At 71.0% G+C, this 43485-nt stretch carries 48 protein-coding genes and 1 pseudogene; 18 read left to right on the forward strand and 31 right to left on the reverse strand.

What is annotated here, in order from left to right; all coding sequences use genetic code 11:
- Positions 1-263: 263 nt before the first annotated feature.
- The 17 genes from SZN_RS15520 to SZN_RS15600 form a co-directional block, all read right to left on the reverse strand.
- Positions 264-1388 (reverse strand): DnaB-like helicase N-terminal domain-containing protein, encoded by a 1125-nt coding sequence (locus SZN_RS15520; RefSeq protein ID WP_007496001.1) that lies wholly within the window; start codon positions 1386-1388, stop codon positions 264-266.
- Positions 1388-2659 (reverse strand): DNA cytosine methyltransferase, encoded by a 1272-nt coding sequence (locus SZN_RS15525; protein WP_007496002.1) that lies wholly within the window; start codon positions 2657-2659, stop codon positions 1388-1390. The genes SZN_RS15520 and SZN_RS15525 overlap by 1 nt, the downstream gene beginning before the upstream one ends.
- On the reverse strand, positions 2656-3579 hold the full coding sequence (locus tag SZN_RS15530; protein ID WP_244313366.1) for an adenine nucleotide alpha hydrolase family protein: 924 nt from the start codon (positions 3577-3579) through the stop codon (positions 2656-2658). The genes SZN_RS15525 and SZN_RS15530 overlap by 4 nt, the downstream gene beginning before the upstream one ends.
- A gap of 139 nt (positions 3580-3718) precedes the next feature.
- Positions 3719-4246, reverse strand: a complete 528-nt coding sequence (locus SZN_RS42575) for a hypothetical protein (RefSeq protein ID WP_007496005.1) — start codon at positions 4244-4246, stop codon at positions 3719-3721.
- Positions 4247-4254: 8 nt separating this feature from the next.
- Positions 4255-4770 (reverse strand): XF1762 family protein, encoded by a 516-nt coding sequence (locus SZN_RS15540; protein ID WP_007496006.1) that lies wholly within the window; start codon positions 4768-4770, stop codon positions 4255-4257.
- Positions 4767-6554 (reverse strand): type IV secretory system conjugative DNA transfer family protein, encoded by a 1788-nt coding sequence (locus SZN_RS15545; protein ID WP_007496007.1) that lies wholly within the window; start codon positions 6552-6554, stop codon positions 4767-4769. Before SZN_RS15545 ends, SZN_RS15540 begins: the two co-directional genes overlap by 4 nt.
- Positions 6555-6586: 32 nt before the next feature.
- Positions 6587-7372: an SPDY domain-containing protein gene (locus tag SZN_RS15550; RefSeq protein WP_007496008.1), complete on the reverse strand. Its 786-nt coding sequence runs from the start codon at positions 7370-7372 to the stop codon at positions 6587-6589.
- Positions 7373-7970: 598 nt separating this feature from the next.
- Positions 7971-8792: an SPDY domain-containing protein gene (locus SZN_RS15555; protein ID WP_043730910.1), complete on the reverse strand. Its 822-nt coding sequence runs from the start codon at positions 8790-8792 to the stop codon at positions 7971-7973.
- The gene (locus SZN_RS41400) at positions 8783-9136 is read right to left on the reverse strand and encodes a hypothetical protein (RefSeq protein ID WP_007496010.1); all 354 of its coding nucleotides are present in this window, start codon (positions 9134-9136) and stop codon (positions 8783-8785) included. The genes SZN_RS15555 and SZN_RS41400 overlap by 10 nt, the downstream gene beginning before the upstream one ends.
- A gap of 25 nt (positions 9137-9161) precedes the next feature.
- A complete protein-coding gene (locus SZN_RS15565; RefSeq protein ID WP_007496011.1) occupies positions 9162-9965 on the reverse strand; it encodes an SPDY domain-containing protein in 804 nt (267 codons plus the stop codon).
- Entirely contained in the window at positions 9962-10348 is a 387-nt protein-coding gene (locus SZN_RS15570) for a hypothetical protein (RefSeq protein ID WP_007496012.1), read from the reverse strand. The genes SZN_RS15565 and SZN_RS15570 overlap by 4 nt, the downstream gene beginning before the upstream one ends.
- A 340-nt stretch (positions 10349-10688) precedes the next feature.
- Positions 10689-11444, reverse strand: coding sequence for a hypothetical protein (locus tag SZN_RS15575; protein ID WP_007496013.1), 756 nt, complete (start codon positions 11442-11444; stop codon positions 10689-10691).
- A 21-nt stretch (positions 11445-11465) separates the two neighbouring features.
- Complete coding sequence (locus tag SZN_RS15580) at positions 11466-11978, reverse strand: hypothetical protein (protein WP_208865809.1); 513 nt, start codon at positions 11976-11978, stop codon at positions 11466-11468.
- 1026 nt (positions 11979-13004) lie between these two features.
- On the reverse strand, positions 13005-13442 hold the full coding sequence (locus SZN_RS38665) for a hypothetical protein (protein WP_078508632.1): 438 nt from the start codon (positions 13440-13442) through the stop codon (positions 13005-13007).
- 193 nt (positions 13443-13635) lie between these two features.
- Positions 13636-15426, reverse strand: a complete 1791-nt coding sequence (locus SZN_RS15590) for a hypothetical protein (RefSeq protein ID WP_007496017.1) — start codon at positions 15424-15426, stop codon at positions 13636-13638.
- Positions 15423-16565: an AAA family ATPase gene (locus tag SZN_RS15595; RefSeq protein ID WP_007496019.1), complete on the reverse strand. Its 1143-nt coding sequence runs from the start codon at positions 16563-16565 to the stop codon at positions 15423-15425. Before SZN_RS15595 ends, SZN_RS15590 begins: the two co-directional genes overlap by 4 nt.
- A gap of 211 nt (positions 16566-16776) precedes the next feature.
- Positions 16777-16998, reverse strand: coding sequence for a hypothetical protein (locus SZN_RS15600; protein ID WP_007496021.1), 222 nt, complete (start codon positions 16996-16998; stop codon positions 16777-16779).
- Between the two features lie 527 nt (positions 16999-17525).
- On the opposite strand from SZN_RS15600, the gene SZN_RS15605 reads away from it, so the two are divergent.
- Positions 17526-18311, forward strand: coding sequence for a GNAT family N-acetyltransferase (locus SZN_RS15605; protein WP_007496022.1), 786 nt, complete (start codon positions 17526-17528; stop codon positions 18309-18311).
- A 2-nt stretch (positions 18312-18313) separates the two neighbouring features.
- Here SZN_RS15605 and SZN_RS15610 read toward each other — a convergent pair.
- Both SZN_RS15610 and SZN_RS15615 read right to left on the reverse strand, forming a co-directional pair.
- Positions 18314-18458: pseudogene (locus SZN_RS15610) on the reverse strand (IS21-like element helper ATPase IstB); the annotation flags it as partial.
- Between the two features lie 215 nt (positions 18459-18673).
- Positions 18674-19132, reverse strand: a complete 459-nt coding sequence (locus SZN_RS15615) for a hypothetical protein (RefSeq protein WP_007496026.1) — start codon at positions 19130-19132, stop codon at positions 18674-18676.
- Positions 19133-19556: 424 nt separating this feature from the next.
- Between SZN_RS15615 and SZN_RS15620 the strand changes: the two genes are divergently transcribed.
- Together SZN_RS15620 and SZN_RS15625 are read left to right on the forward strand one after the other, a co-directional pair.
- Positions 19557-20240: an RNA polymerase sigma factor gene (locus SZN_RS15620; RefSeq protein ID WP_007496028.1), complete on the forward strand. Its 684-nt coding sequence runs from the start codon at positions 19557-19559 to the stop codon at positions 20238-20240.
- Positions 20237-21307, forward strand: coding sequence for a CU044_5270 family protein (locus SZN_RS15625; RefSeq protein ID WP_007496030.1), 1071 nt, complete (start codon positions 20237-20239; stop codon positions 21305-21307). The genes SZN_RS15620 and SZN_RS15625 overlap by 4 nt, the downstream gene beginning before the upstream one ends.
- A 270-nt stretch (positions 21308-21577) precedes the next feature.
- Here SZN_RS15625 and SZN_RS39770 read toward each other — a convergent pair whose 3' ends face one another.
- From SZN_RS39770 to SZN_RS15645, 5 genes are all read right to left on the reverse strand, one after another.
- Positions 21578-21811, reverse strand: a complete 234-nt coding sequence (locus SZN_RS39770; protein ID WP_086021391.1) for a hypothetical protein — start codon at positions 21809-21811, stop codon at positions 21578-21580.
- 31 nt (positions 21812-21842) lie between these two features.
- Positions 21843-22151, reverse strand: a complete 309-nt coding sequence (locus tag SZN_RS41940; RefSeq protein ID WP_007496033.1) for a hypothetical protein — start codon at positions 22149-22151, stop codon at positions 21843-21845.
- 363 nt (positions 22152-22514) lie between these two features.
- A complete protein-coding gene (locus SZN_RS15635; protein ID WP_244313364.1) occupies positions 22515-22874 on the reverse strand; it encodes a hypothetical protein in 360 nt (119 codons plus the stop codon).
- Between the two features lie 154 nt (positions 22875-23028).
- Entirely contained in the window at positions 23029-23535 is a 507-nt protein-coding gene (locus SZN_RS15640) for a hypothetical protein (protein ID WP_007496037.1), read from the reverse strand.
- Positions 23532-24314 (reverse strand): ParB/RepB/Spo0J family partition protein, encoded by a 783-nt coding sequence (locus SZN_RS15645; protein WP_007496039.1) that lies wholly within the window; start codon positions 24312-24314, stop codon positions 23532-23534. The genes SZN_RS15640 and SZN_RS15645 overlap by 4 nt, the downstream gene beginning before the upstream one ends.
- A gap of 252 nt (positions 24315-24566) precedes the next feature.
- On the opposite strand from SZN_RS15645, the gene SZN_RS15650 reads away from it, so the two are divergent.
- From SZN_RS15650 to SZN_RS15660, 3 genes are all read left to right on the forward strand, one after another.
- Complete coding sequence (locus tag SZN_RS15650) at positions 24567-25646, forward strand: tyrosine-type recombinase/integrase (protein WP_007496041.1); 1080 nt, start codon at positions 24567-24569, stop codon at positions 25644-25646.
- Between the two features lie 7 nt (positions 25647-25653).
- Positions 25654-25977 (forward strand): helix-turn-helix domain-containing protein, encoded by a 324-nt coding sequence (locus SZN_RS15655; RefSeq protein ID WP_007496042.1) that lies wholly within the window; start codon positions 25654-25656, stop codon positions 25975-25977.
- A 317-nt stretch (positions 25978-26294) separates the two neighbouring features.
- Entirely contained in the window at positions 26295-27773 is a 1479-nt protein-coding gene (locus SZN_RS15660; RefSeq protein ID WP_244313365.1) for a site-specific integrase, read from the forward strand.
- 68 nt (positions 27774-27841) lie between these two features.
- On the opposite strand, the gene SZN_RS15665 is transcribed toward SZN_RS15660, so the two are convergent.
- The 7 genes from SZN_RS15665 to SZN_RS15695 all read right to left on the reverse strand — a co-directional run bounded on the left by SZN_RS15665 (position 27842) and on the right by SZN_RS15695 (position 35302).
- Positions 27842-29347 carry a VirB4 family type IV secretion system protein gene (locus SZN_RS15665; protein ID WP_007496044.1) on the reverse strand — a complete coding sequence of 502 codons (1506 nt, stop codon included), beginning with the start codon at positions 29345-29347 and terminating at the stop codon, positions 27842-27844.
- Positions 29348-29375: 28 nt separating this feature from the next.
- Positions 29376-29837, reverse strand: a complete 462-nt coding sequence (locus SZN_RS15670) for a DUF6238 family protein (protein ID WP_007496045.1) — start codon at positions 29835-29837, stop codon at positions 29376-29378.
- Between the two features lie 107 nt (positions 29838-29944).
- Positions 29945-31417, reverse strand: coding sequence for an SCO6880 family protein (locus SZN_RS15675; RefSeq protein ID WP_007496046.1), 1473 nt, complete (start codon positions 31415-31417; stop codon positions 29945-29947).
- Between the two features lie 81 nt (positions 31418-31498).
- Complete coding sequence (locus SZN_RS15680) at positions 31499-32869, reverse strand: SCO6881 family protein (RefSeq protein WP_007496048.1); 1371 nt, start codon at positions 32867-32869, stop codon at positions 31499-31501.
- 35 nt (positions 32870-32904) lie between these two features.
- Positions 32905-33579, reverse strand: coding sequence for a hypothetical protein (locus SZN_RS15685; RefSeq protein ID WP_007496051.1), 675 nt, complete (start codon positions 33577-33579; stop codon positions 32905-32907).
- Positions 33579-33893, reverse strand: a complete 315-nt coding sequence (locus SZN_RS15690) for a DUF6112 family protein (protein WP_007496053.1) — start codon at positions 33891-33893, stop codon at positions 33579-33581. The genes SZN_RS15685 and SZN_RS15690 overlap by 1 nt, the downstream gene beginning before the upstream one ends.
- Positions 33894-34180: 287 nt before the next feature.
- Positions 34181-35302: a C40 family peptidase gene (locus SZN_RS15695; RefSeq protein ID WP_007496055.1), complete on the reverse strand. Its 1122-nt coding sequence runs from the start codon at positions 35300-35302 to the stop codon at positions 34181-34183.
- Between the two features lie 474 nt (positions 35303-35776).
- On the opposite strand from SZN_RS15695, the gene SZN_RS15700 reads away from it, so the two are divergent.
- The 12 genes from SZN_RS15700 (at position 35777) to SZN_RS15755 (ending at position 43484) form a co-directional block, all read left to right on the forward strand.
- Positions 35777-36532: a DNA-methyltransferase gene (locus tag SZN_RS15700; protein WP_007496057.1), complete on the forward strand. Its 756-nt coding sequence runs from the start codon at positions 35777-35779 to the stop codon at positions 36530-36532.
- A 246-nt stretch (positions 36533-36778) separates the two neighbouring features.
- A complete protein-coding gene (locus tag SZN_RS15705) occupies positions 36779-37330 on the forward strand; it encodes a DUF4913 domain-containing protein (RefSeq protein ID WP_043730925.1) in 552 nt (183 codons plus the stop codon).
- Positions 37327-37812: a hypothetical protein gene (locus SZN_RS15710; protein ID WP_007496061.1), complete on the forward strand. Its 486-nt coding sequence runs from the start codon at positions 37327-37329 to the stop codon at positions 37810-37812. The genes SZN_RS15705 and SZN_RS15710 overlap by 4 nt, the downstream gene beginning before the upstream one ends.
- A gap of 19 nt (positions 37813-37831) precedes the next feature.
- On the forward strand, positions 37832-38578 hold the full coding sequence (locus SZN_RS15715; protein ID WP_007496063.1) for a hypothetical protein: 747 nt from the start codon (positions 37832-37834) through the stop codon (positions 38576-38578).
- A 148-nt stretch (positions 38579-38726) separates the two neighbouring features.
- Positions 38727-39080: an SH3 domain-containing protein gene (locus tag SZN_RS15720; RefSeq protein ID WP_007496065.1), complete on the forward strand. Its 354-nt coding sequence runs from the start codon at positions 38727-38729 to the stop codon at positions 39078-39080.
- Positions 39081-39172: 92 nt separating this feature from the next.
- Positions 39173-39655 carry a hypothetical protein gene (locus tag SZN_RS38675; RefSeq protein WP_078508634.1) on the forward strand — a complete coding sequence of 161 codons (483 nt, stop codon included), beginning with the start codon at positions 39173-39175 and terminating at the stop codon, positions 39653-39655.
- Entirely contained in the window at positions 39652-40107 is a 456-nt protein-coding gene (locus SZN_RS15730; protein WP_007496067.1) for a hypothetical protein, read from the forward strand. The genes SZN_RS38675 and SZN_RS15730 overlap by 4 nt, the downstream gene beginning before the upstream one ends.
- Complete coding sequence (locus tag SZN_RS15735) at positions 40104-40517, forward strand: hypothetical protein (protein WP_007496069.1); 414 nt, start codon at positions 40104-40106, stop codon at positions 40515-40517. The genes SZN_RS15730 and SZN_RS15735 overlap by 4 nt, the downstream gene beginning before the upstream one ends.
- A 40-nt stretch (positions 40518-40557) precedes the next feature.
- Positions 40558-41403, forward strand: a complete 846-nt coding sequence (locus tag SZN_RS15740) for a winged helix-turn-helix transcriptional regulator (RefSeq protein WP_007496071.1) — start codon at positions 40558-40560, stop codon at positions 41401-41403.
- The gene (locus SZN_RS15745; RefSeq protein ID WP_007496073.1) at positions 41400-41918 is read left to right on the forward strand and encodes a hypothetical protein; all 519 of its coding nucleotides are present in this window, start codon (positions 41400-41402) and stop codon (positions 41916-41918) included. The genes SZN_RS15740 and SZN_RS15745 overlap by 4 nt, the downstream gene beginning before the upstream one ends.
- On the forward strand, positions 41915-43150 hold the full coding sequence (locus SZN_RS15750; RefSeq protein ID WP_007496075.1) for an MFS transporter: 1236 nt from the start codon (positions 41915-41917) through the stop codon (positions 43148-43150). The genes SZN_RS15745 and SZN_RS15750 overlap by 4 nt, the downstream gene beginning before the upstream one ends.
- Before the next feature lie 31 nt (positions 43151-43181).
- A complete protein-coding gene (locus SZN_RS15755; RefSeq protein ID WP_007496077.1) occupies positions 43182-43484 on the forward strand; it encodes a hypothetical protein in 303 nt (100 codons plus the stop codon).
- The last annotated feature ends 1 nt before the right edge of the window (position 43485 follow it).

The raw sequence follows: 43485 nt of genomic DNA on the forward strand, positions 1-43485 counted from the left end.
AGACACCCCACCGTTCTACCCCAAGACCCCCGACCCTCCCGCCTCTCGAGCCGGGGGCCCACGAGATCACAACTCCACACACGCCCTAGAGCCGTGGAGGCGACGTGGGTCTGGGTGCCGGTCAGGTGGGCCTGCACGGCGCTCGGGTGCGTGGGGTGGGTGTCGAGGCGGACATGGGCGTCGATGGCGGGAGTCATGTGGGGGTCTCATCTGTTCTGCCGGTGGCCGGGCCTTCGGGTCCGGCCACCGGCGTACTCGGGGGGTTATCGGGTTGCTCGTGTGGATCGGGCGGCGTGGGCGGCCGTGGTGGTCGGCGGGCCGGCGCGGATAGCAGGCGCCGGTCGCCGCTGCTGTGGCGGGGTGCCTCCGGTGGCGTGCTGCCAGCGGGTGCGGACGGCGGCGATGTCGGCGAGGGCGCGGCGGGCGCCGACGACGAGCTGGAAAGGGGTGTTCGCCGGGTCGCCGGCGTACGCCTCGATGCGTCGTCCGGTGTGTTCGGCTGTGGCCAGGAGGGAGCGTTGCAGGGCGCGTTCGGCCCAGTGCTCGACGGATCCGGCCGGTTCGGCCAGCATGCGCAGGACTTCGCCTGGTTCACGGCCGTTGTCCAGCAGGCCGCGCTGCTGGGCTTCCCACAGGACGGTGACGGGGTCGATGGGCTCGTTGCGGCGGGCGAGGGTGGTCAGGCACTGCCACAGGCCAGCGTGCAGCGGCAGGGTGAGGTCGTCGGGGAACAGCCACCGGATGGCGTCGATGTCGGCGGGGCGGGCGGTGGCGGTGGCGAGGAGCAGTTGCTCCTCCTCGGCCGCCTCGGTGTGGTCCGGGGCGAGATCGGGGGACGGTGCCGGGGTGCGGGGGAGGACGCCGGAGCGCGGGGGAAAGCGGTTTGCGATGTCGTCCACGACCGCGGCGAGTGCGTCGGCCTCGGCGAGCACTGTTTGGGCGGGGAGCGGGAGGCTGGCGTCGTGGACGGTGTGGATGAGGTGTTCGGCTGCCGTCAGCAGGCGGCGGCGGGCGTGCTCGGCCTCGACCATGCGGGCGTAGGCGGGGGCGTGGCTGGGCCAGGGGCAGACCTGGACGAGTGTGTGCAGGTAGGGGGCGTTCAGCCCGCGCGCCTGCTCTCGGCTGGTGGTGAGCACGCGGTCGAGCCACGTGGTGTTCTTCGCGTGGTCGGCGGGGTCGGGGCGCGGCAGGGTGCTGATTGCGGTGTACAGGGCGGCGTGCGCGGCGGTGGAGAACGAGTCGGCGGCGATGCCGCTCACGTCGTCCAAGCGGTGCGGGTCGAGGAGGAGGGCCCCCAGGAGTGCCTGCTCGACGTAGAACACCGGCTGGGGCGGTGGGACGGCGCCGAGGTCGTCTTCGTCGGGTTCGGGAGTGGGGGTGTGGGGCATCAGGCGGCGAGGGTGAAGTCGTCGGGGTCGAGGGTGACGCCGAGGTGCGGGGCGAGGAGGTGGCCGGCGAGCAGTGGGGGAACGGCGTTGCCGATCTGGGAGAACTGCTGGCCCTTGTTGCCGGCCCAGGGGTAGTCGGCCGGGAAGGTCTGCAGGAGGCCGGCCTCGCGGGCGGTGATCCGGATCGGCTCGGGAACAGTCGACGCGGAGGCGTCCTCGGTCGGCGGCGAGGCGGGCTCGGCGACCCAGGTGCACTCGTTCGCGCGGTGTCCGAAGAACAGGGTGCCGGCCGGCTCGGACAGGGGCCGGACGGTGGCGTTGGCCTGGTTGTTGCTGCGCAGGGACCAGGACCAGCGGTGGGCTTCGGCAGTGAAGGTCGGTGCCGGAGCGTCGGCGGCACGGTTCTCGCGGGTGCCGTGCCGGGCCGCCCACCCCGCGCCTTCGCGCCGGGACTGCAGGACCACCCCGGCCGGCCGGGGCATCCAGGTGCCGCGCTCGCGAGCGTCGGAGAGCGTCTTGCGGGAGCCCGACGGGAACGGCTCGGGCCCTCCGCCGGGCCCGCCGCCCGCGCAGACGGTGGGGACGGGGCGGTCGGTAGCTCCCCAGCCCAAGGCTTCGGCCATGCTGACCCAGCGGGCACGGCCCGGACCGAACAGCGAATCCGGTTCGGCGAGTTGGGCGTGCGTAGGTGTGGGCGGCTGTGCCGGCCGGACACGGGAGGCGAGGAGGATCGCCCGCTTCCTGGTCTGGGGAATCCCGAAGTCGGCGGCGTTGAGGATCCCGTACCAGACGGAGAACCCCCACCCACGCAGGACGGCGGCGTACTGCTTCCACAGGGGCAGGACGTCCGGGACTTCCTCCATGGCGACCCAGTCCGGCTCGCCCGCCGCGTTCAGGGCGTAGAGGTAGCGCATGGGCTCGGCGGCGAGCAGGGAGCGCTCGTCGCGGCAGGCGGCCAACAGGCGTTCGCGGGTGTCGCGGCCGATGGCCAGATCGGCGACCGCCGCGTGCACCAGCGGCTGGTCGAGCAGCCCGAGGCGCTTGCCGGCCATGCTCCACGCCTGGCACGGCGGCGAGGCGATCACCCCGCGGGTACGGCCGACGAACGGCCAGACCGGATACCTCGCCACATCGCACCGGATGGTCAACTGCCCAGCAGCCGCACGGGTGTTGCACGCCCACTGGTCCCATTCCAGCCCGACGTCGCGCACGCCGAGGACCTGCAGGGCCCTGCTCCACCCGCCCGGCCCCGCGAAGAGGTCGAGGATCACGTGGCCAGCCCGAAACCGTCCTGCGTCAGCGCCTCGGCATCACCGCGGCACGCCCAGGGCGAGCAGCCGTCCTCGACACCGCTCTCCAGGACCTCGGCCTCTTCCACGCTGAGCTGCAGGGCAGCCCGCTCGGCGGCGGTGACGTGGTCGATCGGCGCCTGGCTCAGCGGCACGCGCGAGCGGTGCAGGAACGCCTCGCCGAGCAATCGGCTGCCCGACGCATTGGCGCGAGCATTGCCCTGCCGGATGGCCGCGTCGAATTCGACAACGTCCGCCCACTCGGACGGGGAGGTATCTCGAATATGCCGCCACTGCGCATTGCCGTGGAACGGGCACCCCAGGCAGCTCGACTTCGGCGTATCAGCGAGCCCAAACGACGTCAGATAGCGCACGCAGTCGGACCTGCTCCACGACATGTCCAGTAGCGGGTGCCGGTTGCGCATGTACTTGACATCCGCGTCCTTCGCGCGATGGAATTCGTCCGTGGATATGCCGACCCACTGCTCGGCGAAAACTCCCTTCGGTATGCGGCTCGGGTAGGGGTAGCCGAGCAGTTCGCGCACCTTCTGCTTTATCGGCTTCACCTTATATTCGCCGGTACACTGCCGCCGCGTCATCCCAGGTCGCCCGTCCTGATTTAGGATATGCAGCGGCATGGAGGCAAACCGGTGATCGGGATTTAGGGCATCGCTGCGGATATTTCCGGCCGACACGCGAAGTATCGGTATGTCCGCAGGGGCGGCTACCTCCCTTTCCAGTCGGTCAAGGTGGGCATAAACCGCTCGGGGCTCCCATCCGGTGTCGGCGAATATTGCGTAGTCGACCTTGGGGAGGACACCTTCGGCTGACAGGGCAAGGAGGGTGCTGGATTGGACTCCCGCGCCGAGGGAAAGGGCGCGGAACTGGGGCTGATCTGAAATGGGCTTGTCCTGGGGTAGAGGGAGGTGCGGCGTGCGCTGTGGTCCTGTCGACCGCTTAGTGGCGCGGACGGGAGTGGGCGCGCAGCGTCGTGGGCATCTCCAGACGTGTGGTCCCGCGCTCGTCCGGCTCGGGGTGCTGTCAGGTCCGGCGCCGGGCTGCGGGGGACGGCGGCGTCGCGTTGCACAGGGTTGGACTGCGGTGCAGGAACTCCGGGCGCGTCGTGAAGGAAGCGAGACGGCGGGACAACTGCTGGGCAACGGCGCGATAGGTGGTGGCGGCGCGTTGCAGTTCGCGCTCAGCGCGACCAAGTTGATCGGCGCTCGTTGCGGGCGTGGGGTCGGCGTCCTCGTCGAGGTAGATCTCGGTGCGGTGATGAATGGCGAGGTTGCACAGGGTGGCGGCCAGCGAGATCTGCGCGCAGGCCCCCGCAAGGTGGGCCAGGGATTCGGCGCCGCCCTCCGTCGTCGGATACCGGCTGACCGACAGGTCGTGGACCTGCCGGGTGCACTGCGCGGCCAGCTCGTGCACCCGCAGACTGAGGGGAGCGATCTCGCGGACCGGCTTGGCGATCTCGCCCTCCCGGATACGTCTCGCCTCGGCGGACAGCTCCCTCAGAGTGCGGGAAACCTCGCCGAGTAGACGGGTGTGCTCGGTCAAGTCGACCATGTGCGGGGCTACTCCGGTCCGGTCAGTTGCGCTGCGGGAGCGTTGCAGGGGACGGTCGGCGTCGGGTCGGGGGCCTGCCACAGGAAGCGTGCGACGTGGTCATTGCCGTGGCCGGTCCGGGGACGGGAAACGGTGTGCCATCCGGCTCGTGGGGGACGGCGGGCGATCAGGTGCCAGCCCGCACCACGCAGGGAGGCGCCGCTCTCGCCTTCCTGCGTGAACGTGATCAGACGCCGGTATCCGAGAGCCTTCGCTGCGCGCCACGATGCCCCGTAGAGCAGCGAGTTCGCGTTGCGTGTGCCGTCGCTGGCCGTCCGGGTGACTTCCAAGGTGACGCCGTCGTCGAGATGGCGGGCTACGGGCCGGCCGACGATCGCGACCGCGCGGAGGACGCCGTCCTTGTCGGCGGCGCCGACGGAGAAGATCTGCCCGGCGGGCGGCGGGTGGTGACGGTGCCAGGTCCGTACGAACTCCTTCGCCTGGCGCGAGCGGACCGGCACCAGGTGCAGGAGAGTGCTGCTCACGCGGCTGTCCCGAAATCGGACTGCGTGGGCATGTGCTTCGCTACCGCGCGGGCCGTGATCGCCTGCGACGCGCGGTCGGACGCGGCGGACAGTTCCCTCGCCCCGGGCTCCCGGTACCACGGCCGTAGATCGAGCATGGCGGCGCGCATGCCGGTGGCGAAGCAGAGAGCGGTGCCCTTGGGCAGGGCGCGGATCGCGTCGGCGGGCAGGATCCGCTCCTGCCGCATCGAGACCGACGTGCTCTTGCCGGATTCCGAGTGCGAGGTGGACGTGGTCTGCACGTCGTGGTCGCCGATCAGGCGGGAGAGCTTGTCGGCGAAGTCCGGGTCGTCGATGCCGGAGCCGATGACCTTGACGGTCGAGGCGGACCACATGGCGTCCATGCCCGCGTCCCCCCAGACTTTCTGGCCCTGGCGGTAGGACTGCAGGATCGTGATGGGGATGATTCCGCGGCTGCCGAGGTGGGAGTACAGGTCGGGCAGGTCGCTGATCTTGCACACGTTGGCGGCCTCGTCCAGGATCGCCAGCATGGGCGGGTCCAGGCGCCCGCCGGCGCGTTCGGCCTGAGCGGTCGCGGCCCGCATCACCGAGTCCGCGCACGCGGCGATCAGCGCCGAGGCGCCGCCTCCGCCGTCCTTGCTCAGCAGGAAGAGGGTGTCGGTGGAGGTGACGAACTGCTCCGGCCGGAACTCCGGGATGTCCTTCTGCGGCGTCACCCAGGCGGCGATCTCCGCGTTCAGGAGGGCTGCGGCGTACTGGCGGGCGGTCTCGTAGATGCCGTCGCGGGTCTCGGGCGGGCCCTCCACGGTGCCCTTGAGCTGGGCGGCGACGGCGGTGAAGCCGTGGTCGCGCAGGATGTCCAGCGGGGTGCGGTCGGCGGGGAAGGCGAGCCAGGCCATGATGTCGGTGATCGGGCGCTCGTCGAGCGCTGCGGCCAGCAGGAGCTGGGAGAGGATGTTGCTGCCGGCCTTGGACCAGAAGTCGCCCTGCTGGGAGGCGTCCACGGACGCGGCGAGGAAGTGGCCGGCGAGCCGGTTCGCGCCGTCCAGGGTCTTCGCGGAGGCGAGGGGGTTCCACCACATCTCGCGGGCGGCGTGCGCGATCTGCTGCGGGTCCATGGTCCACACCGCCCCGGCCTGGGCTCGCGCTTCGTAGGCGGTGGTGAAGGCATCGCCGGCGGCCTTGTTCGACGTCAGCAGGACTGGGCCGGGTGCGTTGAGCATGGAGGGGATCGCGAGGGAGGTGGTCTTGCCCGAGCGGGGTGCCATGATCGCGACGGCGACGTCCTCGAACCCCATCCGGACCTCGTGCCGGGTGCCCTGCAGGTTGCCCAGGAGGATGCCGGTGTCCTTGGCCTGGATGTGCTTGGCGTTCTTCAGGCTCGGTCGCAGGGAGCGGGCCTTGTCGGTGATGGCTCTGGACATCAGGGGCTCGATGTCCCGGGCCTTGGCCATGTCGGTGATCTTCTTCCGGCCGCCGGCCGAGCTCTTGTGCCGGGCCCACAGGAGGCCGACCACGGCAGTGAGGGCCAGGAACAGGACGACGGGCACGATGCGGGCGCCGACCAGCAGGGACGTTTCTCCCATGGTGGGCCAGACCTGCTCGGGGTGGAGCAGGGCGGCCGTGGGCTGGTAGGGCGCCCAGGCGGCCCCCGTGAGGGTGGCGGTGAGGTTGCCGCACAGCCAGGCGAGGTGGGCGAGTGGGATGGCGAGGGCCGCCAGGCCGAGCAGGAGGCGCAGGGCGAGGTCGTACCCGTCGGTGTTGCTGGTGGAGGAGGGTGGCAAGGGCTGGGTGCTTCCGGGCGGGGGCGGGAGGGCTAGCGGCTGTGACCGCGCTGCGGCGGCGAGTGCCGTGCGGGGATGGGGGCCGGCGGCGTGCCGACGGGCCGGGCGGCGAGGGAGCGGACGCGGTCCTCCAGCGCGGCGGCGAGGTAGACCGCGGGCACGTCGACGTACTTGCGGGTGACGATGTTGGGGTTGAGGGTCGGCAGCCTCTGCTCGCCGGCGGTGCGGTACACGGGTTCCGGGTCGGCGAGGGCGGCGGTGAACGCGGTGACGAGGTGGGGCGGGGTGTGGGCGCCGAAGCGCGCCTGCCACACCGGCGGGCGGTTCGGGGCGAGGGTGGCGGTGACGAACCAGGAGCCCGGTTCTTCTGCGCTGCCCAGCCGCTGGACGTAGGCGGTGCCGTCGGACGAGACGAGGCCGTCGGCGCCGGCGGCAGAGGGATTCCAAGCGACGTGCCGGAGCGGTCCGAACGGGTCGTGGGACTCAGCTGCCGGCGGGGCTGGGTCGGTGAGGGCGTCGGTGAAAGCGGCGATGAGTTCGACGGGGGTGCGGGCGCCGAAGCTGGCGTACCAGGCGGGCCAGCCGGGCTCGGCGGTGTGGTGGAGGGTCCACCACTGGCCGTCGGGGTCCGGCTCCAGGCGCAGGAGGGCCTTCTGGTCGGGGCTGGAGAGCAGCACGCGCGGCATCAGCGGGTCATCGCCGTGGCTCCAGCCGCTGGCGCGGTGTAGGGGGACGGTGATCCAGGCGGGGTCGCCCCCGCCGGCGAGGTGGCGCGGGGTGATGAAATCGACCTCGACGGTGTCCGCGGTGGAGGACATGGTCACCGCCTCGTCGCGCGGTAGCCGGCGTGCTGGGCCGTGAGAACCGGCAGGTGCGGGCGCTTGGGCTGGGGGCCGGCTCGGCGGGTGGCGGTGTGGATGTCGAGGATGGCGCGGCCGTGGCAGGCCCAGTCGTCCAGGTAGCTCCAGCACTCGGCGTGGTGCTCGTCCAGCGCGTCGTCGTACGCCTCGCTCCCCGGTCCGGTGCCTTCGGGGAGCTGGGCCGCGGTCTGGCGCCACTGCGCGTCCAGAGCGTCGAGGCGGTTCAGCGCCTGCTCCAGGATGGTCAGCTGTCCGGGCCAGCTCTTGCGCGTGAGGTGGGCGGGCAGGTACTGGAGCTGGAGGCGGGCGGTGGCCAGGAGTTGGCGGGCTCCGGCGCGGGTGGTGGTGAACGCCGCGGCGGTGTCGGAGTCGCGGACGGCGGCACGGCGGCCGTAGGCGTCATCGTCGAAGGGCCAGCCGTCCAGGTCGGTGTTGAACTCTGTATAGGCGTCCCACGAGGCCAGGATCCGGTCGCTGTTGTGCAGGTAGCGGTTGAGGCGCCGCAGCGAGGTGCGGCGGTGGTTCAGGGTGCGGGGGATGAGGCGGTCCTTCCGGTTCAGCGGTGGGCGGTCGGCTGGACGGCTGCGGTGTGCGGAAGGCGCGGCGCGGGGGTGGTCTGCCGGCGGCGTGCGGCGCGGACCTGGGCGCCGATTGCCTTCATGCGGGCGGTGTGGGCGTCGACGACCTGCTGCGGGCTCAGCGGGCTCGGCTCCTTGACGGCGCTGTGGTGGGCGGTGTGGTCGAACATGCCGCGCTGCAGCGGGCTCCGGTCGGTCAGCGCCGTGAGGAAGGCGCCGGCGAGGCGGTCGGGGACGTGCTCGTCGAGGAAGGCGTGCCAGATGCGCGGGCCGGGGTACTGCGCGTCGCGGGCGTCTCGGGCCTCGATGTGCCAGGACGGCAGGTGGTGAAACTCGCTCATCGGGCGCCGTTCGATGTAGCAGAGGGAGTCCGGCGAGTGCGCCGCGCCGGCCTCGTCGCGCCGCCAGCCCGCTCGGGTCACCGGTTCCCAGGGGTCCTGGGGCGGCGAGGCGGGTGCGGCGAGGGCGTCGGTGAGGCCGGAGAGCACCTCGGCCGGCACACGCTTGCCGAACTCGGCGTACCAGCCGCGCCCGTTGTCGCTGTTCTCGGCCCGCAGCCGCCACCAGGCGGACGTGGTGGACTGCGGGTCGAACTGCAGGCGGTAGCGGTGATCGGGGCTGCGCATCACGATCTCGGCGTCGAGAGGGTCGGAGAGCGTGGTCCATCCGGCAGCGGCCAGGCCGTGGGTGACGTGGCGGGCGTCACCGGGGCCGGCGAGGTGGCGGGGGCCGGTGTCGAAGGGGATCTGCCCAGCGTGCTTGTCGGCGAAGGAGGCGAGTTGCCGTTCGCTCAGCGGCACGGTCCGCACTCCGGCTCGCTCTCGGCCGTCTTGTGCAGCGCGCGCAGTTCGTCCAGGACGTAGTGGAGGGTGTGCTGGTCGCTCTGCTCCCAGGCGGCGGTGCGCAGTTCGGCGACCAGGAGGCTGACGTGCGCCGTGCCGACGCCGGTCTGGTGTTCCTGGATGGTGCGGGCGAGGGCGCGCAGGGTGTCGGCGAAGTGGACGGGCAGGCCCGTGTACTCGTCGAGGAGCGGCTCGATGAGGGCGAGGGCCTCGGCGGGGTCGGGGTTCTCGCGCAGGTACTCGGTGAGGTCCGCGAGGGTGTCGGTCAGGGTGTTCAGGGCGTCCGGGGTGGGGGCGGGCATCGTGCTCCTTGAAGGCGGCGGGGGTTCAGCGGCGGGTGCGGGCGCCGCCGGCGGGGGCGTGAGGGCGGGTCTTGGTGCGGGGTCGGGCGTTGTGGACGCTGTTGCGGGCCCAGGTGGCGGCGCGGGCGGCGGTGATCCGGGCCTGCTGCCAGGCGCCGAGCTGGGAGGGCGTGACGGAGACCGACCAGGTACGGATCTGCGCGCTGCTCGGCACGCGCCCGCGCGGGCGCATGACGGGCTCGGGGTTGGCGAGTTCGGTGGCGAAGGCTTGCACCAGCTGCATCGGGGTGTTCGGCGTGAAGCTGGCCGTCCAGCCGTTGTGCTGCGTGTCTCTCGCTCCGGCCCACCACGTCGCCGAACCGTCGGGACCGTGCTGGTAGCGCAGGCTCGCGCTGCCGTCCGGGCTGGTGGCCACGTAGTGCTCGCCCTCGGCGCGGGTCTGCCAGTGCTGCTCCTGCAGCGGCGCCCAGACGTTGGGCGCGTGAGCGGAGCGGGGCCGGGTGAGGGCGTCGGTCAGGCCCGCGACGATCTCCACCGGCGTCTGGCGGCCCAGGTGCGCGGACCACTCACCGTTGAGCGCGTCGGCTTTGCCGTGGATGGTCCATCCACCGGGGATGACGTAGGGGTCGTAGGCGACGCGCAGCGCGCGGCTGGGGCTCTCCATGAGCAGCGGGCCGCCGGACTTGGACTTCTCCCGCCATCCGCAGGCGCGCAGGAACTCCGAGATGTGCCGGACGTCGCCTCCGCCGGCCAGGGCGCGGGGCTGGACGAGGTAGTGCTGCTCCGCGCGCTCGCCCGGTCCCCAGCCCTGCCATTGCTTCTTGCTCACCGGTGTCGCCGGGCGACGAGCGGCGCAGGGGCCACAGGCTTCGCCGCCGCGGTGGCGGCCGGCCGAGCGCCGAGGTCCTTGAGGAGGTCCTGGTGCTCGTCCAGGTCCAGGCCGATGTCGTGCAGTTCGTTGGCGGCTCGGCCGAGCGCGAGCCAGACCTCCGCGGGCAGGACGCCGCGTTCGGCCTCGCCCTTGGCGAAGTGGCTTCCGGTGATGACGAGGTGGGTGACGCGGCTGAGGACCCCGGCCTCCGGGTCCAGGACGCGGGCGATGACCTGAGCGGCCTGCGGCGCGGGGAGCTGGGAGAGGTGGTCGGCGAGCTGGCCGAGCTGGCGGGTGATGTCGTCGGCGAGCTTCACCGGCTGAGGGACGGGGTGGGACATGCTCCTCCTGGTGGGCGGACGGTCAGTGGTGGTGGCGGTAACCGATGCGCTCGGTCTCCGCGAGGACGTTCTCGGGCCGGGCGCCGGCCAGCAGGGAGGGGCGGCCGGGGCCGGTCGGGAGGCAGGCGCGCAGATAGCGGCGGAAGAGGGCCGTGGCCAGCCGCGGCTTGCGCCGGGCACGGATGGGCGGGGGCGTGCGGGGTGCTACGGGGTGCTCCAGGCACCGGGCGGTAGACCCGGGTGGCCCCGGCGCGGTGCCGGGACCACCTGAGCCCCTACGGAGTCGGCGGTTCCGCCGAATCCTGCGAAGAGATCGGGTTCGCGGCCGGGCGACGGACCCTCACCGAGAACGGACGGCCTGCGACCGGGCACCGGCCGGAACGGGCGGTGGCGAAGCGGGCGCGGCGGTGGGTGCGCTGCGGCCCGCGGGGTGCTGGAGAGCGGTGCCGATGCCGAGCGCGTCGAGACGCGGCCCGATCGCGCGCAGGGCTCGGGCCTGGGCCTGGGTGTCGTCGCCCGTGAGGCGGTAGATGCCGCTGGGCGGGTCCTGGACGAAGCCGTGGGCGGTGAGGATGGCTCCGGCGCGGTCGTCGGCGGGGGCAGTGGCGATGCTGCCGTCCACCTGCCAGGTCAGAACGACTCGGTCGGGCTGGGAGGGCTGGACGGACGCCAGGGCGTTGTGGCGGGCCTGGGCGAGGGCGCGGTCGTAGCGGGCGAGCAGGTCGTCGGCGATCTGTTCCGCGCTGAGGAACGGGTCGTCGGTCAGGGCGATGCCGTTGGGTTCGGCCACCGCACGGTACGCCTCGTCGGGCAGGGCCGGCGGGGCGAGGGCGGCGATGAGGAACCCGTCGCGGCCGTCGTGCCGGTCCAGGACGGCGAACTGCGCGCCGTCCGGGTGGCTGAGGACGGCGGCCTCGGTCAGCGCGTGCTCGGCGAGGGAGGCGGCGACCAGGTCCAGGTCCCAGATCCGTTCGGCCAGCTCGGCGAGGTCGTCCTTGGCCTCGGCGGGGAGATGAGCGCTGGTCCAGGTGCCGGGGAGTTCGCCGGCGAGGACGTCGGCGTAGGAGGCGAGGCGCTCGGAGGTGGGGTCGTGCATGGTGTCCTTGCGGGTGGGAGGTCAGCGGCGCATCGCGGCGGCCAGCGGGGGCGACGGGGCCGGGAGCGTACGGGGCGGAGGCGGGCAGGCGCACACGGCGGAGCGCTCCCGTTCGGCGGCCGGCACTTCACCGGTGCAGGTGCTGCGGCCGGGGCGCGGGGCGTGCCGGTCGGCGAGCGCGTTGCGCGTGTGGGCGAGATCGGTGCCGATGAGGTGGAGGTACTCCTCGGCGAGGTAGCGCAGGCGCCGGGCGACGTAGGAGTCGGCCGGCCGGCCGAGGTGGTCGTGGAAGTCGGCGACGGCGGTCAGCACCTCATGCAGGGCGGCGAGGATGCCGTCGCCGGGGGCGGTCAGCTCGGTCAGCGCATCGGCCGCCTCGTCGGTGGTGGTGGCCTCGCGGATGCGCTCGGCGACGTGGGCGACGGAGGAGCCGAGCGTGGGGTAACTGGCAGGGCGGGCGTCGGTGTCGAGGTCCTTGTCGCAGTCGACGTGGTAACCGAGTGCCCGCAGGCGGGCGACGGCGCCGGTGGCCAAGCGGGTCTCGTCGTCCCGGTTCAGGCCGGTGGGGGTGCGGTGGTAGGTCTCGTGGAGGCGGATGACGGCGACGAAGCCCGCGCTGCAGGACGCTGTGCGCCTCCAGGTCGCCGCCGCGGGCGAGGAGTTCGCCGGAGTGCGGGTCGCGCCGGATGTCCAGGAAGCGGTCGGTCGAGGGCAGAGGGGCTTCTCCTACGGTGATCGGTGGGCGGAGCGCCGGGCAAGCGGGGGAAGTGCCGGCGGTGCGGGGCTGGACCAAGCGTGCTGCGGTGGTCTCCAGGTCCTGCTGGACGGCGTGCAGACGGCGGGCGATCAGCTCCAGGCCGCGTGCTGCTTCGCCGCCAGCGGGCCCCGGCTGGCGTTCGAGACGGTGCGCCGTGTGCTCGATCAGTCCGCGGACCGTGGCCAGAGGGCCGGCCTGTTCCTCGGCGAGCTGGGTGAGGACGCGGGCGAGCTGGGTCGATGCCGTGGGCGCAGCCGGGATGGCGCTGCTGCCGGTGTGCACGGGGATCAGGTTCAGGTCCTGCTCGATGCGGCGGGCCTGGTCAGAGAGGCGGCGCAGGCTGTCGGCGGGTGGAGCGTGCCAGGCGCCGTCGAGGTGGATCAGGTTGGCGATCAGGTCCAGGCGCCTGGGCTGCGCCTGGACGGCGATCCATCGGCAGCCGCGCTCCTTGCCGGGGATCTCGATACCGGCGGCCCGCGCGAGTCGATGAGCGACCTCCGCCCACTCCGGGCCGGTCAGGTCCCGGTCCTGCGGATGCAGGCGGACGTCCACGTGGAGGATCGCCTGCCGGTCGTCGTCCGGGCTGGCGGCGAACGGGTGCTCCAGGTACGGGTCTTCAAGGTGCTCGGCCCACTGGGTGGCCGTCCACGTCTTCTGTTCGTCGTCCAGAGTGAAGTGGTCCAGGCCGGGCCAGTGGGCGACGACCGTGTGGTCCGTCAGGCCCTCGTCGGGCGAGACCGGCCGGCCCAGCGCCTCTTCGAGGGGGCCGTGGGAGCGGTGCGTGCGCTCGTGCAGGCGGGGGATCACCGGCCGCCCCGCGCGTCGGCGAGGTGGACGAGCTGGCCCAGGGCGGTGGTCGTGTACCAGCCGCAGTCGATCACTTCCTCGCGGTCGGCGAAGCGGCGCAGGAAGGTGTCCTCCATGGCCCGCAGGTGGATCAGGCAGTCGGGGCAGCGGCGCGAGAGGTGCACGAGGTAGCGGGGGTGGCCGGTGGTGTAGGTCTGGGCGCCGCCGGTCGGGTCGCGCAGCCGCCATCCGTCTTCGTCGGTGGGGGTGTGCCAGGACGGGGCGACGATGCGCATCGCGTCTCCCCACAGCTCCCCGCCGGCAACCCCCTTGAGCACGACGACCGTCTCGCCGGCCTGGAAGTGGGCGTGGGTGATGTCCCGGGTGGGAGTGAGCGGGTCGGGCGTGAGGGCGAGGACCGGGGCGGGCGGCGGGGTCCAGGGCGGGGGAAGCAAGCGGAGTCCTTCCACGCAGGGAAATGGCGGGAGGATCAATGGTCCGCAGGAACGCCGGTTTGGCTAACCGGCGTTGTCCGGCTATGTTGCCCCGGCCTCAGCGGAAGGGGTTCTCCGTGCCGAGGTCGTCCTCGCCGGCTGCTTCTAGAAGTTCGAGCAGGTCAGAGCCCTCGGCGTCGCGCTGGTCGTCGTCTCAGCGTGTTCTGCGGATGGCGTCTGTGGCCGCCTTGGCGATGGCGGCGGGGGCGCTGGAGGGCCGGGGCAGGTGCAGCAAGGTGGTCCCCGGCAAGTGGCGGGACGACGCGGTGAGGGTGAGTTGGAGTACGGCGCAGCCGGCGGTCGTGAGCTGCTTGACGCGGGTGACGGCAGAAGTGGTTTCGTCGCTGCCGTAGTGGGCGTCGGTGACGATCACGAGGAGGCGTCCGGCGCCGAGGCGGCTGAGTTCGAGGCCGTGGTCGAGTGCGTTGATGGCGTCGCCGAGGTTGTGGGCGCCACCGTTGGCAGCGAACGTCGTCACGCGCTCTGGTGCTCGGTGACCGGGGCGGGTAAGTGCGGTCAGGTGGTGGTCGTAGGCGACGGTGGCGGTCAGGGAGTCGGGGTCGGTCAGGGCTGCTGCGCGGGCCACGATCCAGGCGGCGGATGCGACGGGCGCGCAGGCGGCGCGCATGGAGCCGGAGACGTCGACGGCGATTCCCACACGCAGCGGTGGGGTGGGTGAGGTGCGGCGGTGGGTCTGGGTGAACGGCTCTGCGGTCGGTATCGATCCGGCGGCGCGCTGGGCGTCGCGGGCGAGGGCGGCGCGCATGTTGAGGCGGCCGGGCGGGGTGGGGCTGGTGGCCTTCTCCTCGGTCCGTTCGCGGTAGGCGGCGGCGCGCAGGGCGCGGCTCAGGCGGGCGGCGGCGCTCTTCTCGGCGGCGGTGGGTCGGCGGGTGCCGGTGACCGGGCTGCTGGAGGGCGCCGGTGTGCCGTCGGGGTTGACGGTGGTGCCGCGGGTGTTGAAGACGCTCTTGGCGGTGGCGGCGGCTTTGCGTCGCTGGCCGGCCCGCTGGGCGCGGTCCTGAGCCTGCGCCGTGGACCGTGACGTCATGGCGTTGGCGGCTGCGGTCTGTGCCGCGAGGTCGGCGGCGTCGGTGGCTGCCGTGCTGTCCATGACCACTCGCACGGCGCCGGACAGCAGGTCGGTGAGGTTCTCCGGCACGGGCAGGGCGGGGGCCGCAGCGTCCAGGGCGTCGCACCATTCTCGACCGTGCGCGAGCATGGTCGTGGCGTCGTGGTCGGCGCACTGGTGGGCTGCGGTCCAGATGCGGGTGAGGGTGGCCAGCAGGTTGGCGCCCAGCACGTTTGCGCACAGATCGGCGACGGCCCGGGTCTCGCCGGCGTCCAGGATGCCGACGTCTCGGCGGCCGAGGATCAGGGCCGCCACGGCGGCGGCGTGCTCGATGCCCTGGAGGGTGGGGTGGGCGATGTCGGGCATGACCAGGGTGCGGGCACTGGTGCGCAGGTACGTGCGGTCCGTGGGCCGCGTGATCAGGTGTGCGCCTTCGACACGGCTCTCCTCCAGCAGGAGCGCGGCCTCGACGACACGGGGGTCCGCACCGTCAGGCTGCGTCCAGACGGAGTGGGCCGCGTGCGCGGCCTCGTGGACGAACACTCCCCAGGCGGCGGGATACCGCTCCTCGTCGCCCACGGTCCGCGGATGGATCTCGTGGGGCTTCAGCGGGGCGAACAGGGCAGCATCCAACTCGATCTCCGCCAGGCCGGGGAAGTAGGCGGCCGGTGCGCCGCTGCGCGTGCCGGGGCGGCAGGTGACGAGGAGGTCCTGGCGGCCGGAGAGGGCGACCAGCCGGTCGCCGAGTTCGGCTCCCACGCGCAGCCAGGCGTTCGGGGAGGAACGGGGTTGCGCGGGCGGGGCGCCGTCGTCGTCCCAGCGCGCGAGGTCGGCGTTGTCGTCCGGCGTGGACTGGACGTGGTGGTGGGCGCTCATCGCGGGCGGCCCCGGAGAGTGGAGCCGGTGCTGCCCGGGGGCTGCCGGGCAGCTGAGGCGGGGAGCTGCTTGCCGAGGGTGAGGGGCGCGATCTTCTTGACGCCGACGGCCTTGATGACGGCGTCGGCGACGGCGTCGCGATCCTCCACGGGAGCGATGCCGACCAGGTTCGCCAGTGCGGCCTTGGTGCCGAGGACGGCCTCGGTCTTCTGGTAGCTGAGCAGTTCACGCAGTTGGGGGGCCCAGCCCAGCTCACCCAGTTCGACCTGGTGGGCGAGGTGGCGGGCGACCCGGACCACCCGGGCGTCGATCCTCAGGGCCAGGGCGAGGTCGTAGTCCGTGCCGATCTGGATCTGCACGCTGAACCGGGACGCGAGCGCCTCCGTCAACACCGCGCCGTGGACGCCGGGGTTGTGGCCTGCCACCACGTAGAAGCCCGGCTCGGCCTTGATGGTCTCGCCCTTGTGGGCCTTGACCTGGATCTGCCTGCGCCCGTCCATCGCGGGATACAGCGCCGCCAGGACCTTCGGTGAGATCAGGGTGGCATCGTCGATCAGCAGGGCGCGGCCCTCGGTCATCGCGGTGACCAGCGGCCCGTACTGGAAGACGTAGCCGCCGCTGTCGGCCTGCGTGTACTCGCCGATCAGGTCGCCGACCGTGGTGTCGCCGTCGCCGGCGACGGTGAGCAGGTCCGGGAACGCCGCCTCGACCAAGCTGGTCTTGCCGGTGCCCGGAGGGCCGTAGAGCAGCACCGGCACGTCGGCGTCGCGAAGACGGTTCAGCGCCTCGACGTCGGGCAGGTCGGCCAGCTCCCGGGGGTGGTAGAGCTGGCCCCCCGCGCGGCGGATCGGGCCGGTCTGGCGGGGTGTGGCTGCCGCGGGAGTGGTTGTGCGGGCCGTGGCTGCCTGGGTGCGGGGAGCGTGGGTGCCCGGTGGGCTGATCACAGCGGTCTGCGCGGCTGCGGCGGTTTTCGCGTTCGCGCGGAACTCCGGTTGCCCGGTGCCGCTCTGGTCGGCCTCGCCGCGTCGCACCAGGGTGAGGGCGGCGTTGCGGACGGCGCCGTGGGAGTGGCCCAGATGCCTGGCCATGTCCCCGATGGTGAGCGGGTCCGCCGGCCGGTCGGCCAGCAGGCGGGCCACCTTGGCCCGTAGTTCGCCGCCCTTGGTGCGCGTTGGGCTGGTAGGCGGTCCGGGTGTGGTCAAACGAGGATCCTTCAGCGGGTGCGGGTGCGGGTGCGGGTGCGGGTGCGGGTGGGGTTTGCGATGCGGTGGAGAGGCTGGCGGCTCTCGGAGCGGATCACGGACTGTGCCGACATCGGCGACCGGGCCAACCGGGGCGTACCGTCGGCGCTCACCGGCCGGCCGAGGGCTCGGTGCAGGTGCACGGGGTGGCCGGCGGTGAGCAGTTCGCCGGCTGCCGATCAGGCCCGTGTGTCCGCTCCGTACCGGATTCCGCCGCTCGGCAGGTGCAGCCCGGTGTCTCTTCGAAGCCGGCCTGGAGCAGGATCCGCCGCCCGGCGGCGTTGTAGCCGGTGGTGGTGATCTCGCCGGTGATGGTGTGCCGGATCGTCACGAACGGCTCTGCTGGTACTTCGGGCAAGGTGGATCTCCTATCGGTGGTCGCGGGAAAGCGGTGGAGTGTTGGGCGGAGGCGAGGCGGGCCCGGAGCTTTCAGCACATCAACGGTGCGTGGCGTGGCTGGACCACGAACGATGGGTGATGACTGCCGACATGCTCCAGGGCGGGTCTCACCGCCCCGCAGCTACTGACCGGCGGGGGATGCCGGTCGGCTGCCGAGGCGGGGTGAGACGTGGGCGTGCGGTGAGCAGGAGGACAAGGGTGAAGGCTGCGCTGGCGGCGGGTGGCTTCGTTGATCTCCAATGACAGCGTTTGTCGACGGTTTCCGGAGGCAGTCGGTGATCCACCGGCTTTGGAATGTGGATGAGAAATGACGGCGCTGCGCGGATGCGAACGTGTCGACGGCCAGCCGCTCGAAGGGCGGCTGGCCGTCGAAGCAGGTAGCGGCAGAGGTCAGTACCTGTTCTGATCTCCGGTGGCGACCGGCGATTATTCACTTGACCCGGTCCGTACGGTGTTCGAGTGAAGGACACTCTGATCAACGAACTCCGCACCGCGTATGACGCCCAACTCCGTGGTGTCACCCCGCCTGGCGGCAGCGCTCGCGTCGAGAAGGACGGCCCGTTGACCCGTGTCGTCGGGTGGCACCGTGGCTTCGTCACGGGCCCACGCGACCTAGGTGTGTACGGGGCCGAACTCGACACACTCATAGCGCGGCAGCGTGACTTTTACGCTGCCCGTGGTGAGGCGGTCGAATGGAAGACTCGCGCCCATGATCTCCCCGCCGACCTCAGCGCCCGACTCACGGCGGCTGGATTCGTCGCCGAGGACAGCGAGACGGTGCTCATCGGGCAGTCCTCACACCTTGCTGCCGACCCCGTCCTGCCTGACGGTGTGGCCCTCCGCCGTGTCACCGCCAGATCAGACCTCCAGCGCATCGCCGCCATGGAGAGCACTGTCTGGGGCGAGGACTGGAGTTGGCTCGCCGACGACCTGGCCGCCCGGATCGAGAGCGCCCCAGAGAACACCATCGTCCTCGTCGCCGAGGCACGCACCGAAGTCGTCTGCGCCGCCTGGCTGGTGTTCAAGGACGGCGTCGACTTCGGCGGTCTCTGGGGCGGCTCGACGCTCAAGGACTGGCGCGGACAGGGCATCTACCGGGCCATGGTCGCCCACCGAGCCCAACTCGCTGCCGCCCGTGATGTCCCTTACGTCTACGTCGACGCCTCAGCCGACAGCGCCCCGATCCTCAGCCGCCTTGGACTGCACGCGGTCACCACGACGACGCCGTATGTGTGGTCGCCCTGAGCTCAGCCGGCCTCGGCGGGCTCTTCGGCTCGTGCGCGGGTGCTGGCGAGGCGGTAGGAGTCGGTGCCGGTCTCGATGATGGTGCCGTTGAAGGTGAGGCGGTCCACGATGGCCGCGCAAGGGGGGGGGGTCGGTGAAGGTCTTGCTGGGTGTACGCCTCGACGGCCGCGGTGCCGCGGCGGTCTCGTGCGGCGGTTGCTGCGCCGGCGTGGACGGTGCGGCCGTAACGGTCGCGGGGCATGTCGAGCGCGACCTCGCACTCGTGATCGATGACCGCCATCTGCAGCCGGAAGGTGCGGGCGCTCTCCACGACGTCCTTCGCCACCGGCGGGGGCCGTCCGCAGTGGGGCTGTCCGGCTGTGTCATCGGGACCGCCCCGTGCCTGTTGCGGTGAGGTGGACGGCCGGTGCGTAGGTGGGCTTCGGCGGGATCGGCCGGGCTGAGGGCGGCGAGGTGGTGGGCGCGGTGGCGCGCTGGGCGGTCCGGCCGGCGGCGGCCTGGGCGAGACGCGTGCGGCGCTCTTGGAGGCCGTTGGGTCGTTCCGGGCGCGCAGCTGCGGCGGACTGCATGGGGTCCACGCGGATGTCGGCGTGCACGGTGTAGCCGTGGCTGCGCAGGTCGTGGACGGCCTGACGGGTGCGGCGGGCTCCGTCGCGCTCGGCCTCGCTGAGCCGGTAGAGCCCCGGCTCGTCGGGGACGGGCTCGAACTGCTCGTGCTCAAGGAACCGGTGGGCGAGGTGGGTGGGCAGGAAGGCGGTGGAGGAGGCGACGAAGCCGTGCTCGGGGTGGGTGCCGAAGGCGAAGTGCGTGCCGGGCTGCAAGGGGGCGTGCTTCTCCTGACGTGGTTGAGTGGTGGCGGTCAGTGGCCACGTGGGGCGGGGCGGACCGCGGCAGTGAGGGAGCGGGCGGCGACGCGGAGCGCCGGGCGGGGGCGGGATGCGCTCAGGCGGGCCCGGCGCAGGACGCGTCCGCCGTCGGTGAATCAGTTTTCGACGGCTGGACATGCTCGGGCCCGTCGCTCCTACGGGGCGATGGGACCCTAATCGGTGTCGTCTACGAGGCCAGGCCGTTCAAATGATCTGGAACAGCCGACCAGATCCCCGGCCGGAACTGCCGCTACCGCTCATCAGATCGCTAGATCTGGTGCGATCGGTGCGTGCGGCTAACCGGGGCACGTTGTGCTGTGATGCAGGTCACTGGAACTGTCGTGAGTGTGCCGGACAGGTCACGGAGGTGACCTCAGAATTGCGATCCCGGATCAGGGACGGCGACCCCGCGGCTTTCGAGGAACTCTTCGACGCCTGCGCCCGTGCCGTCTACAACCATGCCTTCCGTCTGACGGCCGACTGGTCGGTTGCGGAGGACGTCATGTCGGAGACCTTCTTGGCGGTGTGGCGGATGCGCAAGAGGGTGGACGCGGACGGGGGATCGCTGCGTCCGTGGCTGCTGGGTGTCGCCACCAACGTGGCCCGCAATCACCTGCGGAGCAACCGGCGTTACCGTGCGGCGGCTGCCGCGGCGGCGGCCGATGCCGACCGGGGCGCGCTGGAGGTGGCCGACATCGGGGGCCGGGTCGCCGGTCAGGTGGACGACCGCCACCGCCTCGCTGCGACTGTGCGTGCCCTGGCCTCCCTGAAGCGCCGCGAACGCGAGGTGCTGGTGCTGTGCCTGTGGGAGGGCCTGGCGTACGCGGACGCGGCGGCGGCCCTGGGCGTCCCGGTGGGAACCGTCCGCTCCCGGCTGTCGCGCGCCCGCAGGCGGCTCGCGTCACTCGCCGACGCCGAACTCGCCGCGCGGGCGGGCACCGGGAGGATGCCGCCAAGAGCCGCCAGGAAATCCTCGGGGAAGAGGGAACCGGGTGCGCCGGGCCGACAGGTAAGAGGAGACCGCGCAGCCGCGGTCCGGTCCGCACGGGAAGGAAACCGATGAACACCGATCGATGGGCGCATCCCGCCGAGTGGCGTGAGACCCAGGATCTGCTGCCGCCCGCCGAACGGGACCTGCCGGTGGACCGCCACGAGTTCCACAAGGAGCGCCTCATGGCCCTGATTCACGACGAGTCCCGTACCACTGTCCCCGGCACACCGGCCCGCCCCGGGGAGCAGCGCAGCTGGTTCCGGCGTCCGGCCGTCGCGGTGCCCCTCGCGGCGTTCGCCCTGGCCGGGGTGGTCGCGGGAGGTGTAGCGCTGACCGGGCAGGGCGGGGACAGCTCCGGCGTCGCCACCGGGCCGCTGCTGACCACCGACATCGGCACCGCCAGCGTGGCCGGCACCGGCGATCTGCTGGACCGCATCTCGCTGGCCGCCGCCGCGCAGCCGGTGCAGCAGCCGCAGGCCGGACAGTTCACCTACGTGGACGCGGTCACCGCCGACACCTTCGTCCGGACGAAGGACGACAAGAGCAGCGTGGTCAGTGAGAAGCCGCACCGCCGCCAGGTCTGGCTGTCGCCCGACGGCAGGAAGGGGTGGCTGACCGAGCCGGGCGACACCCCCGCGGACGGCATGACGCTCGACTCCACGGAGCAGATGTCGGCGGCGTGGGACGGCCTCGCCAAACTTCCCAAGGACCCCGACGCGCTGCTGAAGAAGCTCTACGCGGACAGCGAGGGCCAGGGCAACAGCCCCGACCAGGCCGCGTTCTCCAGGATCGGGGAGCTGCTCGGCGACAGTGTCCCGCCGGCCGGGCTGGAGGCCGCGCTCTACAAGGCCGCGGCGAAGATCCCCGGTGTCGTCCGGGTGGACAACGCCACCGACGCCAAGGGACGCCAGGGCATCGCGGTTGCCCGGATGGACAAGGTCAGCGGCCAGCGCGAGGAGTGGATCTTCGAGAAGAACTCCCTCGACTTCCTCGGCACCCGGACCGTTCAGGTCACCGAGGGCCAGAACCCGAACGCCGAGGACCGGCTGATCAAGACCGGCACCGTCCTGTACATCAGCGCCGTCACCAGCCGTGCCGTCGTGGACGGCATCAAGCAGACGCCCGAGCGCGCGAGCTGAGGCCCGCCGGGCCGCAGGGGGCCGGAGTTGCCTCCCCCTGCGGCCCGGCGCGGCGCCACCCGCACTCGCCGTGCACGGCTCGCTCCGGCAGCGTGCTCTGTCGCAGCCCCGCTGCGCAGACACTCGATGTCGCAGGGCAGTCCACGGGCACGTAGCGGTGTGGTGATGTGCGTGTGGCGACGCCACAGCTCCTGCCACCATCGTTCCCCCACGTTGCGGTGATTGGGCAGCGGCGCAAGGGTTGTGCGGGCGTCCACGGGGTTCGGCTCGTCAGCGGCCACGGCTCCTCCGGGACGCCGACCGGTGTCGCTGAGCCGGACGGCGGGTGAAGTCGGTCTCCGGCACCTGGTGCGAGTCGAGTTCGCAGGCGCCGCAGGCCACGCTCAAGTCGTGCTCCATCTCGGCATCGCGGTCGGCGAGCAGTGCCATGAGGTCGTCGTGTTCGGTCTGGCGGCGCCGGGCTTCGGCCCATTCGGCGGCATTCTCGTGAGGGGGTGGGGTCAAGGGGACTCCGGATGTGGGGTGGGTCGGGGAGCTACCGGCGCGGCGCGGTACCGGGCGACGGGGGAGAGGGCGGCGGGCCTGCGGTAGTCCCCTGCGGGAGGCCGGTCGAGGTCTCAGGGGCCGGGTCGTAGGCGAACCGCAGCCTGTTCACGCCGGCTTCGTCGGCAAGGGCCAGGACCGACAGGGCCCGGCTGGCCGCTGTCATCAGCAGGTTCGAGGGTGACCCCTTGGCCGCGCCGCGGTTCTCCTGTTTCCACCGGGCAGCCGCGACGAGGTAGTCGCTCAGGGCGCGCAGTGCGGGTTCGGCGGCATCCAGGAAGTGGTCGGTAACCGAGTCCATCTCCGCCGGGGTCTGGGCCGCGGCGAGAGCGTTCAGGTACGGGGTGAGGTCGGGTGCCTGCCAGGAGTGGTCGGGCAGCGGGTGCGCGGTGCGGAAGCGCGCTGCGTCGCGTCGTGCCCACCGCTTCAGGTCGCCGCGGGTGGCGAGGTTGTAACGGGCCGCATGGATCTGATCGGCGTCACGGCCGACGTTGTCGTAGAGGTCGAAGTCTGGGTCACGCGAGGGGATGAGGTAGTCCTTCGAGCGGTCGTTGGTGTCGGGGAAGTCTTCGAGTCCGGGCCTGCTGGACGTGGAAGCCGGCTGCGTCGAGGAAGGCGAGGGCAGATGGCGCTCCTCGACGGGGGCGAGCCGTATGCGTCTCGGTCACCGACGAGTACGGCGAGCAGCTGCTGACGGCGTGGGCCTGGCACGCGGGCTGGGGGTGGTGGTGGGCTCGTCCGCTGTCACCTGGCGGTAGGCAGCGAGGGCTTCTCTGAGACGGTCGGCTGCATCAGCCCGACGTGCGGCGAGGATGTCGATCTGCGTGGCGGAGTACTGCAGCACGCCCGGGGAGTTGATCGGCGTCGTGCCGGCTACGGCGCGCGTCAGGCTGGTGGCCGCCTGCTGGGCGGCATCGGTGAACTGACGGTGGATGTCGTCCAGGTGACGTGCGGCTCTGGTCACGAGGAAGGCCATCACCAGCTCGGTGCCCTCGTGACGGAACCTGAGCTCCGACGGCGTCATGCCAAGGACTTGGTGCACCATCTCGGAACCGGGTACAGCGGGGGGCTGGGTGTCGGAGGTTTCCATCAGGGTCTCTCACCTGCACAGTTGAAGGTGGTTGCCACGGGAGGCGGCAGTGGAAGGCCGGCCGGTGTGCGGAAATCCAGGTCTGGCTTCATGCTGTGCTGAAGTCGTAGCCGAGGTCGTCGAACGATTCCTGTTGGTAGCCGAAGACGGACTCTTCGAGCATGGAGAGCCGCTCGCAGTGGGGGTTCTCCCGGTAGGCGTCGCTTCGGCTGCCGACGTAGTCCTGCTTGTGTGCTTCTGCCGTAGCCGTTCGAACGAAGTTGCGCGAGGAGATACGTCCCCACTCAGTCATGTCGGTGGCGGTGCTGTCTTTCATCCACACCCAGATGCCGTTGCCGAGCTTCATGATGCTTTTGGGGTGATACAGGCCGTCGGTGGTGCGGTGACGGCGAGGACTGTGGCGTTCCCCGAGGTCTCGCATCATGGCCTGGCCAGCCTTCTTGATCACCAGGCCGAGCAGTTCCTTGCGCGGTGCGAGCCGCTCGCAGAGCGCTTCGAGAAGCTCGTCCTGGTAAATGCGGCCGGTGTCGGTGGTGACCTGCTGGGCGGCCTCCAGTGCGATCTTCCGCAGGACGGGGTCGGAGGTGAATTTCACGGAAGGTCACGCTCCTCCCACACCGAAGCCATCTCGGCCACGGCCGTGGCCGCATGCGCGATGACCTCTCGGGTCACGGCCCGGCCGGGCGGAGCGAACTCGGGGTCGTACAGGGCGAAGGTGCGGCTGCCCCGGACCTGAGCGAGTGAGGGCAGGACCTCGCACAGCAGTTGCGTGGCGACGCGGCGCTGGCGTATGTCCTCATCTATCCGGGCCCTTCGCTCCGCCCAGGCACCCTGGAGGGTCAGCTCACCGTCGGCGACGCGGGAGGCGAGGGCGGGGTCCTCGTCCCGGAGCCGCGCGAGCTGCGCTTCTGCCGAGTCAGCCTGCGCCTTCTTTTCCCGAGCCGTTTGGTATGCCTCGTCGATGCCCACGGCGCCGGCGATCACGGAGTCGACGAGATCGGGGGTGTAGCGCAGGACGACGTTCGCCTGGCCGATGCGTCCCAGGGAGACCCCGGCCTGTTCAGAGACTGAACGGGCGGACCGTTCAGTCTCTGAACGGAGGTCGTGTTCAGAGACTGAACACGCCTTGGCTGCGATCATCGCTGCTTGGCCCTTCGACAGGCTGCGGCGGCGGAGGTTGACCGACAGGGTGTAGGCACTCGGGTTGTCGCCGCTGTAGGTGACGTACTCGGGTTCGACCTCGGCGAGTTCGCAGGCCCGGAGCCTGTTTCTGCCGTCGAGGATCCGGCCGGTGGAGTCCAGGACGATGGGCTGGAGCTGACCCAGGTCGCGGATGTCGTCGGCGAGGGCGTGGAGTTCGTCCTCGTCGAGCATGGGGAACAGGGCGGTGGTCGGATGGGCTTCTATGGTGATTCCTTGCGGGGTTGTCGTCGGAATTCGTGAACTCGGCGCTCTTTAATCTCTATGCGTTGAAGTTCCGGTTCCGATTCCCAGGGTTGGATCGGCCGTGTTCCCAAGTGGTTGGGGGTTCTTCGCGTGCAGGCAAAGGTGTGATGAATCGTCAGCGTGGGTGACGGTTCGTCGGTATGGTCGACGTATGGTCCGTCAGGGTGAACGACCGGGCGCATGAAGCTCGTCGCGCTGCGAGGCGGCGTTACCGACGAGGTGTTGCGGACTGCTCAGGATGTCGAGGACTTCGAGCAGGAGATCGTCGACGAGTACGTGCTGGCGATGGCCGCTGGTGGGCTGAGTGACGGGCATATCCGCACCACCCGGGCGACGGTGATCGAGTTTGCCCGGTCGCTGACTGGGCCGCTGTGGGAGGCGACGTTCGCGGAGGCGGACAGGTTCCTGGCGGAGCAGCGGCGGATGGGGCATGCCGTGAGCACTCGCGCGGGCAAGGCCGGAGCGCTGGCGCGGTTCTATGAGTTCGTGATCGCGCGCTATCAGGCGCCGATCCATCGGGCGACAGGCGTGATCGTCGAACAGCCGATCGATGAGTTCAATCGGCAGTCCGGCGCGTCGCTGGGAAAGGTTCGGGTGCCGCCCGCCGACGTGGAGGTCGACGAACTGTTCAACGGCTGGCGGCAGTCGATACCCGAGGCCCGCAAGTACCTTCCCGCTGCCAGGGATTACTTCGCCGCCTCGCTGTGGCGCCGCCTCGGGCTGCGGATGAATGAGACGGTCATGCTCGACATCCGTGACTGGCGCCCTGACCTGGGCGGGCTGGGCAAGTTTCACGTGCGGTTCGGGAAGGGCTCGCGCGGGCGCGGCTTCAAGGCGCGCCTGGTTCCGGCGATCAACGGCGCTGATCAGCTCGTCGACTGGTGGCTGGCCGAGGTCCGTCACCAGTTCGGTGACGACTGGGCTGATCCCGATGCGCCGATGCTCCCCTCGGAACGGTTCGACGCGGAGCTGGGACGGTGCGGGCGGGTGAGCGATTTCTCGCTGCGGCGGGGCCTGATGATCCAGACCGGGCGGTTCCTGCCGTCGTGGTCGGGTCGGCTGACGCCTCATGTGCTGCGGCATTACTGTGCTTCCTCGTTGTATGGGGCTGGGATGGACTTGAAAGCGATCCAGGAGCTGCTGGGGCATCAGTGGCTCTCCACGACGTCCGGCTATATCCACGTACGCAGCGAGCACGTGGAGCTGGCCTGGCGCAGCGCCAACCGGCGGACCGAGACCCGCTTTGCGGAGGAGAGGTGAGCAGCCCGTGCAGTGGAATCTGAGGATGCGAGCTGCCGAGCGCGGTATCTGGAAATCCGCGCAGATGCGCCGGATGCTCGCCGATGCCGGCTTGGAGATCAGCGCCGGGAAAATGTCGTCCTGGTGGGCCGGGAGCCCGCCGACGATCCGGCTGAGCGAGCTCGACGTGCTCTGCGCTGTCCTGCACTGCGCCCCCTCGGACCTGATGACCCCGGAGCCGGACAAGGTGGCCGCGGGGCGCCCGAGCAAGGCCGAAGCCGTCAACGACGACGGGCCACCGCCCCCGGTCGCGCCCCGGTTCGGCAAGCCCCGCTCGACGCCGCCGCTATGAGTCCCGCGCCGGGCGAGAACGCGCCGTTACGGTCGCCGCCGAAGTGCACCGGCTGCCAGGTCAATCCGGCCGCGTGGACCAAGCCCCGCGTGGACTTCTGTTACGACTGCCTGCCGGGTGGCCCCTTCACCCCGCCACCGTGCTCGAAGTGCGCGACGGGGAACAACTATTTCAGCCAGGGCATGTGCCGACGGTGCCACCCGCGCAGCCCGCACAAGCCGGGATCTTGCAAGGGCTGTCTGGCGTGGGGCGTGTATCCGCCCCACAACTGGATGTGCTGGTCCTGCCGTTGGTGGCAGTCCCATTACCCGCAGAGCGTGTGCGACTACTGCCGCCGGGAAAGTCCGGTCGGGGAGCAGGGCGCGTGCCGGCTCTGCCTGGAACAGGCCCGGATGCTGCAGGAGCCCGGGCGAGCCCTCGACCTGGCCGAAGCGAACGCGCACGGCCAGCAGTTGTACTTCGCCAACATGCACTTCCAGCGACGCCGGACGCGCCGGCTCGAACCCGGACCGCGCAAACGGCCTCCGAAGCCCAGGAAAACGCCAGGTGGATGGGGCAGGCCCGGCCCCGCGCCGAGCACGCTCACGGTCAGTCCATGGTTCCAGACCGTGCTCATCGACATGCCGCCCGACGCGGAAGTCCTCCGTCGGCGAGCGCTGGCCGAGGACAGCGAGCTGACCCGATACTGCGCCGCGATCGTCCGTGAGCATGCCGAGCGGTTCGGGTGGAGCAAGCGACAACGCAACGACGTGATCCGCTCGCTGCGGCTGCTGCAGACGCTCCGCGACACCCCGGCGGCGAAGATCCGCGCCAGCGACGTACTTCAACTTCCGCGCTACGACGGCAACATCGTCTCCACCATCGATGTCCTCGCTGCCGCAGACCTGCTCATCGATGACCGGCCGCGACCGATCGAGACCTACTTCACCAACAAGACCTCCGACCTGCCGCCCGTGATGCGTCAGCAGCTCGAAGTCTGGCTGACGATCATGATCGACGGCGCCACCACGGCACCCCGACAACGAGCCCGCGACCCGCTCACCGTGCGCGTCCACGTCCGAGCCATCGCCCCGGCGATCACCGCCTGGGCCGAGGCCGGACACCAGTCGCTGGCCGAGATCACCGCAGCGCAGGTACGCGCCGCCCTGCCGGAGAACGGATCCCAGCGTGCCCTCATGGAACGGGGGCTGAGGTCCCTGTTCAAGAACCTCAAGGCACGCAAACTCATCTTCGCGAACCCCATGCGCGGCATGAAGGGCACCGCACTCAACCCGACCGTGCCGCTGCCGATGGACACCGCCCTCGTCCGGCAGGAGTTGAACTCGGCCAACCCCGCCGTCGCTCTGGCCGTTGCTCTCGTCGCCTTCCATGCCCTGACCGCGAAGGAGGTCTCCGAGCTGCTGCTGACCGACACCGTTGACGGCAAACTCCGCCTGAACGGGCGCAGCATCCCGCTCGCCCAGCCGGTACGCGACCGCCTCGCCCGATGGCTCGACCACCGTTCCCGTACCTGGCCGAACTCGCGCAACCCGCATCTGCTCATCCACCAGAAATCCGCACCCCGACTGCTCGCGGCCAGCAGACGCTATCCCTGGAAGCAATGCGCCATTCGTCCGCAAGCGCTGCGTGAGGACCGCATCCTCGCCGAGGTCCATGCCACCGGCGGCGATGCCCGCCGCATCAGCGACCTGTTCGGGCTCGGCATCGAGAGCACCAACCGTTACCTGGACACCCTCGAGCACGCTGATCTCGCTGCCGCGCGTGAGGATGTTCCGGGAACTTCGCCCCCTGGGTAGCCTGCCGACGCCATGAGTACTGAAGTTCCTGCGAAAAGCGTCAATATTCACTCGAACTTCCCGTCTTTTCAGTGCATGCGGGCGTCGGTATCGAAGAGAGCCAGTTCGTGGCTGTGGAGGAGGTGCTGCACGATGAAGCTGCGCCCCGCGACCTTCCAGAGCCCTCTGCCGCGGTTGAGGTGGGCGATGGCGTCCATCTCGACGGAGGTCAGGCCGAGGAGGGTGGCGGCGGCGTGGAGCTGGTCGGTTTCCTGGCGGTAGATGATCCGGGTGGAGCAGTCGGCGAGGAGGCCCTCGGCGAGGGCGCGTCCCTGTGATCCGGCGTCGCCAGCGGTGAGCAGGTCGGACAACCGGTGGATCACCATCAGGTTCGCGATGCCCAGGCCGCGGGAGAGCTTCCACTGGGCCTGCATGCGCTGGAGCAGGCCGACGTGGCGCATCAGGCGCCAGGCTTCGTCGTAGACGATCCAGCGTCGGCCGCCGTCGGGGTCGGAGAGGGCGGATTCCATCCAGGCGGAGGCGCAGGTCATCGCCAGGACCAGCGCGGTGTCGTCGCCGGAGCCGCCGAGGCGGGAGAGGTCGATGGAGAGCATCGGCGCGTTCGGGTCGAAGTCGACGGTGGAGGGCGCGTCGAACATGCCCGCCAGGTCGCCGAAGACGAGGCGGCGCATGGCGTGGGCGAGGTCGCGGGCGGCCTCGCCGAGCCGTCCCGACATCATCCCGGCGGCCTCGTCGAGCGCGGCGGGGTTGTTGAGGGCGCTGGCGATGTCACCGAGGAGCGGGGTGCGGCCAGTGGCGTCGGCATGGGTGACGACGGCGTCGAGGGCGACGTCAAGCCCGGTGTGCTCCATGGGCAGTAGGTCCCGGCCCAGGACGGTGCGGGCCAGGGAACCGAGCAGGAGCAGTCGCCGCTTGCGGATCTCGCCGGCCCAGTCTGCTTCGGAGACGCTCGCCGGGCGCGGGGCTGCGTCCAGGGGGTTCAGTCGTCCGGGCAGGCCGGGACCCAGGGCGACGGACCGGCCGCCGAGGGCCTGAGCCACCGGTGTCCATTCGCCCTTGGGGTCGCAGGGGACGTAGACGCGGTAGCCGAAGGCGATCGAGCGCAGCGCGAAGGACTTGGCCAGCGCGCTCTTGCCCTGGCCGATGACGCCGGCGAGCAGCAGGTTGGGGTTGGTGAAGCCCTCGACCTTGCCGTACAGGGCGAACGGGTCGAAGACGAAGCTCGCTTCGGCGTGGACGTCGCGGCCGATGTAGATGCCCTCGGCGCCGAGGCCGCCTTCGGCGAGGAAGGGGTACGCGCCGGCGGCCACCGCCGTGGTCATGCGGTGGGCGGGCAGCTTGAGTCGGTTCCCACGGGCGGAGGCGGGGCCGGGGCGTCCGCCGGCCGGGTGGAGCGGGGTGGGCATCTCGTGCTCGGGGCTCGTGGCCTGGGCGGAGTGGGTGCCGGTTTCGGCGCGGGCCTTGGCCGTGGCTTCGGCGAGCTGGCGGCGGGCGGCCTTGCGGCTGGCGCGGTCAGTGCCGTGCGGGGTGAACAGCGGGGAGGCGGAGGCGCGGCGGACGGGCCGGTGGCTCATCGGGGGCCCTCGATTCTGCGGGTGGTGCTCATCGCACGCAGGTGGTGGTGTGCGGGCGGAGGTCGCTGGGGGTGGTCTTGCGGCGGACGACGTGTCCGGCGGCGAGGTGGCGCTGGCAGATCGTCAGCACCGGCGGGCCTTCGGGCAGCCGGTCGGGGCGGCAGGTGCTCTGTTTGGCGTCCGCTGCAGTGCCGGTGGGCAGCAGGTGGAAGGCGTTGTGGACGTCGCTGGTGGCCTGCCAGAGGTGGGTGTGCGCGGTGGTCAGGTGTCGGCCAGCGGCCGGGTGGGGCGGGCGGGTGTTCTCGGCGAGGCGGTCCAGCAGATGGAGCAGGGCGGTGAGGTGGCCGTGGAGTGCGTCCAGGTGCTGCCGGTCGGCCGGCCGAGGCGGTATGGCGTCCGGCGGGCCGAGGGCGCGGGTGTGGTGTCGGACTCCGGCGCTGGCGGCGCGCAGGTAGGGGTGCGCGTCCTCCGGAGGTGCGGGGGAGGTCAAAGGTGGTGGTCCTTCCTGCCAGGCAGCAGGGGCGGCGACGGGTGCTCGTGTCGCGGATGAGCGAAGGGCTGTGGGCAGGGGCGCCGGCCGGTGAACAGGGGGCGAGTTCACAGGGTGGTGCGGGCCAGGGGCAGTGCGCTGAGGGTGAAGGCGTCGGGTTGCTGGTAGTTGAGCCGTCGCAGGTCGACGCCGGAGGTGACGGCGTGGGTTTCGATCTGTGCGCAGGCGGCGTCCAGGAGGGCGTCGGTGTCGGCGGTGACGGTGACCAGGCCGGTCAGGGCGACGTCCGCGTGCCCGGCGATGAGCTGGCGCTCACGCTGCTTGACGTCGGCGTACTCGACGGAGTCTTCCTCGCTGTCGACCTGGCCGCGGCGGGAGCGTTCGTTGGCGTCGGCGATGATCGCGGCCTTCCGCCGCTGGACGTCGCGCAGCGCGGACTCCAGGGCCTGCGGAACGTAGATCAAGGAGAGGCTGCGGCGCACGCCGGCGGTGAACATGATCCCGTGCAGGAATCCGGCGCCCATCTCGGTGCGGGGCCAGTTCTCCACCCAGTACGTGGCGTGGCGGGCGCTGTCGGTGGCCAGGCGGTCGTACTCCTCGACCTGGACGACGGGGCCTGCGGCTGCGGGGTCGGCCTCGGCGCGGCCGGTCTCGGACCACTGCTGGAGGGCGGCGAGGGCGGCCGGGTCGTAGGCGGTGCGGATGACGGCGGCGATCTCCCTCGCGGTCAGCCACCCGGTGACCTGGAGGCCGGCGTTGCGGGCGGCCTGGGCGATGGAGGCGGTGGTCTGCTCCATGACGGTGAACGCCCCCGGCAGCCCGCCGCCGGCCTGGCTGATCAGGCGCCGGGCGGCCTTGAGGTCCAGGGAGATGGCGAGGTAGGTCTCGTGCGGTGCGGCGGCGGGTCCGGCGGAGGCGACCAGCTCGGAGTAGATCTGCCCGGCGACTGGGGTCTGGGGCTGGCCGTGGTGGGTCCAGTGGCGGGTGAGGGTGTCGCCGCTGTCGGGGACGGTGCGTTCCAGAACCTGCACGGTGGCGATCTGCCCGGTGCGGGCGACGCCCGCCAGCGCGCGGCCCCAGCTCAAGACGTTGTGGTTCTGCGTAGCGGGGTCCAAGAGGGCGAAGGCGCGGGAGCTGACGCGGGCGATGGCGGTCAGGGTCTGCTGGTGCGGGTCGTGGACGGCCGCGGCGCCGTTGGCGGAGTCGCCGGGGGTGACCACCTTCAGGGAGGCGGTGGTGCCGGGCAGGTGCAGGATGCCGTCCTGCCGGGGCCGGGTGACGGGCCGGGCGAGCCAGAGGGTCTGGCCGGTGCGGCGGCGGTGCGCGTAGCGGGTGACGATCGGCGCCCAGTCGATGAGGGATCGTCCGTGCCGACGGATGGCGACGAGTGCGCCGGACGCCGCCCACAGAGGGGCCAGGGCGACGGCGCCGAGCAGCCCGGTGGAGATCATGGTCAGCAGCAGCACAGCCAGCGTGGCGGACACGAGCAGAAGTTGGGGCAGGGAGAGGCCGAGGAGGATGCCGCGGCGGGAACGGTGCGGGAACTTCACCGTGACCGGGGCGACGGACAGATCAGTCATGAAGTGGGTCCTGGAGGCGCGGGTGGAATCCGGGGGCGGCAGGTGCGGGGCACGTCCCGCCCCCGGTGTTCGGGCAAGGGGTCAGAGGCCGGCCGGAGGCGGCGGTGTGCTCGACCCGCTGGACGGGGCGTTCTGCGATCCGGAGGACGGGGGCGCGCCCTGGGGCGGCGGGGTGGTGGTCGGCGGCGTGGACTGCCACCCACCTCCCTGTCCGGAGGCGGCGTACGTCCCGGCTCCACCCGGCCCGGGGCTGCCGCCCACCTGGCCGCTGGTGTCGTCGGACACGCTGATCGGCGCGGGCTGGACGGCCTTCTCCAGTCCGGACTTGAGAGCGTCGCCACCGGGTGAGGCACCTGTTCCGCCGCCCTGCGGGCCTTCCTTGCCTACGTCGCCTCCGCCGGTCGGATTGGCCGCGATGTCACCGGGAAAGCCTCCGCCGGCGTCGGGACCCTGCGGAGCGGCGCCCGCTCCGGCGGCTGCGCCACCGGTACCTGCGGTGGCTGCGGCTGCGGCGGCCTTGCGGGCGGCCTTCTCGGCGTGGGCCTTGGCGATCTGGGCTCCGGCGCCGCCGGCACGGTGGATGGACTCGCCATCGGTGCCGTCTGCCGCCCAGTGCACGAACTTGAACACGGCGTACGGGCACAGCAGCACCAGAACCATGATCACGATGCCGGACATGACGTCCGCCAGGGCGGCGGTGCCGTCCTTGGCCTCGGTCTTGCCCATGGCGGCGATACCGAGGACGAAGATCACGGTCATCAGGAGCTTGGAGACGACGAGGGTGGCGGTGGCTTCGATCCAGCCCTTGCGCCAGCGCCGGGCGGCCTCCCAGCCGCCGCCGGCGGAGGCGAAGACGGCGAGGGTGACCATGACGAGGATGCCGACCTTGCGGACCATCATCACGCACCAGTAGAGGAACGCGCCGATGGCGGCGCCGAGTCCGGCGACTACGGGCACGAGCCAGCCCAGGCCGGAGAGCGCGCCGATCTGGTTGACCTTGACGATGCGGCGTACGGCCGTCTCGATATTCAGGTTGGCGGCCTTGAACAGGCCGTCGCTGATGGCGTCGACGACTTCGATGGCGACGGTGGTCAGGGAGATGGCGCAGAAGGCGAACAGGACGCCTGACATGGTGCCGGTGAAGGCTTGGGTGAGGGCTTGGCTGTCGCGTCGGATGGCGGCCCGGACCAGCTGTGCGGAGAAGGTGGCGACCAGCAGGATCAGGCCCAGGGGCAGCAGCATCTCGTAGTTGTCGACGAACCACGAGGCGTTCAGGTCAACCTTGGTGGTGGTGTTGACCGCCTCGGCGGCGAGATCGGCTGCTGCGGCGGCCAGTTCGCCGGCGGACTTCGCCATCCAGTCGCCGATGGCCTTGCCGGGGTCGGTGGCGAAGTCGACCGCGTTGCCGACGGCGCACAGCTTGTCCGCCAGGGGGAAGTCACAGAAACCCACGGGGTTGCTTCTCCTTTCGTGTGGTTAGGCGCGGGTCACTGCGTGACGTTCGGGGCGACGGCGGCCAGGGCGCAGTCCTGATTCGGGCGGCACTGCACGGCCAGGGTCAGGGCCCGTTCCTCGGCTCCGCCGCCGCCCTTCTTCCAGGCGATCTCTTGCCTGCCGTTGACGGTGACGACGTAGATGTACGCCTCGGTGATCGCGGACGGATCGTCGGCGAGGGCCTGCTTGAACGCGGAGGGGTAGTGGCCCTCGGTGACGTGGGCGGTGGCGTGCTGGTCCTGGTCGGCCATCCGTGACCAGAGAACCGGGTCGGGGACCTGCCCGGAGACCGAGGTCCAGTCGGCGTACTTGGTCTCGGTGGTCATCCAGGTGTGCATGCCGGCGAGCTGCTGGTCGCGGCTGGTGTCGCGGGTGTCGTAGGACCACAGCATCTGGGCTGCTGCCTTGGCGTAGGCGACCGGTTCGGAGATCTGCGGCGGCTTGGGCACCGATCCTGACCCGGAGGAGGGCTCGGTCGCGGACGGGCTGCTGGTCGGAGCGGGGGCGGTGGTCGCCGGAGCCTGGTGGTCCTCCCCGCTGTCGGTCACTACGGCGACGACGCCGGCGAGGGCCAGCAGCGCGGCGACGACCACAGCGACGACGGCGATGCGCAGGTTCGCTGACCAGCCCGCACTGTAGGAGGAGAGGGAGGGGAGTCGGTTCTTCATCACTGGATCTGCGATCCGAGGTTGGAGAAGAAGGCGACCAGGCCGTTGGCGGCGCCCAGGCCCAGGGCGGCGCCCGCGGAAACCATGGCGCCCTTCTTGCCGTTGGCCTCGGCCTGGTGGCCGCCGGTGTGGTGGCCCCAGGCCCACACACCGAGGGAGACGGCCAAGGCGCCGACGACGGCCACGATGCCGAAGAGGTTGATCGAGCTAACGACGGTCTTCAGCACACTCAGGCCGGGAAGACCGCCGCCCTTGGGCGTGATTCCGGGGTCGTAGGCGAGCTGTATGACGCGGTCGGCGAGCGAGACATGCATAGGGGTGAGGAGGCTCCTTGCGTACGAGGGCCGAGCGAGGGCCGGTGAAAGGGGAAGCGGAGAGGCGCGGAACGGGGCCGCGAGGTGGCCTCGCCCGATCGGAGCGGGCTGTAGGTTCCGATTTGATCTGTCGTCCGGTGCTGGACTGACCTGCGGTTTCGTCCAGTCGATCTGTCGAATTCCTTCGGACGGCCGACCTGTGCGTTCGTCCTTGCGGCTGACAGTTCGATGACAGATGGGGCGGACAATGACAAAACGGATCGGACCCTACACCGGGGCGCGCGGCGTCAGAGGACGCGGCGGACGGTCAAAATGGCCCAGTCCTTGATCGGCGTGATCCGGACCGGTTTCGAGGTGCGCGGCGCCTCAATGACGAGGCCCTCGCCCATGTAGAGACCGACGTGCTCGGGCCGGGCCGCGGTGCCGCGGTCGAAGATCAGGTCACCCGGCTTGAGGTTCTTCGCCGAGACGGCCTTGCCCTCGTTGACCTGCGTGTACGTGGTGCGGGTGAGGCGGACGTCGGCGTGTGCGTACGCCTGCTGCATCAGCGAGCTGCAGTCGCAGCGGCCCATCGGGTCGGGGCCGCGGGCGTCGGTGCAGGAGCCGCCCCACTGGTAGAGCGTGCCGAGCTGGCGCATGGCCCACTCGATCGCCTTGCGGGCCTTCGGATCGGCATCCTTGGGGATCTTGTACCCCTTTGGGACGCTGCCCTCGGGGATCCGCCCGAAGGACGTGCCGTCCTTGTCCGGCGCACATCCGCCGGAGGCGGCCTCGGCGTCCTTGTCCTTGGCGGACTCGTCCTTTCCGGCGTTCGGGAACGTGGCGGCAATGGCCTTCTGCAGCGCGGTGGCCAGGTCCTCCCACTGTGCGTACGCGTCCGGGAAGCCGGACTTCTGTACGGCTTGGGCGGCCTGGGTGACGGTCATCTGCTGCCAGCCGCTCACCTTGAGCAGACCCTTGTAGAACTGCTCGGAGGCATAGACGGGGTCGCGGATCTGCTGGGCGCTGCCCCAGCCCTGGGAGGGGCGCTGCTGGAAGAGGCCGAGTGAGTCGCGGTCGCCGTAGTTCAGGTTCCGCAGACGGCTCTCCTGCATCGCCGTGGCGAGCGCGATGATCTGCCCCGTCTTCGGGACGTCGAGGGAGAGGCCGGCAGCGACGATGGTCTGGGCGTGGGGGACCTGCTCGGTGGGCAGGTCCAGGCCCTCGATGCGCACGTCCTCACCGGAGGCGCCGTCCAGGAGCTTGGAGACCTGGTCGGCGATCTCGCTGGAATCCAGGTCCGTCAGGCAGTTGCTGAGGGTGCCGTTGCTTTGCACAGCGTCGGCGGAGGAGGCCAGCATCATGCCGGTGCCGGCCAGGAGGATCGGGGAGAGGAAGATGACGCCGATGACGGCGGAGAGGGCCTTCAACCCGAGCGGACCGCTCGCCGGCCAGCGATGTCGGGCAGGGGTGGGTAACGAGAGGTCATGCAGGTGTCCTTCGGTGGTGTCCGGCACACCGCGTACGCAGGGCGTGGTGGAAGGGCGCGGCGGGCCGGGGGGATCGGAGGCAGGGCCGGCGGGGCGAGCTGCCGCTCGCTTCGCGTGGCCCGGGTGGTGAGCTAGGTGGGGCGGTAGTAGCCAACGGCGGTGTGCGCCGGGCGGTTCAAAAACAGTAGGTGCGGATCGGCGGTTGACCAAAAAGTCAGCGCGGGGTGCCGGAATCCGACCCCTCAACGGGCACTTCTTGGTCGTCGGCTAATTCGGCCCTACAGTTGTTGGACTCCCCTCGCCCTCCTCGGTCCGTGGCCCTGGGCTTCTGCATGCCCGTACTCGGCCAGCGAGGACTCCTGTGCGAGGCGGCTGTCTCTTTCCGTGACTCCGCACCCGAATTGGGGTTCCTCTTTGCCTTTTTCTCTCCACCAGGGCGACGCTCTGGCTGTCCTCACCGGCCTGCCGGACGGCTGCGTCGACTCCGTCATCACCGACCCGCCGTACAACTCCGGCGGGCGCACCGCGAAGGAACGCACGACGCGCTCCGCCAAGCAGAAGTACACCTCCGCCGATGCGAAGAATGAACTTCCCGATTTCACCGGCGAGAACATGGATCAGCGCAGCTACAACTTCTGGCTGACGCAGATCATGACCGAAGCCCACCGCCTGACCAAGACCGGCGGGACGAGTCTGCTGTTCACCGACTGGCGCCAGCTGCCGACCACGACGGACGCGATCCAGGCCGCCGGATGGCTGTGGCGTGGGGTGCTGGCCTGGCACAAGCCCGCCGCACGGCCGCAGAAGGGCCGCTTCACGCAGAACTGCGAGTTCATCGTCTGGGCCTCCAAGGGGCCGATCGACGGCTCACGCAACCCGGTCTACCTGCCGGGCCTGTACTCGGCATCGCAGCCCTCCGGTGCGAAGCGGCAGCACATCACGCAGAAGCCGGTGGAGGTGATGCGTGAGCTGGTCAAGATCAGCCCCGAGGGAGGCACCGTCCTCGACTTCTGTGCCGGCTCCGGATCCACCGGCGTGGCCGCCCTGCTGGAGGGCCGCGATTTCATCGGCGTCGAGAAGACCGAGCACTATGCGTCGATCGCTGCCGACCGGCTTACCGAGACGATCCGCGCCACCCTCACCCAGGACGACATGGTCCTCACCGGATAGGCGGCTGCGGCGTACCCGATTCCGGAGACGGCGCACGCCGTCGAATGCCGAACGGCCGTTGATGTGACCGGTACTTCGCCATCCGCGTGTACGCCGCTGCTTTCGCCCACCATCACTTTCGCGTCTCGTAGGAGGCCGTACTCTTTCATGCCCGAATCCGTAGAACCCGCAGCAGGCGGGGAATTGGAGCCGATCCGCGTCCCGGACCCTCATCTTGAGGGGATCGAGGCGAGCGTGCGGCGGCTCATGGAGCAGTCGGCGCAGCAGGCCCAGCAGCTGGACCATCTCGCCTCCGCTCCACCGCGGAGTGAATCCCCGTTCGCGGCGTTCGGTATGCCGGGCTTCGGTGGGCTGGCTCCCGCCGCTCCGCCGGAGCCCCGGCCGATCCTGGAGCTGGACGGGGAGGAACGCGAAGACGAACTCGACGCCCTCAGCGACTGGGTGGACGACTTCTTCCTTCCCGTCTACGGAGCGGAGGTCACCACCGCGGCCCCCTGGTGCCTGCAGTGGCAGGAGCACGACGACGTCGTGGCCTGGCTCCACGCCCTCTGGCTCGCCTATCAGCAGCACAAGGACCCCGAATCGGGGCTGAGCGGCCTGTTCGTGTGGCACCGGGACTTCCTCACCCACGCGGTCGCTGCCATCCGCGCGCCGGGTGGGCCGCTGTCGGCGTGCATGACCTCGCCCGAGCGGCCTGCGCACCGCCTGCTGCCCGGCCCGCCGCCGTCCATACGCACCGAGGCGGCGTCCGCCGCCGAAGCCGTCGGCACCACCGAGCCGGACGAGCCGACGTCATGAGCGGGGGAGCAGGAGAGCCCGCCTTCGGCCTGAGCTTCGACCCTCGCGCGCTGACAGACCTCCTCCAGGCCCCCAGCCACATCCGCGACATCACCCTCGCCTACCTCCAGGAGGTCGTGAACGCGCAACGCTTCGGGCTGCGCCTGGACGGCGACCTGGAGGGATACCGGAAGCTGTTCGTCGACGCTCGCAAGGACTGGCGCGTCGTCTACGGAGTCCGCCAGGCACCCGCGGACTCCGTGCACCACAAGGAGATCCACGTCGTGGCCCTCCGGCCCAGGGCAGGCAACGACGTCTACGACGAGGTCGGCCGCCGGCTGGGGATGACCCGCCGGCCGGTAAGCGCCCGTACCCACGCGGCACGCTCCCGCTCCCCCCAGTTGACCACCCGCGGGCCCGTACCCCGACCCGGCCCGACCCCCGGCCCGCTGCCGGGTCTGCCTCGGCCGGCCCACTCGCCCGCCTCCCGGCACACCCGCTGACCCCGCGTGAAAGGCCCTCTTGTCGTCCAGCGAACCGGCGCCCGACCGAGCGTCCACCCCTGAATCCGTCGCCTTCGATGTGGATCACCTCGACGCCGACGAGGACGTCCTCCTCGATTTCTACCAGCAGGTCGGCGACGCCGACATGCTGGTGCCGCTCGCCGAACACCACACGGCGAACGGCGTGCACAGCTACTTCGTCCTCTTCGACCGAACCGCCACCTTCGACCATCCCGGCACCGCGGCCTACCGTGCCGTGCACCTTCGACGGGACCTGGAGCAGCGCACGTTCGCCTTCGAGCAGGCCGTCCTGCCGCTGCCGGCCCTGGCGCAGTCCTGGCTCATCCACCGCGGCTGCCGCCCCGATGCCATCACCCTCAACCCCGATCTCGGCCCCCCTGCGGCCGACGAGACGCCCCGGTCGCTGGAGCGGCGCCTGGCCAGCGACGGCGACCACTACGCGATGGGTTACTCCTACACCCGCGACGATCCCGAGGACATGGTCACCATCGTCGTGCTGCGGGCCCTGGACGAGCACGCGCCCAGCCCCTTTCGTGTAGTGGTCGAAGAGGTCGACAGCAACGCATGGACCTACACGCTGCGCGAGGGCGGATTCTCCTCTGTCGGTGAAGCCCTGCAATGGGGCGAAGACCGCCTCGCTGGAAATGCCGGTCCGCTGCCGCCCGTCCGTCGGTCAACCGCGCCCGCACGTCCGTCTGCTGTACCGAAGGCTCCGCCTGTACGCGCACCCGGACGTCTCTTCTGACGTCGGCAACTGGCAACGGTGGGCGCAACATAGCCGACGATCGCCGGTTAGCCAAACCGGCGATTCTCCGGATTCTTGATGCAGCCGCCGGGACAACCGGCAGCGCCCTTTCGCGCAATCCCGTTTGCCTCATGGAGGTTCCTTCCGCATGCGCTCCACCCGAATCGCCATGTCGGCGGCTCTGCTCGGCACGCTGGCCCTGCCGGCGCTTTCCGCCATCAGCGCGAGTGCGGCGGCCGTACCCACGGCGGCGACCGCCGCCCCCGCGGTCAGCTGCCAGATCCTGCCGCCGCTGCCGTACGAGGTGCACACCAGCGCTGTGACCATCCGGTCCAAGGCCAGCGCCTCGTCCACCGCCCTGGGCGTGCTCTACAAGAGCCACAAGTTCAGCGTTTCCAAGAAGAGCGGCAACTGGCTCTACATCACAGACAAGACCACCGGCGTCAAGGGCTGGGTCTCCGGCACGTACGTCTACCGCGACGTCCGAATGTGCCTCGACTGACAGGCTCATCGGTTCCCGTACACCCAAGACGTCGAGGCCCGTCACCTCCTCGCCCGGTCCCACGCCCGTCCTCTCCCGAATAGGAGCTTCCCTTGCCCGAGCACATATCCGATGACGCTGAAGATGTCGTGGGCGTGCTCACCGAACGGATCGAAGCGCGTTTCGGCATGGATCTGGACCAGCTGAAAGCCGCAGTCGCCGCCGCGCCGACCGCCAATCCGGACGCAACCGATGTCGTCAAATGGCACGGTCTTCTCGTCGAGGCCCAGTCGGTGCTCGACCGAACGGAGGACGACCTCCTCGCCGCGCTCCAGACCCAGCCCAGCGAGGTCGACGACCCGACGATGGACCTTGCCCATCGGGTGAACGCTGCCGTCACGACTCGCGACGGCCGGGCCATGGTCGTGAAGTGGTTCCTCGATCCCGATGCACCGGGGAGGAAGGATCTGGCCGCCGAACGGCTGGCCCGCCTACGCCCCCGAACAGGGCCGGCGGTGCAGACCAGCGCTCCTCACCAACCCGGTGGAGTGCCCGCTCCCGCCTCGACGGTGCGAGCGGGAAGGCCGGCCCGATGAGCCCGACCAAGGCCAGCACCATGGACATCGACCTCCAGCAGGTCTTCGGGAGCCCGGTTCCCGAACTGCACGAGGCCGCTGTCGCGCGCGACGCCTCTCCCGCCCTCACCCGCGCCCTGGAGCTGCGCTCCTTTCTCGCGCTGACCGAAGAACAGGTGGCTCGTGTCCGCGACCGCGTGCACGCGGACATGAACTCCGAGCGCGATATGGGCGAGTTGTCGGCGGACAAGCTCCGCTTCGACGCCCAGTGGCTGGAAGCTGCGCTGGACGCCCGCGACGGCTACCGCGCCGCCCTCGGCGAACTGCTACGCACCATGCCCCCGCCCGGCCAGCTGGCCCGGCCCGTGCGCATGACACAGCCCCGGGCCACCGTCACCCTGCCCACCCCGGCCGCGCCCGCACCACCGCGTGCCGGGGCGGCCCGGGGCCCCCGACCCGGAAAGCCTGCTTGACCCACCTCACGTCCGCCGAGATCGCCGGACGGATCGAGGACCTGTACGGCGCCCCGCTCACCGACCTCCGCGCCCACGCCCAAGACCAGCCGCCCGGCATGCTCTGCGCCCTTCTCGGCATGCATGAGCACCTCGCTGGTGCCGAACGCAGCATCGTCTTCCACCGCGAGCACCTCACCCGGCTTCTCCATCCCGAGCGGCCAATCGACCGGCACGAGGTCTCCCACCTCCTGGATGGTGCGCGCCGGCTCGCCGAAGCCGTTGCCGTCCGCGACGTCCAGGCCACGTCGGTGACTGCCGTCCTGCGCAGCCTCGCCCCCATCCCAGCCCCGGCGCCGCCTCCGCCGCCTGCTGCGGCCCCTGCAACCGCTCCGCCCTGTGCCACGCCGAGCGCGGCACACAGCCGCTGACCCGGCGGCGCATTCCCTTACTGACCCAGGAGTTCTTGTCTTGGCCATCACCGCCCTGCCCCCTGACACCGCGACCGACATCGCCCGGGTCACCGAAGCCCTCGGCATGATCACCCCGCGGTGGAACGTGCGGATCCTGCTGGCACTCTCCGCTCGCCCCATGAGGTACAGCGATCTGGCCGCCAAGGTGTCCTGGCTCCACGACGGGCAGCTCCACCCCAAGGTGAAGGCCCTGTGCGACGCCGGCTTGGTGGAGCGCACCGAGCACAGCGCGCGACACGTGACTTACGGGAACACCGAGCGCGGCAGCGCCCTGCTGCCGGTCCTGCCGGTGATCGTCACCTGGGCCGAGGAGCACCTGGAGAAGGCGGATCACCCGCTGATGGCGATCGAACACATAGAGGACAGCCTCACACTCCTCACCCGACGCCACGCCGCCGCCATCCTGTGGGTGCTCAAGACCTACCAGGAGGTCAGCGGGCGCACCCTGGCCCGGCTCGTGATGCCCAACAGCGACTGGACCAACATCTACCCACCGCTGCGGCAGCTCGTTGACGACGCCCTGGTCAACACCGAGGGCAAGGGCCGGCCCTACCGGTTGTCCGCGTCCGGCAACGGGCTGGGCCCCGTCTTCAGCGCCCTGTCCGCGTGGGCCGCCGGACAGCCCCTCCACGAGGCGGCGTCCCACCCGGTCTGGGGTTCCCCGCACGCCGGACCGGCATCCAAGCCATGGGTCAGCAGCCTGTCCCGGACAGCCCCCGGAACGCCCCTCCCGACGCGGGCACCGGAGGTGGCTCCGGCCACCTGGCAGAGCCGCGAACTCTTCTCCCACTCCACGACCACCGGCCCGGAGACGGCCCTGCCGGCAGGGGGGCCGCGCCGATGACCGCCTCCTTCACCACAGCTGAGATACGCACCGCGGTCGAGGTACTGGCATCGCGCCCCTTGATCCGCCTGATCACCGAGATCGACGACAACGGAGCGATACCGCCCAGGCGACTGGCCGCCACCCTCCCCGACCTCTCCACCCATCACCTGCGGATCGCAACCGAGACGGCCCGCAACCACGGTCTCGTCCGCACCGCGCCGGGCGCCGGCCTCGAACTCACCCACCGCGGCCAGGAGCTGGCCGACGTCTACGACGCGGCAGCGCGCTGGTCCCGCCGCCACTCCTCACCGGCGGAGGTCTACGAGTTCACCCACCGCGTCCGTCACGTCCTGGGACTGCTGGCACTCCAGACCTCCAGCGAGAGCGCACAGGATTCGGCACGCCCCTCCGCCGCGAGCTGGGCCAGCACCGAGCCCGAGGCCGACCCGGCCCACGTTCTGGACCTCCTGCTCCAGTGGCTGGCCGAGAACCCGCAGCTCACCTGCTCGTCCCCGTACGAGCCGGTCGCGTGAGCCACGTCACAGACTCCCGGGACCTACGCCCCGCCGATTCGCTGCTGCGCACCATCTACCTGCCGCGCACGGCCGACGCCCTCGCTTTCGCGATGTGCACCTACGGCATCCCGCTCCTCGTTCTGGCCACCACGAACTCCGCCGCGCTGACGGGGGCCGCGTTCGCCCTGGAGTGGATGCCGCGGCTGGCGGCCTTCGGATGGGCAGGATCGATCGTCGACAGGCGAGGGGCGGCCATCGTGTTCCACCTTGCCTCCCTGGGGCGCGCGGTGGCCCTCGCCGCAGGCGCGACCCTGTTGTGGCTGCACCCCTCGGGGGCCGTGGCGAGCGTCACCGTGATGGCGCTGGCGGCGACAACCGGCGTGCTCACCGAGTTCAGTTACATCGCAGCCGAGACCGCTGGCGCTGCCGCGGGACGCCGGGCGGGATCTCTAGCCCACCGAGTCCAAGCGGTACTTATCGGCATCGACCAGACAGCCACCCTGGCCGGTCCGGCCCTCGCCGGGGTGCTCCTGCTGGCCGGACCGCCCCCCATGCTCGCGGTGATCACCGCGCTCTCGCTGCTCGCCGCGCTGCTTGCCCTGCGCACCCCACCCTCGCTCACGGCCTCGGATCACCGCCGCAAGGGGCGGCCGGGCGCCGGGCTCCTCACAGGGTGGCGGACCATCCGCTCGCTGCCGGCGCTCGGCTGGCTGGTCACCGGTCTGACCGTGTCAAACCTGGCCATCGGCATTCTGCAGGCAGCCGGTCCGGTGATCGTCGTCAAGCACTTCGGCCAGTCCACCACCGCCGTCGGCTTGGTGTGGTCCGCCGCCGCAGCGGCCACGCTCCTGGCCGTCACCATCTGCCGGTTCGCGCTGGACCGCCTGGGTCTGTGGCCCGTCGGCGCCGTCTGCGCCGTCCTCGCCTCGTTGGCCTGCCTCGCCGCGGCCCAAGCCCCCGACTACCTGTCCTACCTGGTGCTGGTCGCGATCCTCATGGCCGCCGACGGCGGCCTGGCGGTCGTCCTGCGCACCCTGCGGTCCCACCTCATCCCCCCGGAGAAGTTCGGCAGCACGCTGTCCGCAACCATCCTCATCCTCCTCCTGCCCTTCCCCGTCGCCGGCCTGCTCACCGCCCTCACACCCCCCGACGCTCTGGGTCACGTCATCACCGTCTGTGCCGTCCTTCAGGCCCTCGGCCTGCTCTGCGCCTTCGTCCGCCTGCGCCGCGACCCCGCCCTTCGCCCCTGACCCTGCTGCGCCCCAGTCCGTGGAGAACGTCATGCCTATCGCCGTCCGAGGGTCGCACCGCACGACCGGGCACACCATCACCGAGCAGTTCCACGCCTTCGATGCGCGCAACCCGCATGTCTACTACACGCTCGAACGCATGGCCGCTCTCCGTCTGGCGGCCGGTGCCACCCGCATCGGCATGAAAGACCTCTTCGAGGATCTCCGCCGCGAACTCCCGCACGGCGTTGCCGGACTGAACAACAACTTCACCGCGCTGTACGCCCGGAAGCTGATCGACGGCCATCCCCGTTGGGCTGGTGCGTTCGAGCTGCGTCGCCGCCGTGCTGCCTGAG

Origin of the sequence: Streptomyces zinciresistens K42 (assembly GCF_000225525.1) — a bacterium.
GTDB lineage: Bacteria > Actinomycetota > Actinomycetes > Streptomycetales > Streptomycetaceae > Streptomyces > Streptomyces zinciresistens.

Coding starts and splice junctions, on each gene's coding strand:
- SZN_RS15645 (WP_007496039.1), bottom strand. CDS start 24,314: ATGCTCGACGAGGACGAACTCCACGCCCTCGCCGACGACATCCGCGAC.
- SZN_RS15570 (WP_007496012.1), bottom strand. CDS start 10,348: ATGTCCCACCCCGTCCCTCAGCCGGTGAAGCTCGCCGACGACATCACC.
- SZN_RS15745 (WP_007496073.1), top strand. CDS start 41,400: ATGACCGCCTCCTTCACCACAGCTGAGATACGCACCGCGGTCGAGGTA.
- SZN_RS15520 (WP_007496001.1), bottom strand. CDS start 1,388: ATGCCCCACACCCCCACTCCCGAACCCGACGAAGACGACCTCGGCGCC.
- SZN_RS41400 (WP_007496010.1), bottom strand. CDS start 9,136: ATGCCCGCCCCCACCCCGGACGCCCTGAACACCCTGACCGACACCCTC.
- SZN_RS42575 (WP_007496005.1), bottom strand. CDS start 4,246: ATGGTCGACTTGACCGAGCACACCCGTCTACTCGGCGAGGTTTCCCGC.
- SZN_RS15665 (WP_007496044.1), bottom strand. CDS start 29,347: ATGAGCCACCGGCCCGTCCGCCGCGCCTCCGCCTCCCCGCTGTTCACC.
- SZN_RS15730 (WP_007496067.1), top strand. CDS start 39,652: ATGAGCCCGACCAAGGCCAGCACCATGGACATCGACCTCCAGCAGGTC.
- SZN_RS15720 (WP_007496065.1), top strand. CDS start 38,727: ATGCGCTCCACCCGAATCGCCATGTCGGCGGCTCTGCTCGGCACGCTG.
- SZN_RS15685 (WP_007496051.1), bottom strand. CDS start 33,579: ATGAAGAACCGACTCCCCTCCCTCTCCTCCTACAGTGCGGGCTGGTCA.
- SZN_RS15710 (WP_007496061.1), top strand. CDS start 37,327: ATGAGCGGGGGAGCAGGAGAGCCCGCCTTCGGCCTGAGCTTCGACCCT.
- SZN_RS15675 (WP_007496046.1), bottom strand. CDS start 31,417: ATGACTGATCTGTCCGTCGCCCCGGTCACGGTGAAGTTCCCGCACCGT.
- SZN_RS15690 (WP_007496053.1), bottom strand. CDS start 33,893: ATGCATGTCTCGCTCGCCGACCGCGTCATACAGCTCGCCTACGACCCC.
- SZN_RS15755 (WP_007496077.1), top strand. CDS start 43,182: ATGCCTATCGCCGTCCGAGGGTCGCACCGCACGACCGGGCACACCATC.
- SZN_RS41940 (WP_007496033.1), bottom strand. CDS start 22,151: ATGGACTCGGTTACCGACCACTTCCTGGATGCCGCCGAACCCGCACTG.
- SZN_RS15625 (WP_007496030.1), top strand. CDS start 20,237: ATGAACACCGATCGATGGGCGCATCCCGCCGAGTGGCGTGAGACCCAG.
- SZN_RS15590 (WP_007496017.1), bottom strand. CDS start 15,426: ATGAGCGCCCACCACCACGTCCAGTCCACGCCGGACGACAACGCCGAC.
- SZN_RS15635 (WP_244313364.1), bottom strand. CDS start 22,874: ATGACGCCGTCGGAGCTCAGGTTCCGTCACGAGGGCACCGAGCTGGTG.
- SZN_RS15550 (WP_007496008.1), bottom strand. CDS start 7,372: ATGTCCTCCACCGCGGACACCGTCGAGGTCGATTTCATCACCCCGCGC.
- SZN_RS15575 (WP_007496013.1), bottom strand. CDS start 11,444: ATGCACGACCCCACCTCCGAGCGCCTCGCCTCCTACGCCGACGTCCTC.
- SZN_RS15705 (WP_043730925.1), top strand. CDS start 36,779: ATGGAGCAGTCGGCGCAGCAGGCCCAGCAGCTGGACCATCTCGCCTCC.
- SZN_RS15650 (WP_007496041.1), top strand. CDS start 24,567: ATGAAGCTCGTCGCGCTGCGAGGCGGCGTTACCGACGAGGTGTTGCGG.